Source organism: Streptomyces sp. NPDC006743, assembly GCF_040703815.1.
Lineage (GTDB): Bacteria > Actinomycetota > Actinomycetes > Streptomycetales > Streptomycetaceae > Streptomyces.
Window position 1 is genome coordinate 114,761 of the sequence record NZ_JBEYJA010000002.1, and the last position, 57,049, is coordinate 171,809.

Sequence of the window (57,049 nt, forward strand, 5' to 3'; positions counted from 1 at the left end):
CGTTCGGTGACGACGAGCTGGGCGGCGATCGCCGTGTTCGAACGTCCCTGCGCCATCAGCTCCAGCACTTCCAGCTCACGCGGCGTCAGCCGGGACAGCCGCCGGTCCGGGCCCGCGCGCCGGGCCAGCAACTGCTGGATGACCTGCGGGTCCATGGCCGTACCGCCCGTGGCGACCCGGTGCACCGCGTCCACGAACTGCGCCGCGTCGAACACCCGGTCCTTGAGCAGGTAACCCACCGCGCCGGCGCCGTCGGCCAGCAGCTCGCGCGCGTACAGCTGTTCCACGTGCTGGGAGAGGACCAGCACCGGCAGGCCGGGCCGCTCCCGCCGGGCCGCGAGCGCGCACTGCAGCCCCTCGTCGGTGTGCGTGGGCGGCAGGCGTACGTCGACCACCGCGACGTCCGGCTCCAGTTCGCTCAGCGCGCGGGCCAGCTCGGGGCCGGACCCGACGGCCGCCGCGATCTCGAAGTCATGGGCCTCGAGAAGCCTGACCAGCCCGTCACGCAGCAGGAACAGGTCTTCGGCTAGGACAACGCGCACGGGATCTCCATGGTGACCATGGTGGGGCCGCCCGCGGGACTGCTGACGGCCAGGACGCCGTCGAATGTACCCAGCCGCCGCTCGACGCCGGCCAGACCCGAACCGGCCCCGACGACCGCGCCCCCCTTGCCGTCGTCGGTGACCGTGAGGCGCAGCATGCCGTCGCCGTGGTGCAGGTCGATCCACACGCGCTGCGCGCCGGCGTGCTTGACGGCGTTGGTGAGCACCTCGCTGACGGCGAAGTACGCCGCCGACTCCACCGGGGCGTCGGCCCGGCCCGCCAGGTCGACCGTCACCTCCGTGCCGACGGGCATCCGCAGCGCCAGCGCACGGACCGCGTCGCCCAGACCGCGCTCGGCGAGCACCGGCGGGTGGATGCCGCGCACCAGGTCCCGCAGTTCGGCCAGGGCGTCGGCGGAGTTCTTGCGGGCCTGCGCCAGCAGTTCCTTGGCCCGGCGCGGATCGCGGTCGACGAGCGTCTCCACGGTGCCCAGGTCCATGCCCATCGCGATCAGCCGGGCCTGCGCGCCGTCGTGCAGGTCGCGTTCGATGCGCCGCAGTTCGGCGGCGGAGGTGTCGACGGCGTCGCGGCGGGTCTCGGTGAGCACCCGCACCCGCTCGGCCAGCTCACCGCCCCCGCCGAGCACGGCCCGGGTGAGCCGGAAGTGCCCCTGGAGCAGGAGCGGGGCGAGGTACCAGGCGGCCACCAGGAGGGCGAGTCCGAGGGCGGCCGCGCCGAGGGCGGTGGCCTGCCCCGAGACCGGCACGAACGCGTACCAGTACCCGACGTGGGTTCCGTCGGTGACCGCCCGCCACAGCCCCGCCGCCAGCACGAACCCCTCCAGCGGGTAGAGCACCAGGACGGCGGGCAGCAGCGCGGTCACGAACCCGGCCGTCATGTCGGCCGGCAGCCAGCGCAGGTCCCGCCAGGTCGCCGGGTCGCCGAGCATGGCGGTGGTGCGCCGCCACGGGCCGGCGCCCTCGGGCAGCGGGCGGTAGGCGCGCGGGATCCGTACGCCGGCCCACTCGGCGGCCCGCACCCGCCGCCGGTCGGCGAACCTCCGCACGGCGTCGAGCACCGGCGGTGTGGTGAGGATGCCTATGCCGAGCGGGACCAGGGCGATCGACAGGACCGCCGACACGAACAGCGTGAGCGATCCGGCGAGCGAGGCGACGGCGAGGACGAGTCCCCGCAGCCCCGCCATGACGACCGCCCGCGCCCGCCCGGCCGTGCCCCGGCCGCCCCCGCTGTTCCCGCTCTTCGTCTCCATGCCGTCAGTCTGGCCCGCTCGCCGGGTCCCCGTCACGGGGCCGGCCCCCCCGCACCGGGAGTGTCGCCGGCACCACCCCCCGGCACCCCGCGGACGGCAGAGGCCCGCTGCCCGGCGGGCGGTACCGGCGGCACCTGTCCCGCTGCCGGGGCGGGTGGTACCGGCGGAACCCGCCCCCGCTGCCGGGGCGGGCGCGGTACCGGCGCGGCCTGCCGCCGTGCTACGGCTGCTCCAGGCCCAGGACCTTCGCCTCCACCGCCGGGTCCAGGCCGACCGGGGGGAGGTCCGGGCGCCGCGGGGCGGTGCCGCCGAGGGAGCGCAGCCACTCCCAGGTGTCGGCGACCGTCTCGGCGACCGGACGGCAGCGCAGCCCCGTCGCGACGGCGCGGGAGACGTCGGCGGCGTGCAGGGCGTCGTGCATGTCGCTGCCCGGGGGCACCCACACCGGGAGCTGCGTCCACGGCTCGATGCCCGCGCTGAGGACGGTGCCGGGATCCGTCCAGCGCAGCTCCGCGCGGGCGCCCGTCACCTCCGCGCAGGCCTCCAGCAGCGAGCCCATGGTGGCGTGCCCCTGCGGGCTCATCAGGTTGTACGGCCCGCTCAGCTCCTGCTCCACCGCCCCCAGGATCCACCCGGCGAGGTCGCGCACATCGACGTACTGCAACGGCAGGTCGCGCGGGCCGGGCGCCAGGACGGGACCGCCCCGGGCGATCCGGCCGAGCCACCAGGGCAGCCGGCGCATGTTCTCGTACGGCCCGAGGATCAGTCCCGAGCGCACCAGCACCGCGCGGTCGTCCCCGAACGCGCCGGCCGCCGCCAGTTCGCCGCCCAGCTTGTCCCGGGCGTAGTCGGTCGCGTCCGCGTCCGCGGCGGCGCCCTCCACCAGGGGCGCGTCCTCGGTGTACCCGGCGGGCGGCGCCCAGGCGTACACCGAGCACGTCGACACGTACACGTACCGCCCGGCGCGCCCCCGCAGCAGCCGCGCCGCGTCCTGGACCGGGCGGGGCGCGGCCGACCAGGTGTCGACGACCGCGTCCCACTCGCCGTCGTCGGCGGCGAGGGCGGCCAGCCCGTCGGGCGCGGTGCGGTCGCCGCGCAGCGCCCGCACCCCGGGGACGGGGTCCGGCAGCCGTCCCCGGTTCAGGACCGTCACCTCCCAGCCGCGCCCGACCGCCGCCTCGACGACGGCGCGCCCCGCGAAATCCGAACCACCCAGTACCAGAAGTCTCATACCGGTGACTGTGCCCGGCCGGGCCCCGGGAGGGAACAGGCCTCTGCTGTCGGCAGAGCGGCGGCCCGGCACACCGGGCCGCAGGCCGGCCGGGTTCGACAACCGGTCGGTTCGAGAGCCCGGTCAGGTCAACGGCCGGTCGGCGGGACGTACTTGTAGCCGACCCGGCGCACCGTCCGGATGGCGCCCCGGTGTTCGGCGCCGAGCTTGCGGCGCAGCCGGGCCACGTGGACGTCCACGGTGCGGCCGTCGCCCACGTGGCCGTAGCCCCAGACCGTGGTGACGAGCTGGTCGCGGGTGTGCACGCGGTGCGGGTGCGCCACGAGGTGGGCCAGCAGCTCGAACTCCAGGTAGGTCAGGTCGAGTTCGCGTCCGTCGACGCGGGCGACGCGCCGTACCGGGTCGACCCGGACGAGGGGGGCGCCGGCGTCGGTGTCCGCCGCGTCCGGTACGGGGCCGGGGGCCGGCAGGGCCTGCGGCTGGTCCGGCACGGCCACCGGGGCGAACGGCGGCTGCTGGTCGGCCGGGACGAGCACCAGGTAGCCGACCATCGGCGGACGGCCGGGCAGGGCGGGCAGCGCGTGCGGCGGGGCCGGCAGCCAGGTGGTGCCCGGCGGCAGGAGGTCCGCCACCTCCACGACCTCGTCCCGGTCCACGGCGCGCAGCCGGTGCCGGGCTGCGGGGGGAGCGGGGGAGGGGGAGGCCGGGGCGGCGGGGAGGGCTGCGGTGGTCAGGGAACGAGAGGTCGCCATGAGAGGTCAGCTCTTTCGCGCGAGGAGTTCGTCGGACGAGGCGGCGGCCGCGAGTTCGTGGTCGGGCGCGCCGGGGGACGTACGTCGTTCCGCGCTGGCCGGAGGCCGGGGTGTACGGCTTCAGAGGGCCCGCGCGTTCGTCGCGCGGCAACACACCCGGTCGAAGTCGTGGTGCTGACGGGAAGGCCAGAAGGGCTCGAGGTCATGGCGACCCGTCGCGGTGTGCTTCTGGAAGCTGGCCATGGGTCCATTGAAGCAGACACCGCGCCCGGACAGGACCCTCCTCTCACAGCGTGGACGGTTCCCGGACGGCCGCGAGGGCGCCCACCCGGTGGTGGGCGCCCTCGCGGGAACGTGCGGGCCGGACGCGGCTCGGAGCCGCGGACGGAAGCGGGGCCCGTTTCCGTCCGCGGCTCTCAGACCTGGCCGGCCTTCTCGAGCGCCGTGCAGCAGGTGTCGACGAGCAGCCGCGTCACGACGTACGGGTCGACGTTGGCGTTGGGGCGGCGGTCCTCGATGTAGCCCTTGCCGTCCTTCTCGACCTGCCAGGGGATGCGGACCGAGGCGCCGCGGTCCGAGACGCCGTAGGAGTACTTGTCCCAAGGGGCGGTCTCGTGCAGGCCGGTGAGGCGGTCGTCGATGCCGGCGCCGTAGTTCTTGACGTGGTCCAGCGGCTTGGAACCCTCGCCGAGCGCCTCGCACGCGGTGATGATCGCGTCGTACCCTCCCGGGCCCTCGCGCATGGCCCTGGTGGAGAAGTTGGTGTGCGCGCCGGCGCCGTTCCAGTCGCCCTTGACCGGCTTGGGGTCGAGGGTGGCGGAGACACCGAAGTCCTCGGCCGTGCGGTAGAGCAGCCAGCGCGCCACCCACAGCTGGTCGGCGGCCTGGAGCGGGGCGAGCGGGCCGACCTGGAACTCCCACTGGCCCGGCATGACCTCGGCGTTGATGCCGGAGATGCCCAGGCCCGCCTTCAGGCAGTTGTCCAGGTGGGCCTCGACGATCTCGCGGCCGAAGATCTCGTCGGCGCCGACACCGCAGTAGTAGCCGCCCTGCGGGGCCGGGAAGCCGTTCTCCGGGAAGCCGAGCGGGCGGGCGCCGCTGAAGAAGGTGTACTCCTGCTCGATGCCGAAGACGGGCTCCTGCGCGGCGAACCGCTCGGCCGTTTCGGCGAGCGCGGCCCGGGTGTTGGACGCGTGCGGGGTGAGGTCGATGTCGAGGACCTCGCACAGGACGAGGACGTCGTCGCCGCCGCGGATCGGGTCCGGGCAGGAGAAGACCGGCTTGAGCACGCAGTCGGAGGAGTGCCCCTCGGCCTGGTTGGTGGAGGAACCGTCGAAGCCCCACAGGGGCAGCGCGGCGCCCTTGGCGTCGTCGCCGAGGATCTTCGTCTTGGAACGCAGCTTGGCCGTCGGCTCGGTGCCGTCGATCCAGATGTACTCGGCCTTGAAGCTCACGGGCCCTCATCCTTCGGGGTGTCACGGGCGCACTCGCGGGCGCGGTGGTACGGCCGGCGGCGCTGCGGCACTCGCGCGCCGCGGTGGATGACCGCAGCCTGGCAACGGCCGGTTTCCCGGCCGTTGCCCGAGTGTGAACCCCGCGTTACCGGTGTGACCGGCGGGCGCCCGGCCCCCGCCGCGCCCGGCCCCCGCTGCCCGCCGCACGCTCCCGTGCCCCGCTGCCCGCTGCCCGCTTCCCGTGGCGGGGAGGGGCGGCTCAGCCGCGACCGAGCGCGTCCCGGACGGCCTCCTCCGTCCGGGCCACCAGCGCCGTGCCGTCGTCGGCCGTGATGATCGGGCGCTGGATCAGCTTCGGATGCGCGGCCAGCGCGCCGATCCAGCGGTCGCGCGCCGCGGCGTCCCGCGGCCACTCCCGCAGGCCCAGCTCCTTCGCCTCGGCCTCCTGGGTGCGGGTGATGTCCCACGGTTCGAGACCGAGCCGGTCGAGCACCGCCCGGATCTCGTCCTCGGTCGGTACGTCCTCCAGGTAGCGGCGCACGGTGTACTCGGCGCCCTCGGCGTCGAGCAGGCCGATCGCGCTGCGGCACTTCGAGCAGGCCGGGTTGATCCAGATCTCCATACGGCCACGGTAGCCGTCGCACCCCGCCTGGCGGGACGCGCCCGCGCGCGCCCCTGCGGACGCGCACCGGTCACCGGCGCACCGGTCACCCGGGCCGGGATGCGCGCCGGTCACACCGGCCGGGACGGCACCGAACGCGCGTGCGACACGTCTTCAGGGGTGCCAGTACGGCACATCCTTACGCACTTCAGAGGGAGAACGGCGCGGTGAAGCGGCACACCAGGACGAGCAGGTTCTACGGAGCGCTGGCGGGCACGGCCGCCCTGGCGCTGGCGGCCGGCGGCTGCGGCACGGGCGGCGGCGGGGACACGGGCGCACGGCCCGGCGACGGCGCCGGGTCCACCACCTCGGCGCGGCGCCCCGCGCCCCCGACGGGCTCCGGCCGTGACGCGGCCGGCGTCTCCCCCGCCGCCTGGCACAAGTGGGGGCTCGAGCCCCTGCCCGCCGCCCCGCGGCCGCCGGCCGACAAGCCCGTCAAACTCTCCGCGCACGGAACCGTCCCGGTCCTCACCCACATACCGACCGAGCAGAAGATCGTCTTCGTCACCCTCGACGACGGGCAGGAGAAGGACCCCGCGTTCATCCGCATGATGCGGGACCTGAAGATACCGGTCACGATGTTCCTGATGAACGACGCGGTGAAGTCCGACTACGCGTACTTCAAGCCGCTGCAGGAGATGGGCAACCACATCCAGAACCACACCCTGCACCACCCCGTCATGAACACCCTCCCGCTCTCCCGCCAGAAGCAGGAGATCTGCGGCGACCAGGAGATCCTCACCCGGAAGTACGGCACCGCGCCGCTGCTGTTCCGGCCGCCCTACGGCGCGTACAACGCCGACACCAAGGCCGCGGTGAACGCCTGCGGGCCCCGGGCGATCGTGTGGTGGCGGGAGTCCATGCAGATCCGCAACATGCAGTACCAGACCGCGGACAAGAAACTGCGCCCCGGCGACATCATCCTGGCCCACTTCCGCGGGCCGAGCGAACTCAAGGGCACCAGCATGACGAAGATGTTCGCCAACCTGCTCAGGCGCATCCAGGAGCAGGGGTTCGCCGTGGCCCGGCTGGAGGATTACGTCCAGCCGCCCGCCCGGTGACATGCTGTTCGATTTTCTTCCGCCTCGACAGCCCCGTGCGAACCAGTGCTGACAGGCCACCAATTCCCTTGTTCACCTGGGGATTTGGACATTGCTGACGCCCTCCCGTTGTCAGTGCCCGGCAGTAGAATGGAGGCAGTGTTCGAGGGAGTCACCGGGGGTTCGGACCCCGGTCGGCGCCCGCTCGCGACAGGAGGATGCCTGTGCCCGCTGCCGCACTGAAGCCGAAGCCGAAGCCGTTGCCGACCCAGTCCACCGCGAAGCGTCCCGTCCTGCTCGACCAGCCCTACGCACCCGTGCACAAGCGCCCGTTGCCGCCCGGGCGGCCGCGCGAGTGGTACATCACGCACAACCGGCGCCTGAAGGCGATGCGGCTCGCCATCGCCCTGCTCGACTCCGGTGTCCACCAGCCGGGCCAGGCCCGCGACGAGACGATACGGAGCACCGCCGAACTCATCGGCGTGCATCCGCCGTCGGACACCACCTGCCACATGGTCCGCGCCCTGATGCGCTACGCCCGCTGACCCACCACCGGGTGCCCCGCGCGAACGGGGCGCCCGGCCGTGGCTCGGCGCCCCGCCGCGGCCGGCGCCCGCAGATGACCGGGTCGGGGCAGTGCTCCCGCCTGCGGTACGGGCGCGCCCGCACCGCAGGTGTCCGCACGTCCGCCCCGCCCGCCGGCGGCAGCGTGTCCGCGCGTCGGTGCCTGTGCGCCCCGACCCGCCGGCCGGCCCCAGTGAGCCGGGAGCCGAGTCCACGTGCCCCCGGTCCGCCCCCTCAGACCGCCCCCGCCAGCTCCTTCTCCAGGGGTGTGCGGAAGCGCGGTGTCACCCGCGTCGGGCCCAGCAGGGCGCTCAGGGCCGCCGCCCGCTCGGCGACGGCCGTCTCCGCCTCCCGGCCCACACCGTCCCGGTCCAGGATCCGCCAGACGATCTCCCCGTCCGGGCGCTGCGCCCAGGCGCCGATCACCCGGCCGTTCCACCACACCGTCGGGCCGATGTTGCCGCTCCTGTCGAACAGGGCGGGCCGCAGCTCGGGCGCGAGATACCAGTCGCGTCCCTGCCAGCCCATCGCCGTCGGATCCAGGGCGGGCAGCAGCGCCGCCCAGGGCTCCGGCGGTACGGCCACCGGGTCCGTGTCACCGTCGACCACGTACCCCGTGCCCTCGTCCAGGGAGACCTCCCCGGCGCCCATCGCGGTCAGCGCCCGGCGCACCTCGGTCACCCGCCACCCGGTCCACCACTTCAGGTCGGCCTCCGTCGCCGGGCCGCACGCGGCGAGCCAGCGGCGCAGCAGCTCCCGCTGGGCGTCCGCGACGTCCAGCTCGGGGTGCGGCGGCGCGACGGCCCACCGGAACTGCGAGGAGATCCAGGAACCGACCGGCCGGCCCCGTACCACCTTCCCCTCCACGCCCAGCACCCGCAGCAGCCGGGAGGAGACCGTGTGCACGCCCTCGTAGCTCTTCCCGGCGGAGTGGGCGAACTGTTCGCGCAGGCGCGGCTCGTCCCGGGTCAGTTCGGCGGCCGTGGCCTGGCCGCGCCGGGCCAGCGCCGCCAGCGTGGACTTCTCCACGTCCTGGAGCCAGGCCGCGTCCGGCGCCCCCGCCTTCGCCATGTCCTTGAGCAGCGCGGCCCGGGCCCGGGCGGCGATCGCGATGCCGGTGGAGGCGTGCACCACGGCGGTCAGCTCCGCGGGGAAGACGAACACCGTGTGCCGCATGCCGTGCATGCGCACCAGGGTGCGGTCCTCGTAGAGCGCGCGTTCGGTCACCGCGACCGCCTCCGCCGGGTCCGCCAGCCGCGCGGCCACCCCCAGGTGCACCGTCGCCGGGTCCGAGCCGTGCAGCGCCACCAGGGAGTCCGCCACCTCCTCGGCCCGCGTTGCCCGCGCCCCGCCGGCCAGCCGGTGCCGCAGCCCCAGCCGGGCCCGCCGCTCGGTCACATCGATGTGCCGGTTCCCCATCGCCCCTCCACCGCGCTCGTCCTCCACGGTCATCTTCGCCGACCCCACTGACAACCGGTCCCCCTGCAACCGGCCCCCCTGACAACCGGTCCCTCTGAACCGGCCCCGCTGACCGGCCCCGCGGTCACAGTCCCGGCGCCCCCCACACGGGGAACCAGCGGTTCAGGTCCTGCTCGACACGCAGGTCACCGGCGAGGGCCGCCTTGACCCGGAGCTCCAGGGCGTTGTCGCGGCGCCGGTCCTGGCCGGGCAGCGGGGCGAACGGATAGAAGGTGCCCCGCTTGTACAGGTACACCAGCGCCAGGCGGCGGCCGGCGCCGTCGTCGAAGCCCGCCAGGGAGCACAGGAGCTGGGGGCCGAAGCCGTCGGCCTCCATGGCGCTGTTCACCGCGTGCAGGTCGTTGACCAGGTCGGGCAACTGGTCCGGGGTGCGGCGGGAGACCAGCCAGGAGTAGCCGTAGGAGTCCCGGGTCAGCTCCACCGGCGGGCCGGAGCGGTCGGTGTCCGCGTCCAGCAGGGCCCGGACCTCGCGGTGCGTCTGTTCGAAGGCCGCGCCCTCCACGGTGGCGAAGCACACCGCGCCCCGCCCGGTCGGGGTGAACCCGGCCGCCGCCTGGAGCGTCACCGCCGCGGACGGCAGCGCGAAGAGCTGGTCGAGGTCGGGGAGGGCGGGCCTGGTGCGGCCGAGCAGGGTGTCCCAGAAGCCCATGCTCAGCCCGCCTTCCCCGGCGTCGCGGCCTCGCCCAGCTCGGCGGAGATCCGCCCCAGCTGTTCGAGGCGCTGCTCCAGGGTCGGGTGGGTGGAGAAGAGCCGGGCGAGGCCGGGGTCGGAGCCCAGCGCGGGCGTGAAGTAGAACGCGTTGAAGGCCTGGGCGGTGCGCAGGTCCTCCGAGGGGATCCGGGCGATGGTGCCCGTGACCTTGGTGAGCGCGGAGGCCAGCGCGGAGGGCCGTCCGGTCAGCAGCGCCGCGGCCCGGTCCGCGGCCAGCTCGCGGTAGCGCGACAGCGCCCGGATCAGCAGGAAACTGATCGCGTACACGGCCGCCGACACGCCCATCACCATGGCGAACAGGGCCAGGGTGTTCTGGTCCTTGCGGCCCCGCCCGCCGAAGATCTCCGAGTAGAAGGCGAACCGGACCACCAGCCCCGCGAGCACGCCGAGGAAGGACGCGACCGTGATCACGGCGACGTCCTTGTGGGCCACGTGCGACAGCTCGTGGGCGAGGACGCCCTCCAGTTCGGCGGGCTCCAGGCGCCGCAGCAGGCCCGTGGTCACGCACACCACCGCGTTGTCCGGGTTGCGGCCGGTCGCGAACGCGTTGGGCATGTCCATGTTGGACACGGCGACCACCGGCTTGGGCATGTCCGCGATGGCGCACAGCCGGTCGACCACGGCGTGCAGCTCGGGGAACTCCTCGCGCTCCACCACCCGGCCGTGCATCGCGAACAGCGCGATCCGGTCGGAGAACCAGTACTGGGCGATGAGCACACCGGCCGCGATCACCACGACCAGCACCCACGACTTCAGCAACACGATCAACGCGGCCACGAACGCCACGTACAGCAACCCGAGCAGGAACAGCGTGAGACCCATGCGCACGGTCAGCCGCCGGTCGCTCCCGAAGCGGCTCTGCATCTTGCATCACCCCGCAGTCAGGCACTCGTCCCGCCATCCAGTGTGCACCTGGGAGCGCGCGCGGGACCGGCTGCTCGGGGCTCAGTGCAGCGCGCGGGACCGGCTGCTCGCGGCTTCAGTGCAGCGCGCGGATCCGGGCGTAGCCGATGAGGAGGATCAGGGCGGCGACGCAGCCGAGGACCACGGCCGTGGACGTCCACGAGGAGCGGCGGGGGGTCGCGGGACCGGGGTCGCCGCGGAAGGGGACCGGCCCGGGCGGATTGTCCTTCCAGCGGGCGGCGAGCATCCGGGCCCGCGCGGAGGGCTCCTTGTGCTCGGCGGCGCTCGCCCACCGGTGATCGAACTCACGCTCGAATTCGTCGTGTCCGGACATCCCCGTCACTGCTCCTGCCTCTCGGTGCTCCCCGGCCGCCGTCCGGGCGACGGCTTCCGTCAGTAGGAGACACGGGGGGCGCCGGAAGGTTGCACGACGCCGGGAGAGGCCCGTGACGTGCCGCGACGCGGACCGGGGCGGGCCCGCGGTCCCTCGTTCGGCTCAAGATGCTGAGTCGTCCGGGGGAAGCTAGCCTCGTTGAGTGTGATCGCGCTGCGGCCGCGGCCTTCCGTCACGTTCCCCGAGAAGCTGCACCAGTGGGTGGAAGGAAGGTATTCCATGAAAGCACCACGCGCGAGGCGTCTGTTCGCACTCTCCGCCGCCGGCGTCCTGCTGGCGGGCGGCGCGGCGATCGGCGCGGCGGGCACCGCCTCGGCGGCCACGCCGCAGACCACCTCCGTCACGACCAACCACGGCTGCGGCTGGTGGAGCAGCAACTGCTACGGCCACCGCGGCGACCGCGGCGCCCTCTACGGCCCCGGGTACGGCTACGGCTACGGCTTCGGCTACAACCAGAGTTCCGTCGTCGTGATCGTGCTGTGACGCCGGCCGCCCCCGGCCGGCACCACCAGCGAGAACCGCCCCCCGTGCGTGAGACGCACGGGGGGCGGTTCCACGGCGGCACCGGCACCGGGGCGCCGGGCGGGGTCCGTCACACGTCGAAGTACAGCTCGAACTCGTGCGGGTGCGGACGCAGCTGGAGCGGGGCGATCTCGTTGGCGCGCTTGTAGTCGATCCACGTCTCGATCAGGTCGGGCGTGAACACGTCGCCCTGGAGGAGGAACTCGTGGTCGCGCTCCAGGCGGTCCAGGACGGCGCCGAGGGAGGTCGGGACCTGCGCGACGTTCGCGTGCTCCTCGGGAGCCAGCTCGTAGAGGTCCTTGTCGATCGGCTCGGCCGGCTCGATCTTGTTCTTGATGCCGTCCAGGCCCGCCATCAGCAGGGCCGAGAAGGCCAGGTACGGGTTGCCGGAGGCGTCCGGGGCGCGGAACTCCACGCGCTTGGCCTTCGGGTTCGAACCCGTGATCGGGATACGCATCGCGGCGGAGCGGTTGCGCTGCGAGTACACCAGGTTCACCGGGGCCTCGAAGCCCGGCACCAGACGGTGGTACGAGTTCACCGTCGGGTTGGTGAAGGCCAGCAGCGACGGGGCGTGCTTGAGGATGCCGCCGATGTAGTAGCGGGCGGTGTCCGACAGGCCCGCGTAGCCGGCCTCGTCGTAGAACAGCGGGTCGCCGTTGCTCCACAGCGACTGGTGCACGTGCATGCCCGAGCCGTTGTCACCGAAGATCGGCTTCGGCATGAAGGTCGCCGTCTTGCCGTTCTTCCAGGCCACGTTCTTCACGATGTACTTGAAGAGCTGGAGGTCGTCCGCGGCGGCCAGCAGCGTGTTGAACTTGTAGTTGATCTCGGCCTGGCCGGCGGTGCCCACCTCGTGGTGCTGGCGCTCGACCTTCAGGCCGGACCGCTCCAGCTCCAGGGAGATCTCGGCACGCAGGTCGGCGAAGTGGTCGACCGGCGGGACCGGGAAGTATCCGCCCTTGTAGCGGACCTTGTAGCCGCGGTTGTCCTCCAGCGCACCGGTGTTCCAGGCACCCGCCTCGGAGTCGATGTGGTAGAAGGACTCGTTCTCCGCGGTCCGGAAGCGGACGGAGTCGAAGACGTAGAACTCGGCCTCGGGGCCGAAGAACGCGGTGTCGGCGATCCCGGTGGAGGCCAGGTACGCCTCGGCCTTCTTCGCCACGTTGCGCGGGTCACGGGAGTACTGCTCGCCCGTGATCGGGTCGTGGATGAAGAAGTTGATGTTGAGCGTCTTGTCCCGGCGGAACGGGTCCACGCGCGCGGTGGACAGGTCGGGGCGCAGGGCCATGTCCGACTCGTGAATGGCCTGGAAACCACGGATCGAGGATCCGTCGAAGGCCTGCTCGTCGTCGGGGTCGAACGCCTCGGCGGGCAACGTGAAGTGCTGCATGACGCCCGGCAGGTCGCAGAAGCGGACGTCGACGAACTTGACGTCCTCGTCCGCGATGAACTTCTTGGCCTCGTCGGCGTTCTGGAACATCCAGCTCCTCCTACTCCCGACCGTCCCGCCGGGGTGGTAGATCGTTCGTGCGGCCAGTGCGGTGGCACACGGTGCCTCGACCCTAGGGACGGGTGATTTCCCGGGCGTGACCCATTTGTTTCGCAGAAGTTAACCGGCCCGGGCGGGGTCACGTCGCGGACACCCCGGCCGCCTTCCTCCTTCCAGCCTCGCAGTACCGTGGACGGGTGGACAACAGGCAAGCAGTGGGATCGTGGCTCTCGGGGCCGCGCGCCGCCATGGAAGACGCGGGTGCCGACCTCGGTTACCGGGGCGAGCGGCTGGGGCTGCCCGAGGAAGGACCCGGCTCGATCGCCCGCCCGGGCAGGCGGCTCGGCGCCATCGCCGTCGACTGGGCCCTGTGCATGCTGATCGCATACGGCCTGATCACCCACGGCTACCGGCAGGCCACCGGCAACTGGGCGCTGCTCATCTTCTTCGTGCTCGGCGTCCTCACCGTCGGCACCGTCGGCTGCACCCCCGGCAAACGCCTGCTCGGCCTGCGCGTGGTCGCCCTGCGCACCGGGGGCGTACAGCCGCTGCGCGCCCTGCTGCGCACCGTCCTGCTGTGCGTGGCGATCCCCGCCCTCATCTGGGACCGTGACGGCCGCGGCCTGCACGACCGGCTGGCGGGGACGGTCGAGGTGCGGATGTAGCGTCCACGCGAAGACGCCGTACGTACGACGAGGGGGCGCCCGGAGTGATCCGGGCGCCCCCTCGTCGTACGACGTCTCGGGCCGGCGGGCGGAAGGTCAGCGGGCCTTCGGGCCGCCCCGCGGCATCCGCATGCCCTTGGGCATCGGGCCCTTCGGCAGGGGCATGTTGCTCATCAGGTCGCCCAGGGCGCGCAGCCGGTCGTTGGTGGCGGTGACCTGCGGGCCGGACAGCACGCGGGGGAACTTCAGCATGGTCGTGCGCAGCTTCTTCAGCTCGACCTGGCCCTCGCCGGTACCGACGATCACGTCGTGGACGGGCACGTCCGCGACGATGCGGTTCATCTTCTTCTTCTCGGCGGCGAGCAGCGACTTCACCCGGTTGGGGTTGCCCTCGGCGACCAGGACGATGCCGGCCTTGCCGACCGCGCGGTGCACCACGTCCTGGCTGCGGTTCATGGCGACGGCCGGGGTGGTGGTCCAGCCGCGGCCGACGTTGTCCAGCACCGCGGCCGCGGCGCCGGGCTGGCCCTCCATCTGTCCGAAGGCGGCGCGCTCGGCCCGCCGTCCGAAGACGATCGCCATCGCGAGGAACGCGAGCAGGAAGCCCAGGATGCCCAGGTAGACGGGGTGGCCGATCAAGAAGCCGATCCCGAGAAGGACACCGAAGACGACGATGCCGACGGCCGCGAGTACAAGACCGATCTTCGGGTCGGCCTTGCGGGTCATCTTGTACGTCAGAGCGATCTGCTTCAGTCGCCCCGGGTTGGCAGCCTCGGCTGCGGTTTCCTTCCTCGCCATGCCACGAAGTCTACGTGGCCCCGGGAGTGACCGACGACGCAGTCTCGGCGGGGGAGCGAGCGGTCACAGCACTAGGGAGCCACGGCGGTGAACCGGTCGAGGGCGCGTTCGGCCTCGACGCGGTCCTTGGCGCGGCGGCGGTCCTCCAGGACGGAGGTCCAGGCGTTGCGCCGGGCGGTGCGCTGGCCGCCGCTCATGAGCAGCGACTCGACCGCACGAAGTGCGTCCGTGAAGGACGGGATGGCTGTGGCGCGAACGGGCGCGGCCTGCATGGTGGAGGTCCCCCCTCGTAACGGCTCCGGGTGCGCGTGGTGTGAGTCCAGGGTCACTGACTGGTGTTACCAGGGCGTGACCGACCGGTCAAACAGGGATGAAGGCCGGGCGCCGGGGCCGAACGGGCGACGCGGTCCCCGCCGGCGCCCTCATCTGCGGCGACGGCCGGAACCGCGTCGTACCGGCCACTACTCGGTAGTAGGTTCTTGTGCGGGAATTCACACAGTCCCGGCGGCCGGGCAGGGCACGGCCTGTGACGGGAGGTCAGGCGGTCAGACGGCCTGCGCGGCGACGGCGGCGTCAGCCGGCCGCGGAGCGGCGGCACGCTGTTCGATCGCCATCCCGTACAGCCGCCCGGCACGGTAGGAGGACCGTACCAGCGGTCCGGACATCACGCCCGAGAAACCGATCTGCTCGGCCTCCTCCTTCAGCTCGACGAACTCCTGCGGCTTGACCCAGCGCTCCACCGGGTGGTGGCGCACGCTCGGGCGCAGGTACTGCGTGATGGTGATCAGCTCGCAGCCCGCCTCGTGCAGCTGCTTCAGCGCCTCGCTGACCTCCTCGCGGGTCTCGCCCATGCCGAGGATGAGGTTCGACTTGGTGACCAGGCCGACGTCACGGGCCTCGGTGATCACCTTCAGGGAGCGCTCGTAGCGGAAGCCGGGGCGGATCCGCTTGAAGATCCGCGGGACCGTCTCGACGTTGTGCGCGAAGACCTCCGGGCGGGAGGAGAAGACCTCGGCCAGCTGCTCGGGGACCGCGTTGAAGTCGGGGGCCAGCAGTTCGACCTTCGTACGGCCGCCCTCGCGTCCCGCCGTCTGCGCGTGGATCTGGCGCACGGTCTCGGCGTACAGCCAGGCTCCGCCGTCCTCCAGGTCGTCGCGGGCGACGCCGGTGATGGTGGCGTAGTTCAGGTCCATGGTGACCACGGACTCGCCCACCCGGCGCGGCTCGTCGCGGTCGAGGGCCTCGGGCTTGCCGGTGTCGATCTGGCAGAAGTCGCAGCGCCGGGTGCACTGGTCGCCGCCGATGAGGAAGGTCGCCTCGCGGTCCTCCCAGCACTCGTAGATGTTCGGGCAGCCGGCTTCCTGGCAGACCGTGTGCAGGCCCTCGCTCTTCACGAGGTTCTGCATCTTCGTGTACTCGGGACCCATTTTCGCCCGGGTCTTGATCCACTCGGGCTTGCGCTCGATGGGGGTCTGGCTGTTGCGGACCTCCAGGCGCAGCATCTTGCGTCCGTCGGGTGCGACTGCGGACACGTCGGCTCCCTGTAGCTTCGATTCTTCGGCGTACACCAGGGTACGCCCGTGATTGTTGCGCCCAGTCGGTGAGGGCAACCCCGTACCCCGGGAGATCATTCCCGCCGCCGGCCCGTGCCGGCCCTGGCGGCCCACGCCGTCCGGCGGGCTCCCGTCAGGCGGTCGCCTTCTCGATCACGCGCGGCTTGAGGTCGGCGTTCTCCAGGACGTCCCGCAGGTGGCGCTCGACCACCGGCAGCACCTCCTCGAGGGTGACCTCACGGCCCAGCTCGCCCGCGAGCGAGGCGACGCCGGCGTCGCGGATCCCGCACGGGATGATGCGGTCGAACCACTTCATGTCGGGGTTCACGTTGAACGAGAAGCCGTGCATGGTGACGCCCTTGGCCACGCGGATGCCGATCTGGGCGATCTTGCGGTCCTCGCGGCGCTGACCCGCGTTGGAGGGGGCGTACTCCGGACCGTTCAGACGCGGGTCGAACTCGTCGTCGGTCAGGCGCGGGTCGAAGTCCAGGGACAGCCCGCCGAGCGCGGGCCGCTGCTCGACCGGGTCGCCGAGCACCCACACGCCGCTGCGGCCCTCGACCCGGGTGGTCTCCAGCCCGAAGTCGGCACAGGTGCGGATCAGCGCCTCCTCGAGACGGCGTACGTGCGCGACCACGTCCACCGGCCGGGGCAGCTTCTGGATCGGGTAGCCGACCAGCTGGCCGGGGCCGTGCCAGGTGATCTTGCCGCCGCGGTCCACGTCGATGACGGGCGTGCCGTCGAGCGGGCGCTCGCTGTCCTCCGTGCGCCGGCCGGCCGTGTAGACCGGAGGGTGTTCGAGCAGCAGCACGGTGTCGGGCACCTCGTCCGCGAACCGGGCGGCATGCACCCGGCGCTGCTCGTCCCAGGCCTCCTGGTAGTCCACGGCCTCGGCACCGAATCCCCTGCGGACGAACCGCAACTCACTCACGGCAAGCGCCTCCCTGGAAGGTCGTCAGGCACGTAACGTGCCCACGCCACTGTACGTCCGGCCGTCACGCGTCAGCCGCGCGGGCAATCCTCACACGATCGGATGAATGCGTGCCGAACTCTGCGGTCGGCCGCTCACTCTCCGCTACATTCACGCCGTTCATGAGGCCATAAGGGCTGCTCACAGGCAATCCGGGCACCACGCGGCCGCGTGCAGGCCCGAAAGGCAGGAGACCGCACCGCAGATGACGGAACGACCCGCGCAGCGCACTCCCAACCGCCAGCTCGCCGCGCTCATCGCAGAAGCGGGGTTCTCCAACGCAGGTCTGGCCCGTCGCGTGGACCAGCTCGGCCTCGAACACGGACTGGACCTGAGATACGACAAGACGTCGGTCACCCGCTGGCTGCGCGGCCAGCAGCCGAGGGGCACCACCCCCGCCCTCATCGCGGAGGTCTTCACCCGGCGCCTCGGCCGCCGCCTGACCGCGCAGGACCTCGGCCTCGACGCCTGTGCCCCGGTCTACGCCGGGCTGGAGTTCGCCGCCGCCCCGGAGGAGGCCGTCGACATCGTCAGCGGACTGTGGCGCAAGGACTCCGGGAGCCACGCCGAACTGCGCAAGATCGCCTTCACCCCGGCCGGTCTGGTGGTGCCCAGCCGTGACTGGCTGATCGGCCGGGCCGACGACCGGGTCGCCCGGGCCGCGCCGCCCGCCGCCGCCCGGGTCCCCGCCCAGGGCCGGACCGCCGCCGCACCCCCGCTCGCCGCGCCCGCGCCCGCGCTCGCCGCCGCCGGCCGGCCCGCCCCCGGTGAGCCCGCGTCCGGCCGGCCCGTGTCCGGCGTGCCCCGCCAGCGCGGCCGGGCCGAGCGCCCGCAGAGCGGGCGCGAGCCGGTGCAGCGGGTCACCGCGGGGGACATCGCCGCGCTGCGCTCGGTCGGCGAGCTGTTCCGCGGCATCGACGACATGTACGGCGGCGGACACGCCCGCCAGGCCCTCGTGCGCTATCTGGAACACGAGTGCGAGCCGATGCTGCGCGGCAGCTACGGCGAGCAGACGGGCCGCCGCCTGTTCGCGGCGGCGGCCGACCTCACCCGGCTCGTCGGCTGGACGTCGTACGACATCGCCGCGCACGGACTCGCCCAGCGGTACTTCGTCCAGGCCCTGCGGCTCGCCCAGGCCGCCGGGGACCGGGCCTACGGCGCCTACGTCCTGGTCACCATGAGCCGCCAGGCCGTCTACCTCGCGCACGGGCGGGAGGCCGTCCAGCTGGCGCGGGTGGCCCAGCAGGGGCTCGGCAGCTCGGCGCCGCCCGCCGTGCAGGCGCTGCTGCACACCGCGGAGGCGCGCGGGCACGGGGTGCTCGGCGAGGTGCGGGCCTGCACCGCCTCGCTCGCACGCGCCGAGCGCGCCCTGGAGACGGCCCGGCCCGGCGACGAGGTGCCCTCGTGGGCGCGCTCCTTCGACGAGGCCCAGCTCGCCGGCGAACTCGCCCACTGCCACCGGGACCTGCAGCAGCACCGCGCCGCCGCGCAGCACGCCGAGCGCGCGCTGCAACTGCGCCCGCCGGCCTACGCCCGCAGCCGCCTGTTCTGCCGGGTCGTCCTCGCCACGGCCCGCCTCGCCCTCGGCGACCTGGAACAGGCCTGCCGCCTGGGCGCGGAGGCGGCCGCCCAGGCTGCGGAGATGCGTTCGGTACGGGCCGACGAGTACGTCCGCGACTTCGAACGCCGTCTGGAGCCGTACAAGGACGCGCCGCCGGTCCGGGCCTACCGCGACAAGGTCACGGCCCTCGGCTGACGGGGAGGGGGGCGGGGCCGGGGCCCCGCCCCCGGTGTCAGGCCGCCGCCGCCCGCGGGGCCTGTGTCGCGCGGGGGTCCGCGCTGTGCATCGGGCGGCCGGCGCCCAGGTCGGCCAGGATCGCCGCCGCCGCGCGGTGGGCCGAGTGCAGGGCGCCCTGGAGCGTGCTGGTGTCACGGTGGTCGCCGCAGACGTACAGGCCCGCCAGCAGCCGCACCGGCCGCCGCGCGTCGTGCGGGGGCCGCATCGCCGGTACCGCCTCGGCGGTGTGGTGGACGGCCAGCGTCTCCCAGCGCCCGGTCGCGGTGCCGTACAGGCGGGCCAGATGGCGGCGTACGGCGGTGTCGACGTCGGCCGGCGGCTCGCCCAGGACCGTCGAGGAGACCAGGGCGCGGCCGGCCGGGGCCCGGGACGGGTCGACCCGGCTGATCACCGCCGTGTGCGCGACCGGGCCGCCCCGCTCCGCGTCGAGCAGCAGGTGGCCGCCCGTCAGGGGCGGCTCGTCCGTGGTGTGGTGGACGACCGTGACGGGGTGGAAGTCCGGCACGTGCAGTCCGGGCAGCAGCTCGGCGGCGGTCCGCGCGCCGGTCGCGACCAGCACCGCGTGGCAGCGGATCTCGCCGTGCTCCGCGGTGGTCACCGCGTTGGTGGACACGGAGGTGACGCGGACACCGGTGCGCACGGTGCCCGGCGGCAGCGTGCTCGCGAGCAGTTCCGGCAGCACCTCGGCCCCGCCCTCCGGCAGGCACAGCCGGCCCGTGGCGAAGGCGCGCAGCGCCAGGTCCGCGCACCGGCTGGAGGTGGTGAGGTCCGGGTCGCACAGCAGCGCGGACAGCAGCGGGCGCAGGAAACCGTCGACGGTGCGGGCGGGCAGCCCGCGGTCCGCGAGGGCCTGGCCGGCGGGCAGTTCGGGCCGGGCCATGAGGCGTTCGACCGGGGTGGCGGCGATACGGGCGAGCGCGGCGCGCAGCCGCAGGGGGGTGCCGATGCCGAAGGGCTGGGCGCGGTCGGCCGGTGCCGCGGAGCGGCCGGCGCTCCCCGGTACCGCGAAGCCGGGCCCCGCGGCCTCGTCGGGCAGGGCCGCCGCCGGTGCCGCGCCGGCCCGGGGCCGCAGCGGCGGGACGGCGCGCAGGGCGCGGCCGGCCCGTCCCCCCGGCGCGGCCGGAGAACGGGGGGCGCTCGCCAGGGCGCGCACGGCGTGGAGTGCGCTCCGCGCGCTTCCGCCACCCGCCGGGGCGCCCGCGCGGTGGTGGCGTCCGTCGCTGTGCAGCAGGACCCCCGGCGCGAAGGGCCGCAGCACGAGCGCGTCCAGCCTCGGGCTGCGGCCCAGTTGGGGATAGGACGTGAACAGCAGCTGCCCGATCCGGTCGAGCCGGAAGCCGTCGATCTTCTCCGTCGACATACGGCCGCCCACGCAAGGGGCGGCCTCCAGGACTGCGGTCGTTACTCCTGCGCTGGTGAGCCGGTGCGCGGCGGAGAGCCCGGCGACTCCGGCTCCCACCACCACGACATCCACCTGGTACGCGGGCTCAAGCACGTGCCCCTCCTCGAGGTTGCGCGGCCGGTGGAGCGGTGATGCCCGCGACCGGCTTGAGGAATACCCGAGTTCGGCACGAGGTTAGGGCCGCGTCCGGTCAGGAACAGTCGCGCATCGGCAGGGCACGGTCGCACAACGGTCGCATACGGGCGCGGACTTTCGGAATCCACCGGGATCCGCCGGGATCCACCGGGGTCCACCCGGGTCCATCGAGAAGCGTCACCGGCGGTTCGCCCCATCGGTCGCACACCGCTTGCGCCGGTGGTGGAGAACCGAGGGGTCGGGAACCGGTGGTCACGGCCGTCCCATGCTGCTCGTGCGGCCGTTCGTACGGCGGCTTCCGCCGCTCCTCACAGCGCCGCTCGTACGGCGTCCTCGATTCCCGGGAAGGCGAAGGAGAACCCCGACTCCAGCAGCCGCCGCGGCACCACCCGGGCACTGCCCAGCACGTCCCCGGCCATCTCCCCGAGCGCGGCCCGCAGCACCGGCGCCGGCACCGGGAACAGCGCCGGCCGGTGCAGCACCCGGCCCATCGCCGCGGTGATCTCACGGTTGGTCAGCGGATGCGGAGCGGTCAGGTTGACCGGTCCGGACAGGCTCTCGGTGTCGATGAGGTGGCGCAGCGCCGCCACCTCGTCGTGCAGCGCGATGAACGACCAGTACTGCCGCCCGTCCCCCATCCGGCCGCCCAGACCGGCCCGGAACAGCGGGAACAGCCGCCCCCACGCGCCGCCCTCGCGGGCCACCACCAGCCCCGTCCGCGCGAACACCGTCCGCACGCCCGCCTCCTGCGCGGGGGCCGCGGCCTCCTCCCACTCCACGCACAGCGAGGGCAGGAAGCCGTCCCCGGGCGGCGCGTCCTCGTCGACGGCCCGTTCGCCCGTGTCGCCGTAGAAGCCGATCGCGCTGCCGCCGACGAAGACCCGCGGCGGTGTGCCGAGGGCGGCGACGGCCTCGGCGAGCGCCGCCGTGCCGAGCACCCTGCTGTCCCGCAGCGTCCTCTTGTACGCGTCCGTCCAGCGGTGGTCGCCCACCCCCGCACCCGCCAGGTTGACCACCGCGTCGCACCCGATGAGCCCCGTCGTGTCGACGTACTGCCGCTCCGGGTCCCAGCGGACCTCGTCCGCACCGCGGGCCGGACGGCGCACCAGGCGCACCACCTCGTGCCCGTCCGCGGCCAGGGACCGCACCAGGGCGCTGCCGATCAGACCGGACGCGCCGGCCACCGCGATGCGTGAACGTTCCATGGACCCATCCTGCCCCGCCACGCCCCCTCCGCCCCGCCCGCCACGGAAATACCCCGCGGCAGTACCCCGGCCGCCCCTACAGTGCCCCCATGTCCGACAGTGCCGCCCCCGTGCCCGACAGCGCCCCCATACCCGACAGCGCCGCGCCCCTGCCCGGCAGCGCCGCCCCGCCCGGCGGCGGCCGCGTCCCGCGCATCCGCCGTGCCACGCCCGGCGACGAGGAGGTACTGGCGCGGCTCGACCGGGCGGTCTGGTCCCCGCTGCACTCCGTGCAGCCGCGCCCCGAGGAACCGTACGAGCCGTTCTTCACCGAGCGGTCGGGTCCCGGGCAGCACCTGGTCGCCGAACTCGACGGCCGGCTCGTCGGCTACGTCCGCCTCGGCCGCCCCACCGAACTGGCCGCCAACGCGCACGTCCGCCAGATCCGCGGCCTCGCCGTGGCCGACGGGGCCCGCGGCGCCGGCGTCGGCCGCGCCCTGCTGCGCGCCGCCGTCGAGGAGGCCCGCCGGCTGGGCGCCCGCCGCATCTCCCTGCGCGTCCTCGGCCCCAACACCCCGGCCCGCAGGCTGTACGAGTCGGAGGGCTTCGTCGTGGAGGGGATCCAGCCCGGGGAATTCCTCCTGGACGGTGTCTACGTCGACGACGTCCTCATGGGCCGCCCGCTGTGACCCGCTGAGGCGCGCCCGTCCGCACGCGACCGCGCGTCAGGGGCGGCCGGTGCCGGGTCAGGCTGCCGCCACGGGTCAGGAGGCGACCAGCCGGCCCGTGTCCACGGGCGCCGTGGCGCTCGCCGCCCGCTGCGCGTCCGGTGCCACCTCGGCCGCCGTCAGCGCGTAACCCGTCTCGGCGTCCGAGGTCGAGCGGGCGAACACCATGCCGTACACCCGGCCGCCCGTGGTCAGCAGCGGGCCGCCGGAGTTGCCCGGCCGGACCGTGGAGCGGATCGAGTAGATCTCGCGGGTGACGGTGGCGTCGTTGTAGATGTTCTGGCCGGTGGCCCGGATCCGGTTCGCCACCGTCGCCGCCTGCAGGTTCAGCCCGCCGTCCTGCGGATAGCCCGCGACCACGGCCGCGTCGCCGCGCCCGGCGGTGTCGTCGAAGCGCAGCACGGGAGCGCGCAGCCCGGGGACGTAGAGCACGGCCACGTCCCGGTCGGGGTCGAAGAGGACCACCCGCGCCGCGTACGAATGCCCGACGCCGCCGATCTGCACGTAGGGGCTGTCGATGCCCGCGACCACGTGCGCGTTGGTCATCACGTGCTGCCGCGCGTACACGAAGCCGCTGCCCTCGCGGCCCTGGTTGCCCGAGGAACCCTCGATCTTGACCGTGCTGAGCCGGGCGGCGCTCGTCGCGCTCGCCGTCACGCTGTCGCCGGAGGGGCGGGCGACGCCCGCCGCCGGCTCGTTCTCGAACGGGTTGAAGACCTGCGGGAATCCCGCCTCGGTCAGTGCGGAGGTGGCCCGCGAGAACCAGGCCGGGGTGGTGTCCGGCATCGCGTCCTGGACGGTGCCGAGCAGCGTGGAGTCCCGTATCGCCGAGGTCACCGCGGGGGAGGAGGAGGCGCCCAGGACGCTCGCCGCGACCCAGGCCACGATCAGCACCGCCACCGAGTTGGCGGCGGCACCGCCGATGCCGTCGGCCACGCGCAGCGGGCCGCGGCCGGCCCGGTCCAGCTCGCGCCGCAGCCGCAGCGCGAGGCGCCCGGCCAGTTCGTGCCCCACGACCGCGGGCACCAGGACGGTCAGCACGGCGGCGACGGTGGCCGCCGTCGTCCCGCGGGTGACCAGGTCCATCACCCACGGCAGCACCCACACGCCGACGACGGCGCCGCCCACGAAACCGGCCAGCGAGACACAGCCGGCCACCAGTCCGCGCCGGTAGCCGGACGCCGCGTACAGCACGATCACCAGCAACAGCACGAGGTCGAGCAGGTCCACGCATGCCGCCTTTCTCTCGGACCCGGATACGCGCGGGACGGGCCCGGTGATCAGCGTGATCGGACACGCACGTGGGTCCGGGAACCGGCCACGTGTACGTGTACCCACAGAAACGCCCCGGACCAGGACGATGGTTCCACCAGGTGGCACAGCACACATCGCGGACGGGGCGGATGGGGGTGAGGGTGAGGTCATGCGTGGAGTGGGGAAGGAAGGGCGCGCCGCCCTGCGCCCGTGGGGCCCGAAGCGGCGGCGCGCCCCGTGGCGGCGGACGCGGCGGCCCCGGTGGACGCCGTGCACCGGACGGTCGCCGTCGACACCGTCGACACCGTGGACGCGGTGGGCCCGGCCCGGCCGGCCGGCCTGGGCGGATCAGCCGGCCGGTCCGGATCAGCCGGCCCGGGCGGATCGGCCGACGGGTCCGGGGCGGCCCGTCAGTGCGGCCCGGCCGGAGCGGCGGCGACCGCGGGACCGTTGGGACGGGACCGCCCAGGAACCGCGGAGTGTCCTGGCGGTACGCCGCCGCACCCGGCTGCTGCGGCGCGCCCTCGTCGCGCTGCTGTGCCTCCTGCCGGTGGCCGGCGCCGTCGGCGCGCTGCTGCTGGGCGCACGGGACGCCGGGCGTACCGTCACCGAGCGGGCGCCGGCGGGAGCACACGCACAGGACGCGGGCCCGTGGGCCGGGCAGACGGTGACACCCGGCCCGGCCGCCCTCGCGCACCACGCGCCCCGGCCGCGCATCATGTCCCGGTCGGTCTGGCTGGACGCCACCGCGCGGCACGTGCAGCCGCCCCCGCGCTACGACGACAAGGTCGTCGCGGTGTTCGTCCACCACACCGACTCGCCCAACGGTTACTCCTGCGCCGACAGCCCGAGCATCATCCGCCACCTCTACGCGGGGCAGACCGGCGCCCGGAAGTGGGACGACATCGGCTACAACTTCCTCGTCGACCGCTGCGGCACGATCTACGAGGGCCGCGCCGGCGGCGTCGAACGAGCCGTCACCGGCGCCCACACCCAGGGCTTCAACCACCGCACGGCCGGTGTCGCGGCCATCGGCACCTTCACGGCGGGCACGCCCGTGCCCCGCGCCCTGACCGACGCGATCGCCGCGCTGGCCGCCTGGAAGCTCGGTCTGGCCGGAGTCGACCCGCGCGGCAGCGTCACCCTGGTCTCCAGCAACAAGCTCGCCCGCTACCCCGTGGGCACCGCCGCGCTGCTCCCGGCGCTCGCCGGCCACACCGACGGCTTCCGCACCAACTGCCCCGGCGCGGCGCTGACCGTCCGCCTCCCCGCGATCCGCGAGACGGCGGCCCGGTTGCAGGGCCGGCGCTGAGACCGGCGGGCTGCGGGCCCCGGCGCTGAGACCGGGTTGCACGCCCCGTCCGCGTCAGTCGTGGAACCGGCCCCACAGCCGCGGATAGCGCTCGGCCAGTGCGTCGTCGTCCTCGAACTCGACCGGGGTGCCCTCCGGTTCGGCCGGCGCGGGCGGGATGCCGAGGTCGGGGGCGACCGTTCCGGTGAGCTGCTCGTAGGCCTCGTCCGCCGCGTACCCCAGTTCCTCGCCGTCGCCGTCGATCTCCTCGTCGAAGTCGTCGAGCAGTTCGGCGAGCGAGTCCGGGTCGTGCAGGGCACCCTCGAACACCTCCCGGCCCTGGCCGATCAGCCAGCACCGGAAGTAGTCGAAGGCGTCGTCGCTCGCCCCGTCCAGCAGCACCCACGCGGCGCCCCACAGATCCCAGCGGTACGCGCGGTTGTAGCGGGACTCGAAGTGACGGGCGAAGTCGAGAACCTGCTCCGGATCGAACCCGAGCAGCCGCTCCACGAGCAGATCGGCCTGCTCCTCGGGATCCCCCTCGGCGGCCCCGCGCGTCGCGTCGATCAGCTCCCAGAACTCCGTCTCGTCCATCACGGGTTCAAGCATCGGTCCTCGCACCGCCCCCCGCACGCGGAGTGCGGCGGATCGTTGCACGTCCTACACCCTCCGCCCCGCGAGGGACCGCCGGGCGCCCTTCGCGGCGGCCCGCCGCCCCGCACCGCGCACCGGGGCCCGGCTTCCGCACCGCGCACCGGCGGCCCGCCGCCCCGCACCGCGCACCGGGGCCCGCCCCCTGCCGCGCGTCGGCGCCTTCACGCCACCCCGGCGCCCGCTCCGCCCGCCCCCGGTGCTTCCTCTCCGCCGGCCGCCGACGGGTTCCCGGTGCCGTACAGGGCGGCCAGGCGCAGGGCGTCCCGGGTGAAGCGCTCCCGCAGCGACGCGGGGGCCAGGATCTCCGCTTCCGGACCCAGGGCGCCGAGCTGGGCGTGCGCGACCTCCTCCGATTCCACCGGCAGGGTCACCGTCGTCCGGCCGTGTCCGTCCGGGGCACCGGCACTGGCCAGGGCCTCGCGGGCCGCCGCCGGGTCGACGGCGTGCGGCAGCCTGCGCAGCCCCTTCTCGGACAGCCGCACGACCACCTCGGCGCGCAGGATCGAGCGGGCGAACTGCTCGGCGCGCTCCGCCCAGAAGGCGGCCAGGTCGAAGCTCTCGTCCCGGGCGAACCGCTCCCCGCCCGGTTCGACCGCCGTGAACCGGTCGAGCCGGTAGACCCGGTGAGCGGCCGGTTCTGCTCGGTGAGCGGTTGGGTCCCGGTGCGTCGCCCGGGCTCGGTGAGCGGTTGCGTCCCGGTGAGCCGCTCCGGCTCGGGCAGCCGTTCCCGGCCGGTGCGCGCCCGGCCCGCCGTCCGGCGCGTGCTCCGCGACCCGCGCGCACAGGTACCACGCGCCGGCCTTCAGCACGAGCCCGTACGGCTCCAGCTCGCGTACGACCTCCGGGGCGCCCTCCGCGCGCCGGTAGCGCACGGTGAGGACGAGGTCGCTCCAGACCGCGTCCGCCACGGCGGGCAGCAGCGGGGGCACCGTGGGTTCACGGAACCAGGCCGGGGCGTCCAGGTGGAAGCGCTGCGCCGCCGTGCGGGGGGCGTCGCGCACGGCGGGCAGCAGTGCCGCGGACACCTTCAGCCGGGCCGCCGAGGCGGCGTCCTCCAGGCCCATGTCCCGCAGCGCGCCCGGCACACCGCTGAGGAACAGCGCCTCCGCCTCACCGCGCGCCAGGCCCGTCAGCCGCGTGCGGTAACCGCCCACCAGCCGGTAGCCGCCGGCCCGCCCCCGGTCGGCGTACACCGGCACGCCCGCCTCCGACAGGGCCTGCGCGTCCCGCGTGACGGTCCGCTCCGACACCTCCAGCTCACGCGCCAGCTCGGCGGCGGTCATCGGCTGCCGCGACTGGAGCAGCAGCACCATCTTGATCAGGCGGGCGGCACGCATACGGCCATCATGCCGGGGACCACTGACAGCGCTGACGGCGAAGGGGCACGGCGGACGCGCCGTGCCCCTTCGGACGGGACCCCGGCCCTCGCGGGCCGAGCTCCTCACAGGCCGTACTGGCTGTACAGACCGTACTCGTTACTGGCCGTACTGGCCGTACTTGTTACAGGCCGTACTTCTCCCGGGCCTCCTTGACCGCCGAGGCCTTGACCTCGCCGCGCCGGGCCAGCTGCGCCAGGGCCGCGACGACGATCGACTCGGCGTCCACCCCGAAGTGGCGGCGGGCGGCCTCACGGGTGTCCGACAGGCCGAAACCGTCGGCGCCCAGCGACGAGTAGTCCTGCTCGACCCACTGCGCGATCTGGTCCGGGACCTGGCGCATGTAGTCGGAGACCGCCAGCACCGGACCCTCGGCGCCCTGGAGCGCCTGGCGTACGAAGGGCACCCGCTCCTCGCCGCGCAGGAGGGCCGCGTCGGCCTCCAGCGCGTCGCGGCGCAGCTCGCCCCACGAGGTCGCCGACCACACGTCGGCGGCCACGCCCCACTCCTCGGCGAGCAGCCGCTGCGCCTTGAGCGCCCAGTGGATCGCCGTGCCCGAGCCGAGCAGCTGGATGCGCGGCGCGTTCGCCGGGGCGGTCAGACCGGCCGACTCCGCCGTGTTGAAGCGGTACAGGCCCTTGACGATGCCCTCGTCGATGCCGAGGCCGGACGGCTTGGCCGGCTGCGGCAGCGGCTCGTTGTAGACGGTGAGGTAGTAGAAGACGTTCTGGTCCTCGCCCTCGGCCGCCTCGCCGTACATGCGGCGCAGGCCCTCCTTGACGATGACCGCGATCTCGTACGCGAACGCCGGGTCGTAGGAGAGTGCCGCCGGGTTGGTGGCCGCGATGACCGGGGAGTGGCCGTCGGCGTGCTGCAGGCCCTCACCGGTGAGCGTGGTGCGGCCGGCCGTGGCGCCGACGAGGAAGCCGCGGCCGAGCTGGTCGCCGAGCTGCCACATCTGGTCGGCGGTGCGCTGCCAGCCGAACATCGAGTAGAAGATGTAGAACGGGATCATCGGCTCGCCGTGCGTCGCGTACGACGACGAGGCGGCGATGAAATCGGCCATGGAACCGGCCTCGGTGATCCCCTCGTTGAGGATCTGGCCGTTCTTGGCCTCCTTGTAGTACATCAGCTGGTCGCGGTCGACCGGCTCGTACGTCTGGCCCTTGGGGGAGTAGATCCCGAGCGAGGGGAACAGCGACTCCATGCCGAACGTGCGCGCCTCGTCGGGGACGATCGGCACCCAGCGCTTGCCGGTCTCCTTGTCGCGGACCAGGTCCTTGACCAGGCGGACGAAGGCCATGGTGGTGGCCACGCTCTGCGAGCCGGAGCCCTTGTCGAAGGCGCCGAACGCCTTGTCGGCCGGGGCCGGCAGGGCCGCGACGGGGTGCACCCGGCGGGCCGGGGCCGGGCCGCCGAGGGCCGCGCGGCGCTCCTGGAGGTAGCGCACCTCGGGGGAGTCGGCACCGGGGTGGCCGTAGGGGACCTGGCCGTCGACGAAGTCGCTGTCCTTGATCGGCAGCTCCAGCAGGTCACGCATCTGCTTGAACTCGTCCACCGACAGCTTCTTCATCTGGTGGTTGGCGTTCTTCGAGGCGAAGCCGCTGCCCAGGGTGTGGCCCTTGACCGTCTGCGCCAGGATCACCGTCGGGGCGCCCTTGTGCTCCAGGGCCGCCTTGTACGCGGCGTAGACCTTGCGGGCCTCGTGGCCGCCGCGCGAGTAGTGGAAGCACTCGATGATCTTGTCGTCGCTCAGCAGCTTCGCCATCTCGGCGAGCGCCGGGTCGGCGCCGAAGAAGTCCTGGCGGATGTAGGCCGCGTCGCGGGTCTGGTACGTCTGGATCTGCGCGTCCGGCACCTGGCGCAGACGGCGCAGCAGCGCGCCCGTGGTGTCGAGCTGGAACAGCTCGTCCCAGGCGGTGCCCCACAGCGACTTGACCACGTTCCAGCCGGCGCCGCGGAACTGGGCCTCCAGCTCCTGCACGATCTTGAAGTTGGCGCGGACCGGGCCGTCCAGGCGCTGCAGGTTGCAGTTGATGACGAACGTGAGGTTGTCGAGCTGCTCCCGGGCGGCCAGCGCGAGCGCGGCCGTCGACTCGGGCTCGTCCATCTCGCCGTCACCGAGGAACGCCCACACGTGCGAGGCGGAGACGTCCTTGATGCCGCGGTTGGTGAGGTAGCGGTTGAAGCGCGCCTGGTAGATCGCCGACAGCGGGCCGAGGCCCATGGAGACGGTCGGGAACTCCCACAGCCAGGGCAGGCGGCGCGGGTGCGGGTAGGACGGCAGGCCGTTGCCGCCGGCCTCCTGGCGGAACTTGTCCAGGTGGGCCTCGGTCAGGCGGCCGTCCAGGAAGGCACGGGCGTAGATGCCGGGGGAGGCGTGGCCCTGGATGTACAGCTGGTCGCCGGAGCCGTCGCCCTCCTTGCCGTGGAAGAAGTGGTTGAAGCCGGTCTCGTACAGCCATGCCGCCGAGGCGAAGGTGGCGATGTGGCCGCCGACGCCGTACTTGGAGCCGCGGGTGACCATCGCCGCCGCGTTCCACCGGTTCCACGCGGTGATGCGGGCCTCCATGGCCTCGTCACCGGGGACGGCCGGCTCGGCCGCGGTCGGGATGGAGTTGACGTAGTCGGTCTCCAGGAGCTTCGGCAGGGCGACACCAGTGCCCTCGGCACGCTCCAGCGTGCGGCGCATCAGATACGCGGCACGGTGCGGCCCGGCCGCCTTGGCAACGGCGTCCAGGGAGGCCTGCCATTCGGCGGTCTCCTCGGGGTCGCGGTCCGGGAGCTGGTCGAGCTCGCTCGGCTGGATGGCGTTGGGGTCGGTCATGTCGCCGCCTTCCTCAGTCGAAGGGGGTTCCCTCATCTGCAAGGGTTCGGGGGTGCCCTAGGTCTTTGGCAGGACAGGGCTTGAGGGGCTCTGGGTAGAAGCCCGTCGCCGACTGTAACTCCCTGATCGATGATCGATCAAAGGGTTGAGGGTCAAAACCTCTTGATTACGAGAAAGTCGGCACCCGGTGCCTTTCGAACAGGCACGCGGTGCCGTGTTTTCGAAGCGTTTTCGCAGGTGAGCGGCGAAGTGCTCGACTGGTCGGGCGGGGGACCGACGGCTCACGGACACGGTGGGGCAGCCCGGACGGGGGGTCACGGACGCGGTGCGCAGCCCGGACGCGGTGTCACGGACGTGTGGCCCGCAGCCCGAGGACGTGCGTCACGGGCGCGGCGCGCAGCCCAGGACGTGCGCCTTCACCAGTTCCGCGATCCGCGCGTCCCGCCTGCGGAACGCCTGCACCAGCTCCTCGTGCTCCTCCGCGTACGACTGCTGGACGGTGCCCAGCCAGCGGATCGACAGCGCCGTGAAGACCTCGATGCCCAGGCCCTCCCAGGTGTGCAGCAGCACCGAGTTGCCGGCCGCGCGCACCAGCTCCCGGTGGAAGCCCACCGTGTGCCGCACCTGCGCGGTGCCGTCGGCCCGCCGGTCGGCCTCGTACAGCGCGGACACGTGCGGCTCCAGGGCCGAGCAGTCCTCGGCCAGCCGCTCGGCCGCCAGCTCCGCCGCGATGGCCTCCAGACCGGCCCGGACGGGGTAGCTCTCCTCCAGGTCGGCGGCGCTCAGGTTGCGCACCCGCACGCCCTTGTTCGGGGCCGACTCGATCAGCCGCAGCGACTCCAGCTCGCGCAGCGCCTCCCGCACCGGGGTCTGGCTGACCTCCAGCTCGGTCGCGATCCGCCGCTCCACGATCCGCTCGCCCGGCTTCCAGCGCCCGCTGACGATCCCCTCCACGATGTGCTCGCGGATCTGCTCGCGCAGCGAGTGGACGACGGGCGCGGTCATGGAGGCTCCTTAAAGCGGGACCGGGCGGCGGCCCCCGGGGGCGTTGACGCTTAGACAATACGGCGGTCAGCGCGGGGCGGAAGGGCGCATACGGGCGCTTTCACGCAGGTGAGACGAGGCTTACACGCCGTGATGGCCAAGAAACGGCAAACGGCGGCGCCCCCGTCCGGAGTGCTCCGGACGGGGGCGCCGCACCCGCTCTTCCCGTGTGGGGACGAGGTCACAGGCCGGTCCCGACGCCGTCGGGACCCTCGGCCCGGGTCACAGACCCAGCTCGACCTCGAACTCGCCCGCCTCCAGGATCGCCTTGACCGCCGTCAGGTAACGGGCCGCGTCGGCGCCGTCCACCAGGCGGTGGTCGTAGGAGAGGGTCAGGTAGGTCATGTCGCGGACGCCGATGACCGTGCCCTCCTCGGTCTCGATGACGGCCGGACGCTTGACCGTGGCACCGATGCCGAGGATCGCCACCTGGCCCGGCGGCACGATGATCGTGTCGAACAGGGCGCCGCGCGAACCGGTGTTGGAGATGGTGAAGGTCGCACCGGACAGCTCGTCGGGCGTGATCTTGCTCGCCCGGACCTTGCCCGCCAGCTCGGCCGTGGCCTTGGCGATGCCGGCGATGTTCAGGTCACCGGCGTGCTTGATGACCGGGGTCATCAGGCCCTTCTCGGAGTCCACCGCGATACCGACGTTCTCGGTGTCGAAGTAGGTGATGGTCCCCTCGGCCTCGTTGATCTTGGCGTTGATGGCCGGGTGGGCCTTCAGCGCCTGCGCGGCGGCCTTGACGAAGAACGGCATCGGGGAGAGCTTGACGCCCTCACGCGCGGCGAAGGAGTCCTTCGCCTTGGCCCGCAGCTTCATCAGCCGGGTCACGTCGACCTCGACCACCGAGGACAGCTGCGCCTGCTCGTGCAGGGCCTTGACCATGTTGTCGCCGATGACCTTGCGGATCCGCGGCATCTTCACGGTCTGGCCGCGCAGCGGGGAGGCCTCCAGGGCGGGGGCCTTCTTCGCGGCGGGCGCGGCAGCGGCGGCGGGGGCCGGGGCGGCCGGGGCCTTCGCGGCCTCGGCGGCGGCGAGGACGTCCTGCTTGCGGATGCGTCCGCCGACGCCGGTGCCCTTGACGGAGCCCAGGTCGACGCCGTTCTCGGCGGCGAGCTTGCGCACCAGCGGGGTCACGTAGGCGCCCTCGTCGGTCGCCTGGGCGGCGGGAGCCGGAGCCGCGGGAGCGGCGGCCGGGGCCGGGGCGGCCGGAGCCTGCGGAGCCGGAGCGGCCGGAGCCTGCGGGGCGGGGGCCTGCGGGGCGGCCGCGGGGGCCTGCGGAGCCGGGGCCGCGGGGGCCTGCGGAGCCGGGGCCGGGGCCGGGGCGGCCGGGGCCTGCGGAGCCGCGGGGGCCGGGGCGGCGGCCGGGGCCGGGGTCTCGGCGGCGGGCGCCGGGGCCGGGGCGGCCGGGGCAGCGGCGGGAGCGGCACCCGGAGCGCCGATGACGGCGAGCTTGGCGCCGACCTCGGCGGTCTCGTCCTCGCCGACGACGATCTCCAGGAGCACACCGGAGGTGGGCGCCGGGATCTCGGTGTCGACCTTGTCCGTGGAGACCTCGAGCAGCGGCTCGTCGGCCTCGACGGAGTCGCCGACCGACTTCAGCCAGCGGGTCACGGTGCCCTCGGTGACCGACTCGCCCAGCGCGGGCAGGACCACGTCGGTGCCCTCGGCGGCACCGGCCGGCGCGGCCGGGGCCTCGGCGGCGGGAGCGGGCGCCTCGGCGGCGGGGGCCTCGGCGGCCGGAGCCGGCGCGGGCTCGGCGGCCTCGGCGGGGGCGGCCTCGGCGGCGGGCGCCGGAGCCGCGGCGGGGGCGCCGGAGCCGTCGTCGATGACGGCCAGCTCGGCGCCGACCTCCACCGTCTCGTCCTCGGCGACCTTGATGGAGGCCAGCACACCGGCGGCGGGCGAGGGGATCTCGGTGTCGACCTTGTCGGTCGAGACCTCGAGCAGCGGCTCGTCGGCCTCGACGCGCTCGCCCTCGGCCTTCAGCCAGCGGGTGACAGTGCCCTCGGTGACGCTCTCGCCGAGCGCCGGCAGGGTTACGGAAACCGACATGGTTTCGGTTGCTCCTTACGAAGTACGGAAGTCTGTGTCGTCGCGCCCGTTGACCGAAGGCTCAGTCGTGGGAGTGGAGGGGCTTGCCGGCCAGGGCCAGGTGGGCCTCGCCGAGCGCCTCGTTCTGCGTCGGGTGGGCGTGGATGAGCTGCGCGACCTCGGCCGGCAGCGCCTCCCAGTTGTAGATCAGCTGCGCTTCGCCGACCTGCTCGCCCATGCGGTCGCCGACCATGTGGACGCCGACCACGGCACCGTCCTTGACCTGGACGAGCTTGATCTCGCCCGCGGTCTTGAGGATCTTGCTCTTTCCGTTGCCCGCCAGGTTGTACTTCAGGGCGACGACCTTGTCCGCGCCGTAGATCTCCTTGGCCTTGGCCTCGGAGACACCGACGGAGGCGACCTCCGGGTGGCAGTACGTCACCCGGGGGACACCGTCGTAGTCGATCGGAACGGTCTTCAGACCGGCCAGGCGCTCCGCCACCAGGATGCCCTCCGCGAAGCCGACGTGCGCGAGCTGGAGGGTGGGGACCAGGTCGCCGACGGCCGAGACGGTCGGGACGTTGGTGCGCATGTACTCGTCGACGAGGACGTAACCGCGGTCCATCGCGATCCCGGCCTCCTCGTAGCCCAGGCCCTGGGAGACCGGGCCGCGGCCGATGGCGACGAGCAGGACCTCGGCCTCGAACTCCTTGCCGTCGGCGAGGGTGACCTTCACGCCGTCCTGGGTGTACTCGGCCTTCTCGAAGAACGTGCCGAGGTTGAACTTGATGCCCCGCTTGCGGAAGGCGCGCTCCAGCAGCTTGGAGCTGTTCTCGTCCTCGACCGGGACCAGGTGCTTGAGGCCCTCGACGATGGTGACGTCGGTGCCGAAGGACTTCCACGCGGAGGCGAACTCGACGCCGATCACGCCGCCGCCGAGGATGATCGCGGACTTCGGCACGCGGTCCAGGACGAGGGCGTGGTCGGAGGAGATGACGCGGTTGCCGTCGATGGTCAGGCCGGGCAGGGACTTCGGCACGGATCCGGTCGCCAGGAGGATGTGGCGGCCCTGGATCCGCTGACCGTTGACGTCGACGGAGGTCGGGGAGGACAGCCGGCCCTCGCCCTCGATGTAGGTCACCTTGCGGGAGGCGATGAGGCCCTGCAGACCCTTGTACAGGCCCGAGATGACCTCGTCCTTGTACTTGTGGACGGCGGGGACGTCGATGCCCTCGAAGGAGGCCTTGACACCGAACTGCTCGCTCTCGCGGGCCTGGTCGGCGATCTCGCCCGCGTGCAGCAGGGCCTTGGTGGGGATGCAACCCCGGTGCAGGCAGGTACCGCCGACCTTGTCCTTCTCGATCAGGGCGACGTCCAGGCCCAGCTGCGCCCCGCGCAGGGCCGCGGCGTAACCGCCGCTGCCACCGCCGAGGATCACTAGGTCGAAAACGGTGCTGGCGTCGTTCGCCACGTCACGTCCTCCATGCATGTGCGCCGTGCCGGTCGTCGCTGACCGGCGGGCGGCTTGTGTCCGGCCGCTCGTTCTTCGGCCCTTTGGGTGGGGGCCCTGTCCTGCCGTCGCCCATCTTCGCACTTGTCGGGGGTGAACGAGACGCGGGGCCGGGGTGTGAGACATCCCACCCGCCGCGGCCACCGCGACGGACCGCCGGGACCGCGACGACGGACCGCCGTGGCCACCGCGTCCGGCCGGCCGCGTGCCCGGGGCCGGCCGGCCGGACGCACGAGGTGCCCGCCGGGCACGGGGCGGCCCCGGGTGCGTCGCGCACCCGGGGCCGCCCCGGTGGGGAAGGGCCTCAGCCCAGGTCGCCCGCCGCCGTCAGCTCGGCGAGCCGGACGAGCGTGCGCACCGCGCTGCCCGTACCGCCCTTGGGCGTGTAACCGAAGGGGCCCTGCTCGTTGAAGGCCGGACCCGCGATGTCCAGGTGGGCCCAGGTGATGCCGTCACCGATGAACTCGCGCAGGAACAGACCGGCCACCAGGCCGCCGCCCATCCGCTCGCCCATGTTGGCGATGTCGGCGGTGGGGGAGTCCATGCCCTTGCGCAGGTGCTCGGGCAGCGGCATCGGCCACGCCGCCTCGCCGACCTCCTCCGCGGCCTCGTGGATCGCGGAGCGGAACGCGTCGTCGTTCGCCATGATCCCGAAGGTGCGGCTGCCGAGCGCCAGCACCATCGCGCCGGTCAGGGTCGCCACGTCCACGATCGCGTCCGGCTTCTCCTGCGAGGCCGCCCACAGCGCGTCCGCGAGCACCAGCCGGCCCTCGGCGTCCGTGTTGAGCACCTCCACCGTCTTGCCGCTGAACATGCGCAGCACGTCACCGGGGCGGGTGGCGGAACCGGAGGGCATGTTCTCGGCGAGCGCCAGCCAGCCGGTGACGTTGACCTCCAGGCCGAGGCGGGCGGCGGCGACGACGGCGGCGAACACGGCGGCCGCACCGCTCATGTCGCACTTCATCGTCTCGTTGTGACCGGCCGGCTTGAGCGAGATGCCGCCCGAGTCGTAGGTGATGCCCTTGCCGACCAGCGCCAGGTGCTTCGTCGCCTTCGGGCTGGTGTACGACAGCTTGACCAGACGCGGTGCCGCCGCCGAGCCGGCGCCGACGCCGAGGATGCCGCCGTAACCGCCCTTGGCGAGCGCCTTCTCGTCCAGCACCTGGATCTTCAGGCCGTGCGCCTTGGCCGCGTCCTGCGCCAGCGCCGCGAAGGCGGCCGGGGTGAGGTCGTTCGGCGGGGTGTTGATGAGGTCGCGGGCGCGGTTCAGCTCCTCGGCGACGGCGGTGGCACGCTCGATCGCCGCCTTGTACGCCTTGTCGCGGGGCTTGCCGCCGAGCAGCACGACGTCGGCCAGCGGCGCCTTGCCGCCCCGGCCCTTGGCGTCCTTGCCGTTCTCCTTGTACGCGTCGAAGGAGTACGCGCCGAGCAGCGCGCCCTCACCGACGGCACCGGCGTCCGCGGCATCCGCGAGCGGCAGCGCGAACGCGGCCTTCTTCGCGCCGTTGAGGGCGCGGGCGGCCACACCGGCCGCCCGGCGCAGCGCCTCGGCGTCGAACCCGGCGTCCTTCTCGGGCTCCGCGCCCAGGCCCACCGCCAGCACCAGCGAGGCCTTGAAACCGGACGGCGCGGGCAGCTTCGTCACCTCGCCCTCGGCCCCGGAGGCACCGAGGGTCTCCAGGACGTCGGCGAGCTTGCCGTCGTAGCCGGCGTCGACGGCTTCGGCACCCGGTGCGACGACCGGGCCCTTGGCGCCCTTGGCGACACCGACGACGATCGCGTCGGCGCGCAGGCCGGGCGCCGCGGCGGTGCTGAGAGTGAGAGCAGTCACGGTGGTGATTTCTCGCTTCCCTGTGAAAGGTGGTTGGCCGAATGCGGGTGGGTCGACCGGGCCCCGCGACCGACCTTAAGGCCCTGTCGGACCCGACTCCTCCTGCGGTGCGGTCTTCACCCGGGCAGGCAAACACCCGGCACGAGCCTACGCGCGTCGGGACGGGGATCCGTCGCGCGGGCGCCGTCCGGGGGTGGCGGGTCCTCGTCCGGCGCCCCGCGCCCCGGTGCACCGGGGCCGTACGGCACGGCAACTCCCCTGGCGGCGGGGCACTTAGAGCTGCGGACGGAAGGGGAGCCCGGGCTCGCGACGCCCGGCACGCACGCTCGCGGCGTTGCCGAAAGGCCCTGACAGCTCCGCCACAAGGACCTTCCGGCGCCTTGCGATCGCACGCACCGGACACCGCGCGCCGATCGGACTCCCCTTCTGTCCGCAGCTCTCCGGGGCATCGGAGATGATCGTCGGGTGCACACCCCCACAGATCACCCCACTCGCCCCGCGGACCACCGCCCGGCCCGTCCGGCAGGACGCCCGGTCCTCCTCGCCGCCCTGCTCCTGCTGCTGCTCACCGGATGCGCGGGGCGGGCGGACGGTGACGGCGGCCCGGCCGAGGACGGCTCCACGGGCCGCGCCACGCACTCTCCGGGCGCCGCCGCGAGTCCGGCGGACCGCTGGCGGCCCCGCCCGGGCACCACGTGGCAGTGGCAGCTCAGCGGCCGGCTCGACACCTCCGTCGACGTGGCCGTCTACGACATCGACGGGTTCGACCACTCGAAGGAGACCGTCGCCGGACTGCACCGCGCGGGCCGCAAGGTCATCTGCTACGTCTCCACCGGCGCCTGGGAGGACTTCCGGCCCGACGCGGACCGGTTCCCCGAGGCGGTGCTCGGCAAGGGCAACGGCTGGAAGGGCGAACGCTGGCTCGACATCCGCCGCACCGACGTACTGGAACCCCTCATGGCCGCCCGCCTCGACATGTGCCGGGACAAGGGCTTCGACGCGGTGGAGCCCGACAACATGGACGGCTACAAGAACCGGACCGGCTTCCCGCTGACCGCCGCCGACCAGTTGCGCTACAACCGCCTCGTCGCCTCCCTCGCCCACGAGCGCGGCATGTCCGTCGGCCTGAAGAACGACCTGGGCCAGATCCCGCAGCTGGTGGGGGACTTCGACTTCGCGGTCGACGAACAGTGCGCGCAGTACGGCGAGTGCGACGGCCTGAAGCCGTTCGTCGCGGCCGGCAAGGCGGTGTTCCACGTCGAGTACGAACTGCCCACCAGCCGCTTCTGCGCGCAGTCCCGCCGCCTGAAGCTGAGTTCGCTGCTCAAGAAGTACGAGTTGGGGGCGTGGCGCCAGGCGTGCTGAAGCCGTGACCGCCCGGCGGCGCGGGGAAACCCGGTCCGGCGGGCGGCGACGGGAAACCCGGTCCGGCGGGCGGCGACGGGAAACCCGGGCCGGGCGGCGGGGTGAAGTCCGGTCCGGTGGGCGGCGCGGGGAAGCCGGGGACCGCTGCGCCGGGGGCGCCCGCGCCGGCTGGTGCGCCGGGGGCGCGCAGCCACAGGCCGGTGACCGCCGTCCGCGCCACCCGGTCGGCCAGCGACCGCCGGGCGGGGAAGAGCACCGGCAGGGCGTTGACGAGGAAGAGCAGCACGGCCAGCGCCCACACCAGCACCGACAGCAGGAAGTGCCCCTCGATCAGCAGGACGCAGGCCACGGCGTAGACGGCGACGTCGGCCGCCGTGGTGACGGCGGCCCTGAGCGCGGCCGAACGGGCCCGCCGGGACAGCGGGGAGAGCGGCGCGACCTTCAGGCCGAGCAGCGCCTTGCCCACCGTCCGCCCGGTCAGGGCGAGGCAGGCCCACTGGTAGACGAAGGCGGCGAGCACCAGCAGCGCGAACGCCTGCTCCACGTACAGCACCGCCTTGTTCCACAGCGACAGCCCGAGGTGCTCGGAGCTGCCGATGACGTCACCGCGCGAACCGAGCAGGTCCAGGCCGCCGCGGGTGGCCAGTTCCGGTACGTCGGTGACGAGGAGGGAGATCCGGTGGAAGGTGAGTACGGCGAGCGCGGCGGCCGCGGCGACCACCAGCGCGAAGTCGATCGACCAGGCCATGGCACGGCGCAGCTTCGGCACAGACGTCCCCCGATCCCGCTCATGTCTGTTCGGCCGTTCAGCCTACCGAGGGCGGACGGAGGGTCGAAAGGGTCGGCGGGAATCGTTTCAGCCCAGTGACAGGACGACCAGCGCACAGGTCGCCGCCGTCTCGGCGAGGCCCCCGAAGACGTCACCGGTCACTCCGCCGAAGCGGCGCGTGCAGTGGCGCAGCAGGAGTTCGGCGGCGGCCAGGGAGGCGAGCACGGCGCCCGCCGAGAGGAGGGCGGTGCCCGTCCCGAGGGCCGCGCCGGCCGCGCCCGCCGCCAGGGTGACGGCGAGCGCCGCGGCGAGCGCGCCGGGCACCGGCACCACTCCGGCGACGGCCGCCCCCAGGCCCTCCGGTCGCGCGGCGGGCACCCCGGCACGCGCGGCCAGGGTCAGCGCCACCCGGGCGGCGGTCGCCGCGACGACGGCCGCCAGGGCGCCCCGGGCCCACGAGCCGGCGTAGGCCTGCGCCAGGGCGGCCACCTGGGCCAGCAGCACGAGCAGCAGGGTGATGACGCCGAAGGGGCCGATGTCCGACTGCTTCATGATGCGCAGCGCGTCCTCGGCGGGTTTGCCGCTGCCGAGCCCGTCGGCGGTGTCCGCGAGCCCGTCCAGGTGCAGACCGCGGGTCAGCGCGGCGGGCACGGCGGCGGTGGCGACGGCGGCGAGCAGCGGTGCGGCGCCGAGGAAGAGCAGCAGCAGACCCACGGCGGCCGCCACGAGGCCGGTCGCGAGTCCGGCGAGCGGGGCGCACAACATCCCGCCGCGGGCCGCCCGGCGGTCCCAGCGGATCACCCGCACCGGCAGCACGGTCAACGTGCCGAAGGCGAACCGGAGCCCGTGCGGCACCGCCCCCGACGAGGACGGCGGCGACCCGGGCGAGGAGGGCGGGGACACGGACACGCAGGCAGCCTACGGGACCCCGTGCGACCCCCGGCGGCGGGCGCCTCGCCTCGCCCTGTCGTCGGGCGCCGCGGCTCGCCTGTGGTCGGGCGCCGCGGCTCGCCTCGCGGTCGGGCGGTGCTTCGGCGGACGGCCGGTGGCCGCCGGTGGAGGAGCGGCGCCCCCGCGGGCGGGGCAGACTGCATACATGGGGCACTGGCTGTACCGCAACATCGTCGAACCCGGCAAACTGCCCCTGCTCCTCGCGCTGGGCGCGTTCGTGGCCACGTTCGTGGTCACCCGGGTCATCACCCGCCTGATCCGCGCCGGGAAGGGCCCCTTCGGGAACGTCAGAGCCGGTGGGCTGCACATCCACCACGTCGTCCCGGGCGTCGTCCTCACCGTCGCCGGCGGCTTCGGCGCGGTCGCCACCAGCAACCGGCACGGCGTGGGCACGTCGGTCTTCGCGGTGGTCTTCGGCGTGGGCGCGGGCCTGGTCCTGGACGAGTTCGCGCTCATCCTGCACCTGGACGACGTCTACTGGACGGAGGCGGGCCGCAAGAGCGTCGAGGTGGTGGTCCTCACGGCGGCCCTGGTCGGTCTGGTCCTCGCCGGCTTCTCCCCGTTCGGCGTCAACGACGTGACCCCCGGCGAACTCCAGGACCGCGGCTCGGTCATCGCCGGGGTGGCCGTCAACTTCCTCTTCTCGCTGGTGGCCCTCAGCAAGGGCAAGCTGCGGCTGGCCGTCTTCGGCGCGATCGTGCCCTTCCTCGCCCTGGTCGCCGCCGTCCGTCTCGCCCGGCCCGGCTCCTACTGGGCCAGGCGCTTCTACCGCCACCGCCCGCGCGCACGGGCCCGCGCCGACCTGCGCGCCTACCGCCACGACCGCCGCTGGGCCGCGCCCCGCCGCGCCCTGCAGGACTGGATCGGCGGCAAGCCGGACACCCGGCCGAGGGCCCTGGCACCGGCGGCCCCGGGGGCCGGCCCGGACGCGGGCCCGGATGCGGGCAGGGGCACGGATGCGGGCAGGGGTGCGGCGTCGAGCACGGACACGGCCTTGGGCAGGCGTACGGATCCGGGCAGGCGTACGGATCCGGGCAGTGGCACGGGTACGGATCCGGGTACCGCTTCAGGGAGGGGGACGGATCGGGGTACCGGTACGGCCTCCGGCCCCGCGTCCGGACCCGGCCCGGAGGCGGACCCCGACCGCCGCACGTCCGAGTGACCGGACTCGGCAGACCGTTTCCGCCGGACCGTGTCCGTCAGGCCGTACTCGTCAGGCCGTGTCCCGCGGGGACACGTCGGGTCTGCGTCAGGACTGCCTCGCCGCCGTCCGTGTGGCCGGCAGGCCCGGGGCGCTGGGCCCCGCCGTCAGGAAACCCTCCGCGCGCGCCGCCGCCAGGCCGATGCGCGGCAGGTCCGCGCTCTTCTCGAAGAGCAGGAACCGCGGCTCCCAGACGGGCCGGTACTTGGCGTTGGCGCGGTACAGCGACTCGATCTGCCACCACCGGGAGAAGAAGCCGAGCAGCGAGCGCCACACCCGCAGCACCGGCCCGGCGCCGAGGCGCGAGCCGCGCTCGAAGACCGACCGGAACATCGCGAAGTTGAGCGAGACCTGGGTGACCCCGACCTCCGGGGCGCGGCGGAGCAGTTCGATGACCATGAACTCCATGAGCCCGTTCTCGGCGTCCCGGTCGCGGCGCATGAGGTCGAGGGAGAGGCCGCGGGGTCCCCAGGGCACGAAGGAGAGCAGGGCCCGCGGCTCGCCGTGCGCGTCGTGGCACTCCAGCATCACGCACCGTCCGTCCTGCGGGTCGCCGAGCCGGCCCAGCGCCATGCTGAACCCGCGCTCGGTGGGCCCGTCCCGCCAGTCCTCCGCCCGGCGCACCAGGGACGCCATCTCGCCCGGGGGGATGTCCTCGTGCCGCCGGACGCGCACCGTGTACCCGGCCCGCCGAACCCGGTTGTGGGCCTGCCGCACGGTCCGCATGGCCCGGCCCTCCAGGGTGAACTCGGCGACCTCCACCACGGCCTCGTCACCCAGCTCCAGGGCGTCGAGCCCGTGGCGCGCGTACACCGTGCCGGCCTCCTCGCTCGCGCCCATCACGGCCGGGATCCAGCCGTGCGCCCGCGCCTCGGCCAGCCACGGTCCGATGGCGCCGGGCCACGCCTCCGGGTCGCCCAGCGGATCCCCGGAGGCCAGTGACACCCCGCCCACCACCCGGTAGGCGACGGCGGCCTTCCCGGTCGGCGACCAGACGACGCTCTTCTCGCGGCGCAGCGCGAAGTAGCCGAGCGAGTCCCGCTCGCCGTGCCGGTCCAGCAGCTCGCGCAGCCGCTTCTCGTCGTCCGCGCCGAGCGGGTCGACGGCGCGCCGCGACCGGAAGGCGGCGTACAGGACGGCGAGCACGAGCGCCGTGGACATGACGTTGATGGCGACGTTCGCCCAGTTGGGGGTGGCGATGCCCGGGAAACGGGCCTCCGGCGCGGCGACCGAGACCAGCCGCAGTGTGCCGTAGTGCCAGCGTTCGAGGTACGTCGAACGGGCCGCGTCCGGCGCCTGGTTGGTCGCCGTCACCAGCAGCGTGGCCAGCAGTGAGGCGGTCGGCAGGCCGGCCGCGGCGACGCCGGCGGCCAGCCGGGGGTTGGCGCGGTCGCCCTTGGCGTAGAACTCGCGCCGCCCCAGCAGCAGGGCGGCCACGAAGGCGGCGGTGAGGACCAGGGAGATCCAGTTCTGCGCGGAGCGGCGGATCTCGGGGAGCGACAGCGCCAGCCCGAACAGCACCAGGAACGGCCCGCTCAGTCCGAGGTTCAGGATCCAGGCGGCCCGCTTGCGCCGCCGCATGGTGACGGCCAGGAAGGAGGCGAACACGCCGGAGGCGAAGCCGGCGGTGAGCAGGTACGGGGTGAACAGGTTCTGCTGGTTGTGCCGGCGTACGTCCTGGCCCAGGGAGACCCACACCGCGCTGAGGAAGTTGACGAACGCGACGGCCCGCAGATACCAGACGGCCCACGCGGCGGCCCGCCGCGAGACCGCTGCACCGGGGCGAGGGCGAACAGGTGCGACTCGGGCATCTCCCATGAAAGCTGATCATATGGGCGCACACGTGACGGGGGGCGGCACGGACGCGCGTCGCGCCGCACCCCCCGAGCGGGCGCGGACTCCACGGAGGCTCCGGCCTCCGTGGCCTGCGACCCCGGCCTCGGGAACACTCCGTTCCGGCCCCAGCGGCCCTTGACCACAGACCCGGCAGGCTCCGTCCGAGCCTCGGGGACCCGTGACCCCGGCCTCGGCGTCACTCCGTCCCGGACCCCATGGCCCGTGACCACCCGCCCGGCGTCACTCCGTCCCGGACCCCGCTTTCTCGTCCGCCGGGCTCCCGGTCCGGTCCTCCGGGTCCTCGGCCCCGTCCGCTCGGTCCTCGGTCCCGTCCGCTCGGCTCTCCGGCTCGTCCGCCGGGTCCTCGGGCGGGCCCTCGGGCAGCTCGGCGGCCAGGGCCGCCGCGGCCTGCACCAGCGGAAGCGCCAGCAGTGCCCCCGCGCCCTCCCCGACGCGCACCCCGTGCTCCAGCAGCGGCTCCAGCGCCATCCGGTCCAGCGCCTTCGCCTGCCCCGGCTCCCCGCTGCTGTGCCCCGCCAGCCACCAGTCCGGCGCCCGGAACGCCACCCGCTGCGCCACCAGCGCGCACGCCGCCGAGACGACCCCGTCCAGGACCACCGGCAGCTTGCGCACCGCGCACTGGAGCAGGAAGCCCGTCATCGCGGCCAGGTCGGCCCCGCCGACCGTCGCCAGCAGCGCCAGCTGGTCCCCGAGCACCGGCCGTGCCCGGCGCAGCGCGTCCCGGATCGCGGCGCACTTGCGCATCCACGCCAGGTCGTCGATCGCCTCGCCGCCCCGGCCGGTCACCACCGACGCGTCCGTCCCGCACAGCGCCGCGATCAGCACGGCCGCCGGGGTCGTCCCGCCCACGCTGATGTCACCGAGCACCACGAGGTCCGTACCGGAGTCGGCCTCCTCGTCGGCCACCGCGACCCCGGCCCGGAACGCCGCCTCGGCCTCCTCGGTGGTCAGCGCGTCCTCGATGTCGATGCGTCCGCTGCCGCGCCGCACCCGGTGCCGTACGACGTCCTCGGGCAGCGTCTCGGGCGCACAGTCCAGGGCCATGTCCACCACCCGCACCGGCACACCGTGCCGCCGGGCCAGCACCGACACGGGCCGGGCGCCCTCCAGGACCGCCCGCACCAACTGCTCGGCACCGCCCGCCGGACGGGCCGACACACCGAGTCCGGCGACCCCGTGATCACCGGCGAAGAGGACGACCCGCGGCCGCTCGACCGGCCGCACCGGCACGGAGCCCTGCGCCGCGGCCAGCCACTCACCCAGGTCGTCGAGGCGGCCCAGCGCACCGGGCGGCACGATCTGACGCTCCCTGCGCGCCTCGGCGTCACGGCGCACTCCGCCGTCCGGGCGCTCGATCAGATCGGTGAAGTCGTCGAGATTCAGCGAGCTCATTCGCCGAACAGTACCGGCCCCGGTCGAACAGGACGGAGCCACGTCCTCATGTCGCCCCTCCGCCCCACCACCCGCACGCCACGCCGCGGCACCGCTGCCCCCGGCCGCCCGGCTGCCTCCCGGTTCCGCCTCCGCGGCGCACCCGTACGGCGTCTTCCCGCCCGGGACATGGATCCCATACGTTCCCTTTGCACCTTTACGGGGAATTGTCGGCAGCGGGCGGCCGGACCGGCCGACCGCCCGCCCGGCGGCTCCCCGCCGTACGCCCTCTCGCCCACCGGGAGCCGCCCATGCCGCCCCTGCCGTACGCCCCGCGCGTCTACGACCCGCGCCGCATCGGCTACGCCGCCGAACTGGCCCAGGGCACCGACCGGTTCCACGAACCGCGCCGCGAGGACTGCCCCTGGTGCGGGTCGGCCCGGCTGCGCACCCGGCTGCGCGCGCCCGACCTGCTCCAGCGCAAACCGGGCCGGTTCACGCTCGACCAGTGCCGGGACTGCGGACACGCCTTCCAGAACCCCCGGCTCACCCCGGCGGGACTGGCCTTCTACCACCGGGACTTCGACGAGAGCGACCCGGGCGGCCTGCCCGACCCGGTGCTCGCCACCCGCCGCAGCCACCGCAGGCACCGCTGGGACGCCCGCCTGATGCGCGAGGTGGGCGAGCCGGAGAGCTGGCTCGACGTCGGCACGGGCCACGCCCACTTCCCCGCCGCGGCCCAGGAGGTGTTCCCGTACACCTCCTTCGACGGACTCGACCCGACGCCCCGCGTCCAGGCCGCCCGCGCGGCCGGACGGATCGAGGAGGCCCACGTCGGGCACCTCTGCGACCCGCGGATCGCCGAACGCCTGCGCGGCCGCTACGACGTGGTCAGCATGTTCCACCACCTCGCCCACGCCCCCGACCCCCGCGCGGAACTGCGCGGCGCGCTCACCGCGCTGCGCCCCGGCGGCCACCTCCTGATCGAACTGCCCGACCCGCGCAGCGCGTTCGCCCTGCTCCTCGGCAAGTGGTGGCTGCCGCACGGCCAGCCACGCCACCTGCACCTGCCGCCCCTGCGCAACCTCCGCACCGAGCTGGAGTCCGCGGGCTGCACGGTCCTCGTCACCGACCGGCGCACCCCGCACACACCGAACGACCTCTCGGCGGCCCTCGCCCTGGTCCTCGCCCGCGCCCTGCCGGCCCCCGACGCGCCCTGGCGCCGGACCCCGCCGACCGCGCCCCGGCGGGCCCTGCGCGCGGTCCTCGCCGCCGCGACCGGCCCCCTCGTCGACGTGGCCGCGCTGGTCGACCTCGTCCTCGCCCCGCTGCTGCGCCGTACCCCGGGCCTGTCGAACACCTACCGGGTCGTCGCCCGCCGCGACACGGCCCGGCCGCTCTGACCCGCGGCCGGCGCCGGCGGCCTCACCCGCGCAGCCGCAGCGCCTGGCCCGCCACCACCAGCAGGACCTGTTCGCACTCGGCGGCGAAGGCCGCGTTCAGGCGGCCCAGTTCGTCGCGGTAGCGGCGGCCCGAGGCGGTGGCCGGGACGATGCCCGAGCCGACCTCGTTGGAGACGGCGACCACGGTCCGGCGGGCGGCGCGCACGGCCGACGTCAACGCGGCCGTACGCTCCCGCAGGGACCGTTCACCGCCGGCCGCCCACTCGTCGTCGTCCCAGGCACCGACCGCGTCCATCGCGTCCGTCAGCCACAGGGACAGGCAGTCGATCAGCAGGGGCGGCCCGTCCTGGGCGAGCAGCGGCACGAGGTCGCAGGTCTCGGCCGTGCGCCACGAGCCCGGCCGCCGCTCCCGGTGCGCGGCGACCCGCGCCGTCCACTCGCTGTCGCCGCCCCGGGTGCCGCCGGTGGCCACGTACAGCACCTCGGGGAAGGCCTCCAGCCGCCGCTCGGCCTCCACCGACTTGCCCGACCGCGCGCCGCCGAGCACCAGCGTGCGCCGGGGCACGTCGGGGACGGCCGCCATGTTCTCGTACGCCCCGATGGCCAGCGTGCTGCCGTCCGGCACGGCCCGTGCCCCGGCCGCCGCCAGCCGCCGGGACAGCTCCGCACCGGGCGGCACGTCGTGGTCGAGGTGGACGGCGACGACGTCCGTCGCCCGGCCCACCGCTCCCACCGCCCGCAGCTTCGCCAGCGCGTCCGGCCGCCCGACCACGTCCAGGAGGACCATGTCGTACGTCTGGACCGACCCCTCCTCCAGACCGGCCGGCGCGCCGCCCGGCGGCAGGTACAGCAGCCGCTTGCCGTCCGGCCCGGTCACCGCGTACCCCGTGCCCGGCGCGTCCAGCGCCACCGCCCGCACCCGGTGCCCGCTCAGCAGGGCCAGTTCACGCCCGTCGGGCACCCGGCCGGGCTGCGGCAGCCCGGCGGGCACCTCCACGGCGGGGCCGTCGTGCGGATGGGACATCAGCACCTGCGCCACCTGCCCCAGCGACTGCCCGGCCCGGGCGGCGGCGAACGCCACCCCGGGCGTCAGGTCCAGCAGCAGCGCCCCGTCCACGAGCAGCGCCGTCGCAGCGCGGGCCTGCGCGCCGAGGGCCGTCGCGCAGGCCGCGCAGGGGCAGTGGGGGCGGGGAAGCCCCTCGGGGGCACCGGTGCCGAGCAGAGTCACGTCCACGGACCCGATTTTCCAGTGTCGCCGCAGGTCTCGCGCATCCGGCTAGGCTGCGGGCAGGAGCCGGGCCATGATCCGCGTGGGGCGGCTCCGGCTGGGCAGTGTGTGCAGTAGATGCAATGTGTGCGGAGTGTGCTCACATCAGGGAGGCGTACATGGCGGCATGGACGTGGCGGTTCGAGACGGCCGACGGGGCGGAGGTCCAGCCCGCGGTGCAGCCGGAGGAGTTCACCACGCAGGGCGACGCCGAGTCCTGGATCGGTGAGAACTGGAAGGCCCTGGCCGACGGCGGCGCGGACCAGGTGCGGCTGTTCGAGGACGCCGCGGAGATCTACGGCCCGATGAGCCTGCACGCCGACCAGGCCCAGGCGTAGCACCGCCCGGCCCACGGCCCGGCCCCGCCGGACCTGGCACCGGACCACCGGCCCTGGTGCGGCCGGCGGGGCCGGGCTTTGTGGTTCCGGGGCGGGCGGCGGGGCCGGGCTTTCCGGTTTCGACGCGGTTCCGGCCCGTCGGCGGACGCCGGGCTCCGCCGTTGCGGCCTGGGCGGGCCGGCGGGGCCGAGGGGGCGGACGCTGCGGGCGGCCCGGTCCGGCGCGCCCCGCTCCTCTGGTTCCGGCGCTGCGGCGGGCCCGGTCCGGCGCCCCCGGCCCCCCCGTTCCGGCGCGGCGGGGGAGTGGTCACCGGCCGCCCTCGCCCCATCGCCGCGGCCGCGGTGCTCCCATCGCCGCGCCCACGGTGCTCACTGCTCGCCGAGCGTCACCTCCACCGTCTTCTCCGCACCGTCGCGCGAGTACGTCACCTTCGTCCGCTGCCCCGGTCTGTCCGCGGCCAGCGCCTCCGACAGCGAGGTGATGTCGGTGATGCCGGTGCCGCCCACCCGCAGGATGATGTCCCCGGGCCGGATGCCCGCCCGGTCCGCCGCGCCGCCCGCCTTCACGTCGACGACCGCCACCCCGGCGGGCTGGTAGGAGGCGTCGACGACGGTGCGCCCGGTGATGCCGAGCGCGGCCCGTCCGGAGTCGACGACCCTGCCGTACTTCACGATCTGACCGGCGATCGTCTTCACCAGGGACGCCGGGATCGCGAAACCGATGCCGGGCGCCGCGCTGCCCCCGAGCTGCGGGTCGGTGGCGGCCAGCGTCGGGATACCGATGACCCGCCCGTCGAGGTTCACCAGCGCGCCCCCGCTGTTGCCGGGGTTGATCGCCGCGGAGGTCTGCACCATGTCGGCGATGGTCGCCCCGGTGCCGCCGCCGCTCTGCCCCTCGCTGACGGTCCGCCCGGTGGCCGACACGATCCCCTGGGTGACGCTCGACGACAGCCCCAGCGGGGAGCCCATGGCGAGCACGATCTGCCCGACGGCGACCTTGTCCGAGTCGCCGAAGGCGGCCGCCTTCAGCCCGTGCGGCACCTTGTCCAGCTTGACGACGGCGAGGTCCTGCTCCGGGTAGGCGGAGACGAGCGTCGCCGTGAGCGTCTCCTCGCTGCCCGCCGTGGTGACGTGGAACCGCTTCTCGTTCCCCACGACGTGCGCGTTGGTGACGATGTGCCCCTTGTCGTCGTAGACGACCCCCGAGCCGAGGTCGCGGCTGGCCTGGATCTGGACGACCGACGGCAGGACTTCCCTGATCACCCGCTGGTAGTCGCTCTGCAGGTCGTCCGCGGTCGCCGGGGCGGCCACCTGCCGCCCGGCCGGCGGCGTCCGGGTGCCGGAGGCCGCCGCCTCCTCCTCGGGCGGCGCGGTGGACCCGCTGCACCCGGACAGCACGGCGGCACAGCACACCAGCGCGGCGAGCGGCCCGATCAGGCGACGGGACCGGACCCTCGCACGGACACCCACCGGGAGCCCCGGACGAGGCTGAGGACGAGGGTGAGGACGAGGGTGAGGGAGAGTACGAGAGCGAGAAAGGGAGCGGGAACGCGTACGGTCCCGGGCGCGGCCGAAGGCACGGACACGGGCACAGGCACGGGAAACGTCCATGAACCGAGTCTGTCGCCGCCCCGGGCGCCAGGCCCCCGGGACTCCGCCGTACGGGCGCCCCGTCCCCACCGGCGAGCGCACGCCCCGATCGCCCGCCCTCGGCCCACGCGGAGACGGCCCGCGGCCCCACGCGAGGCGGCCCGCAGCCGCCGTGGGACGGCAGCCGGCAGGGCGCTGAGAAGGCCGGCCGGCCGGACGACACGAAGGCGGCCGGCAGGGCGAGGCGATACGAACGCGGTCGGCAGGGCGCTGAGAAGGCCGGCCGGCCGGCACGGAGGCTGCCGACAGGGCGGTACGAAGGCCGGCCGGCAGGGCGACAGGAACGCGGCCGACAGGCCGAGGCGGCGGGAAGGCCGTCGGCAGGGCGACACGAAGGTCGCCCGCTGGGCGGAACGAAGACGCCCCGCTGGGCGACCGGGGGCCGGCCGTCCGCGGGCCGGGCCGGGCCGCGCGCCGGTCGGAAGGACGGCCGCGGGTCCTACCCGCGCACCCCGCACAGATGCAGCAGCGCCGCCACCCCGCGGTACGGGTCGGTCCGCCCGGCCCGCTCCTCGGTGTCCAGCAGCGCCGCCACGTCCGCCGGCGGTTCGGCGCCGTCCGCCGCCGTGTCCGTGAAGACCCGCACCCCGTACCAGGCGTGCAGCGGCGCCCCGATCCCGGCGAGGGTCGCGGTCAGGTCGGCGAGCCGGTCCGCCCGTACGTCCAGGCCCAGCCGGTTGCGGTACACCGTCGTGTCGAAGGCGGCCAGCGCCGCCGCCCAGTCGCCGGACAGCCCCGGCCGCATCGCCAGCGCGTCGGCGTTGCGCACCAGCAGCGACAGCAGACCGCCCGGTGCGAGCATCCGGGCCAGCCCGGCCAGCAGCGGGTCGGGTTCCTCGACGTACATCAGCACGCCGTGGCACAGCACGACGTCGAAGCTGCCCGGCAGGAAGTGCACGCCGGTGTCCTGCCCGTCGCCCTCGACGATCCGCATCCGCGCCCGGATGCCCTCGGGCTCGGCGGCCAGCGACCGGCGGGCCACGGAGATCATCTTCTGGTCGCGCTCCAGGCCGGTGACCTGGTGCCCGGCCCGGGCCAGCCGCAGTGCCTGCGTGCCCTGCCCCATCCCGACGTCGAGCACCCGCAGCCGCTGCCCGACGGGGAACCGCCCGGCTATCTGCTCGTCGAGCTGCCGGGCCACCAGTTCCTGCCGTACGACATCACGCAGTCCGCCCAGCTTCGCCAGCCAGGCGTCCGCCGCACCCCCGGAGAAAGCGGTCGTACTCAGGGCCGTTCCCCACGCTTGACCTGCGGCTTCGGCAGGCGCAGGCGGCGCATCTGGAGCGAGCGCATCAGCCCGTAGGCGACCGCGCCCTTGCGGCTCTGGTCCGGGAAGCGCTCCGCCAGCCGCTTCTTCAGCCGCAGGCCGCTCGCGATCGAGTCGAGCACGATCAGCACGATCACCACGAGCCACAGCAGCAGCGCGATGTTCTGGAGATAACCGACCCGCACCATGCTCAGCACCAGGATGACCACGGCCATCGGCAGGAACCACTCGGCGATGTTGAACCGCGAGTCGATGAAGTCACGCGCGAACTTGCGCACCGGGCCCTTGTCCCGGGCCGGGAGGTAGCGCTCGTCGCCGCTGGCCAGCGCCTGGCGCTGCCGCTCCATCTGGACGCGGCGCTCCTCCCGCTGCCGCTTGGCGGCCTCCTTGCGGTTGGTCGGCGTGGTGGCGACGCTGCGGCGCTGGCTCTGGGCCTCACTCCTCTTCGGCGTGGGGCGGCCCTTGGGCGCCTGCGGGTCACGGGGCTGCTTGGAGATGCTCACCGGCGTTTTTTCGGCCACCGGCGCCTTCTCTTCCTTGGCACGGCTACGGAACACAAATCCCAAGGGTACGGGCTCGACCCGCATGGACCCCAGCCCGGTGGGGAACGATCCGGCAACGCCGGTCGTCTCACAGGGACAGGGGGAGGGCGGTGCGCATGCCCGGCGGAAGGCGCCTCGGGGGTCACCTACTCCCTACGCCGGATCGGAAACGCGCGCAGTCGTCCTTGGGGATGACCGCATCCGTTCCCGAACAGTGCGGTAATGGATGCAGGGCCCGTACTGTGGGTTCTGTCGCAGAGCTGTGAGCTGGAGTCCGTCAGAAGGGGGCGCGCGAAGCCCATGAGCGGTGTCATGAAGCGTATGGGGATGATCTTCCGCGCGAAGGCGAACAAGGCCCTTGACCGGGCCGAGGACCCGCGCGAGACCCTCGATTACTCGTACCAGAAGCAGCTCGAGCTGCTGCAGAAGGTCCGCCGCGGCGTCGCCGACGTGGCGACCAGCCGCAAGCGGCTGGAACTCCAGCTCAACCAGTTGCAGCAGCAGTCCGGCAAGCTGGAGGACCAGGGCCGCAAGGCGCTCGCGCTGGGCCGCGAGGACCTGGCCCGCGAGGCCCTCTCCCGCCGCGCCGCGCTCCAGCAGCAGGTGACGGACCTGGAGACGCAGCACTCCACCCTGCAGGGCGAGGAGGAGAAGCTCACCCTCGCGGCCCAGCGGCTGCAGGCCAAGGTCGACGCCTTCCGCACCAAGAAGGAGACGATCAAGGCCACCTACACCGCCGCCCAGGCGCAGACCCGGATCGGCGAGGCGTTCTCCGGCATCTCCGAGGAGATGGGCGACGTCGGCCTGGCCATCCAGCGCGCCGAGGACAAGACGCAGCAGCTCCAGGCCCGCGCCGGCGCGATCGACGAACTGCTCGCCTCCGGGGCGCTGGACGACCCCACCGGCACGGCCAAGGACGACATCGCCGCCGAGCTGGACCGCATCTCCGGTGGTACGGATGTAGAGCTGGAGCTGCAGCGCATGAAGGCCGAACTGGCCGGAGGCTCGTCCGCGGACCGCCAGGCGATCGAGGGCGCCCAGGGCCAGGCGCAGTCCCAGCAGCAGTCGAAGGACACCCCCCGCTTCGACAAGCAGTGAGCACCGTGGCACCGGCCGCGGCCGCCTCACCGGGAACCGGGGCCCAGGCGCCGAGGAGGGCGACATGATCGTACGGATCATGGGGGAGGGACAGGTGAGGCTGGCCGACGGCCACTTCACCGAACTGAACAGGCTGGACGACGAACTCCTGGCGGAAGTGGAGAAGGGCGACGGGCCGGGCTTCCGCCGCACCCTGGCCGCGCTCCTCGCCAGGGTCCGGGAACTGGGCGACCCCCTCCCGGACGACTCACTGGAACCGTCCGAGCTGATCCTGCCCGCCGCGGAGGCCACCCTGGAGGAAGTGCGGGACATGCTCAGCGACGACGGCCTGATCCCCGGCTGAGCATCCCCGGCGCGCGATTGCCGGGCGGACAGCCCTCGGCAGGAAGCCCCTTCCGGCTGAGCGTCCCGGCAGGGGGTCCCTCACGGCTGAGCCTCCCCGGCGGGAAGTCCCTCCCGGCCGAGGAGCCTCGGCCTGAAGGCCCCCGGTGAGGGCGCGCGCGGCGATCCCGGCCCGGGTGAGCGCTCCGGGGGCCCGGGGCCGGACGACACCCAGGGCACCGCTCCCGCACGGCCCGAGCCCGTACCGTTGGCACACGTGACGACCCTCGACCGCATCCGCAGCCGGCTCACGGCGCACCCCCTCGCACTGGACGCGGGCATCGCGGCGGGGGTGCTGGTCTGCATGGTGGCCGGCTCCTTCGTGGGTCCGCGCGGGGAACACGGCGTCAGCTGGGCGGTGCGCACGCCGGAGCCGCTCAGCCTGGTCCTGATGGCCCTCGGTGCCGCCGCCCTCGTGCTGCGCCGCCGCGCCCCGCGCGCCGTCCTCGCCGTCACCGGCACCGTCTCGCTTCTCGAGTGCGTCACCGGCGACCCGCGCGCCCCGGTCGCCATGTCCGCCGTCGTCGCCCTGTTCACCGTCGCCGCCGCCACCGACCGCCCCACCACCTGGCGCCTGGGCCTGTCCACCATGACCGTGCTGACCGGCGCGGCCATGCTCGGCGGACCCCAACCCTGGTACGCGCAGGAGAATCTCGCCATCTTCGCCTGGACCGGCATGGCCGCCGCGGGCGGTGACGCCGTCCGCAGCCGCCGCGCCTTCGTCCGCGCCATCCGCGAGCGCGCCGAACGCGCCGAACGCACCCGCGAGGAGGAGGCCCGCCGCCGGGTCGTCGAGGAGCGCCTGCGCATCGCCCGTGACCTGCACGACGTCGTCGCCCACCACATCGCCCTGGTCAACGTGCAGGCCGGCGTCGCCGCCCACGTCATGGACAAGCGCCCCGACCAGGCCAAGGAGGCCCTCGCGCACGTCCGGGAGGCGGGCCGCTCCGCGCTGGACGAACTGCGCGCCACCGTCGGCCTGCTGCGCCAGTCCGACGACCCCGAGGCCCCCACCGAACCCGCCCCCGGCCTGGACCGGCTGGACGACCTCGTCGGCACCTTCCGCAGCGCGGGCCTGCACGTCGAGGTCGCCCGCGCCGACAACGGCACCGCCCTGCCCGCCGCCGTGGACCTCGCCGCGTTCCGGATCGTCCAGGAGGCCCTCACCAACGTGCAGAAACACGCGGGCGGGCGGGCCAGGGCCGAGGTCAGCGTCGTACGGGTCGGACCGAACCTGGAGGTCACCGTCCTGGACGACGGCGCGGGCGCGGACGACGTCCCTCCCGTCGGCGGAGGCGGCCACGGGCTGCTCGGCATGCGCGAGCGGGTCACCGCCGTGCGCGGCACCCTCACCACCGGCCCCCGCTACGGCGGTGGTTTCCGCGTCCATGCGATCCTTCCCGTCAGGACCGACACCGGCACCCGCACCGGCACGAGGCCCGGCACCGGTGCCGACGGCCGCGCCGGTACGTGCGCCCGCACCCGCACCCGCCCCCAGGGGGACACCGCATGACGATCCGTGTCCTGCTCGCCGACGACCAGGCACTCCTGCGCAGCGCCTTCCGCGTGCTCGTCGACTCCGAGCCCGACATGGAGGTGGTCGGCGAGGCCTGCGAGGGCGCCGAGGCGGTCCGCCTGGCCAAGGAGCAGCGCGCCGACGTCGTCCTGATGGACATCCGCATGCCCGGCACCGACGGCCTCGCCGCCACCCGCCTGATCAGCGCCGACCCCGCCCTCGACCAGGTCCGCGTGGTCATCCTGACCACCTTCGAGGTCGACGACTACGTCGTGCAGTCACTGCGCGCGGGCGCCTCCGGCTTCCTCGGCAAGGGCAGCGAACCCGAGGAACTGCTGAACGCCATCCGGATCGCGGCCGGCGGGGAGGCGTTGCTGTCCCCGGCGGCCACCAAGGGCCTCATCGCCCGCTTCCTCGCGCAGGGCGCCGACGACGGCCGCGACCCGGTCCGCTCGGCCCGGCTGGACGCGCTGACCGGGCGCGAGCGCGAAGTGCTCGTCCAGGTCGCCGGCGGCCACTCCAACGACGAGATCGCCGAACGCCTCCAGGTCAGCCCGCTGACCGTGAAGACCCACGTCAACCGGGCCATGTCCAAGCTGGGAGCGCGCGACCGCGCCCAGCTCGTCGTCATCGCCTACGAGTCCGGTCTGGTCCGCCCCCGGGTGGACTGAGCCCGCCGCGCCCCGGTACATCCACGGGTGGAGCGCCCTCCGCCCGGGCGTACTGCGGCCGGAGTAGGCGCCCCCGCGGAAATGGACCAGGGGTCTACGGAACACCCGGTGCCCGTGCCCCAAGGTGTAGGGGTGGGCGCCGCTGCGCGCCCGTGCCGCTCCTCCTGCCGCTCCGCCTGCCACTGTGGCGCTCACAGAAGAGAGACCCTGACCCATGTCCTGGCTGTCCAGATTCAGCCTCGCGCAACGGGCCCTGATCGGACTGATCTCGATCGTCGCCCTCGTCTTCGGGGCCATCGCGATCCCCCAGCTCAAACAGCAGCTGCTGCCCAGCATCGAGCTTCCCGTGGTGTCCGTCCTCGCGCCCTACCAGGGCGCCTCCCCGGACGTGGTGGAGAAGCAGGTCGTCGAACCGCTGGAGAACAACCTCAAGGCCGTCGACGGCATCACCGGCGTCACCGCCACCGCAGGCGAGGGCAGCGCCGTGATCACGGCGTCCTTCGAGTACGGCAACGACACGCAGCAGCTGGTCGCCAACGTCCAGCAGGCCGTCAACCGCTCGCGCGCCCTGCTCCCGGACGACGTCGACCCGCAGGTCGTCGCCGGGTCCACCGACGACATACCCACCGTGGTCCTCGCCGTGACCTCCGGCAAGGACCAGCAGGCGCTCGCCGACCAGCTCGACAAGACGGTCGTACCGGCCCTGAAGAACATCGACGGCGTCAGCCAGGTCACCGTGGACGGCGTACGGGACCTCCAGGTCACCGTCACCCCCGACGACGCGAAGCTCGCCAAGGCCGGTCTCACCACCGCCGACCTGGCCCAGGCCCTCCAGGCGGGTGGCGCCACCGTCCCGGCCGGTTCCTTCGACGAGGGCGGCGCCAACCGGACCGTGCAGGTCGGCGGCGGCTACACCTCGCTGCGGCAGATCGAGGATCTGAGGGTCGCCGGACAGGCCGGCAAGGGCCAGGGCGACGCGCCGGTCCGCCTCGGCGACGTCGCCACCGTCCGCCAGCAGCCCGCCAAGGCCGACTCCATCACCCGCACCGACGGCCGGCCGAGCCTCGCCGTCGCCGTCACCCTCGACCACGACGGCAGCGCGGTCGCCGTGTCGGACGCCGTCAAGGACAAGCTGCCCGAGCTGCGCAAGAACCTCGGCTCCGACGCGAAGATCACCACGGTCAGCGACCAGGGCCCGGCCGTCTCCAAGTCCATCGAGGGCCTGACCACCGAAGGCGCCCTCGGTCTGCTCTTCGCCGTCCTCGTCATCCTGCTCTTCCTGGCGTCGCTGCGCTCCACCCTGGTGACGGCGGTCTCCATCCCGCTCTCCGTGGTCGTCACCCTGATCGTCCTGTGGACCCGCGACCTGTCGCTGAACGTCCTGACGCTGGGCGCGCTGACCATCGCCATCGGCCGCGTCGTCGACGACTCGATCGTGGTCCTGGAGAACATCCGGCGTCACCTCGGCTACGGCGAGGAGCGCCGCGAGGCCATCCTGGGCGCCGTGCGCGAGGTGGCCGGCGCGGTGACGTCCTCGACGCTCACCACGGTCGCCGTGTTCCTGCCGATCGGCCTGGTCGGCGGGCTGGTGGGCGAGCTGTTCGGCCCGTTCAGCATCACCGTCACGGTGGCCCTGCTGGCCTCGCTGCTGGTGTCGCTGACCGTCGTACCCGTGCTGTCGTACTGGTTCCTGCGGGCCCCGAAGAACATGCCGGCCGACCCGGAGGAGGCCCGCCGCGCGGCGGAGGAGAAGGAGACCAACAGCCGTCTGCAGCGCTTCTACGTGCCCATCCTGCGCTTCGCCACCCGCCGCCGCCTCACCAGCGTGCTGATCGCCGTGGTCGTGCTGGTCGGCACCTTCGGCCTGGCCCCGCTGCTGAAGACCAACTTCTTCGACCCCGGCGACCAGAAGGTGCTCAGTGTCAAGCAGGAACTGAAGCCCGGCACCAGCCTGGCGGCCACCGACGCGCAGGCGCAGAAGGTCGAGAAACTGCTCGCCGGCACCAAGGGCGTCAAGGACTACCAGGTGACGGTCGGCTCCTCCGGCTTCCTGGCGGCCTTCGGCGGCTCCACGGACGCCAACCACGCCTCCTACCAGGTGATGCTGGAGGACTCCGCGTCCGCCGAGGACGTCCGCAAGGACATCGAGGCCGGGCTGCACAAGCTGTCCGGCATCGGCACCACCACCGTCAACGCCGGTGACGGCTTCGGTGACCAGGACCTCAAGGTCGTCGTGAAGGCGCCCGACGCGCGGTCCCTGCGCACCGCGGCCGAGCAGGTCCGCAAGGCGGTCGCCGGGCTCGGCGACGTCAGCGACGTCACCAGCGACCTCTCGCAGAGCGTGCCGCGCGTCTCCGTGCGGGCCAACAGCAAGGCGGCGGCGGCCGGCTTCACCGAGCAGTCCCTCGGCGCGGCCGTCGCCCAGTCGGTGCGGGGCACCACGGCCGGCAAGGCCGTCCTGGAGGACACCGAGCGGGACGTCGTGATCAAGTCGGCGAAGCCCGCGGAGACGCTGGCCCAGCTGCGCGAGCTGCGCCTCGGCCCGGTCAGGCTCGGCGACATCGCCACCGTCGAGCTGGTCGACGGCCCGGTCTCCCTGACCCGCATCGACGGGCAGCGCGCGGCGACCGTCACCGCCAAGCCGACCGGCGACAACACCGGCGCGGTCAGCACCGAGCTCCAGTCGAAGATCAAGGCGCTGGACCTCCCGGCGGGCGCGACGGCCGAGATCGGCGGTGTCACCTCCGACCAGAACGACGCGTTCAAGAACCTCGGCCTGGCCCTGCTGGCGGCCATCGCCATCGTGTTCATGCTGCTGGTGGCGACGTTCCGTTCGCTGGCCCAGCCGCTGATCCTGCTGGTCTCCATCCCGTTCGCCGCCACCGGCGCGCTCGGCCTGCTGATCGCCACGGGCACGCCGCTGGGCGTCCCCGCGATGATCGGCATGCTGATGCTGGTCGGCATCGTGGTCACCAACGCGATCGTCCTGATCGACCTCATCAACCAGTACCGCAGGCAGGGCTACGGGGTCGTGGAGGCCGTGGTGGAAGGCGGCCGCCACCGTCTGCGCCCCATCCTCATGACGGCCCTGGCGACCATCTTCGCCCTGCTCCCGATGGCCCTCGGCGTCACCGGCCAGGGCGGCTTCATCGCCCAGCCGCTCGCTGTGGTCGTGATCGGCGGCCTGATCACCTCCACCCTGCTCACGCTGCTCCTGGTCCCGACGCTCTACGCCATGCTGGAACTGCGCAAGGAGCGCCGCGCGAAGAAGCGCGCGGCGAAGCGCGGACAGCAGCAGGAGACGGAGCGGGAGGAGCTGGAGCCCGCGGGCGT

49 protein-coding genes and 1 pseudogene (2 of these 50 cut by a window edge) are annotated in these 57,049 nt (G+C 73.9%); 16 read left to right on the forward strand and 34 right to left on the reverse strand.

From position 1 onward, the window contains the following. From ABZ719_RS02005 to ABZ719_RS02035, 7 genes are all read right to left on the reverse strand, one after another. On the reverse strand, positions 1–542 hold the 5' portion of the coding sequence (locus ABZ719_RS02005) for a response regulator transcription factor (RefSeq protein WP_366723317.1). Its footprint begins 112 nt before the window's first position; 542 of the gene's 654 nt are visible here — the first part of the coding sequence; it begins with the start codon at positions 540–542; its stop codon lies off the left edge, out of view. Then, positions 527–1,813 carry a sensor domain-containing protein gene (locus ABZ719_RS02010; RefSeq protein ID WP_366723318.1) on the reverse strand — a complete coding sequence of 429 codons (1,287 nt, stop codon included), beginning with the start codon at positions 1,811–1,813 and terminating at the stop codon, positions 527–529. The genes ABZ719_RS02005 and ABZ719_RS02010 overlap by 16 nt, the downstream gene beginning before the upstream one ends. 220 nt (positions 1,814–2,033) lie before the next feature. Beyond that, entirely contained in the window at positions 2,034–3,044 is a 1,011-nt protein-coding gene (locus ABZ719_RS02015; protein WP_366723319.1) for an NAD-dependent epimerase/dehydratase family protein, read from the reverse strand. Positions 3,045–3,172: 128 nt separating this feature from the next. Continuing rightward, the gene (locus tag ABZ719_RS02020; RefSeq protein WP_366723320.1) at positions 3,173–3,796 is read right to left on the reverse strand and encodes a winged helix-turn-helix domain-containing protein; all 624 of its coding nucleotides are present in this window, start codon (positions 3,794–3,796) and stop codon (positions 3,173–3,175) included. 120 nt (positions 3,797–3,916) lie between these two features. Then, on the reverse strand, positions 3,917–4,039 hold the full coding sequence (locus ABZ719_RS02025) for a hypothetical protein (RefSeq protein WP_267883406.1): 123 nt from the start codon (positions 4,037–4,039) through the stop codon (positions 3,917–3,919). Positions 4,040–4,212: 173 nt separating this feature from the next. Beyond that, positions 4,213–5,250, reverse strand: coding sequence for a glutamine synthetase (gene glnII / locus ABZ719_RS02030; RefSeq protein WP_366723321.1), 1,038 nt, complete (start codon positions 5,248–5,250; stop codon positions 4,213–4,215). A gap of 259 nt (positions 5,251–5,509) precedes the next feature. Next, positions 5,510–5,872, reverse strand: coding sequence for an arsenate reductase family protein (locus ABZ719_RS02035; RefSeq protein WP_366723322.1), 363 nt, complete (start codon positions 5,870–5,872; stop codon positions 5,510–5,512). Positions 5,873–6,078: 206 nt separating this feature from the next. Here ABZ719_RS02035 and ABZ719_RS02040 point away from each other — a divergent pair, with 206 nt between their 5' ends. After that, on the forward strand, positions 6,079–6,972 hold the full coding sequence (locus ABZ719_RS02040) for a polysaccharide deacetylase family protein (RefSeq protein WP_366723323.1): 894 nt from the start codon (positions 6,079–6,081) through the stop codon (positions 6,970–6,972). Positions 6,973–7,175: 203 nt separating this feature from the next. Continuing rightward, entirely contained in the window at positions 7,176–7,496 is a 321-nt protein-coding gene (locus ABZ719_RS02045) for a hypothetical protein (protein ID WP_366723324.1), read from the forward strand. 253 nt (positions 7,497–7,749) lie between these two features. Here ABZ719_RS02045 and ABZ719_RS02050 read toward each other — a convergent pair whose 3' ends face one another. From ABZ719_RS02050 to ABZ719_RS02065, 4 genes are all read right to left on the reverse strand, one after another. Next, a complete protein-coding gene (locus tag ABZ719_RS02050; RefSeq protein ID WP_366723325.1) occupies positions 7,750–8,934 on the reverse strand; it encodes a winged helix DNA-binding domain-containing protein in 1,185 nt (394 codons plus the stop codon). A 124-nt stretch (positions 8,935–9,058) separates the two neighbouring features. After that, positions 9,059–9,643 (reverse strand): hypothetical protein, encoded by a 585-nt coding sequence (locus tag ABZ719_RS02055; RefSeq protein ID WP_366723326.1) that lies wholly within the window; start codon positions 9,641–9,643, stop codon positions 9,059–9,061. A 2-nt stretch (positions 9,644–9,645) separates the two neighbouring features. After that, on the reverse strand, positions 9,646–10,569 hold the full coding sequence (gene htpX / locus ABZ719_RS02060; protein WP_366723327.1) for a zinc metalloprotease HtpX: 924 nt from the start codon (positions 10,567–10,569) through the stop codon (positions 9,646–9,648). A gap of 115 nt (positions 10,570–10,684) precedes the next feature. Continuing rightward, positions 10,685–10,942, reverse strand: coding sequence for a hypothetical protein (locus ABZ719_RS02065; protein ID WP_366723328.1), 258 nt, complete (start codon positions 10,940–10,942; stop codon positions 10,685–10,687). 279 nt (positions 10,943–11,221) lie between these two features. Between ABZ719_RS02065 and ABZ719_RS02070 the strand changes: the two genes are divergently transcribed. Continuing rightward, positions 11,222–11,485: a hypothetical protein gene (locus ABZ719_RS02070; RefSeq protein ID WP_366723329.1), complete on the forward strand. Its 264-nt coding sequence runs from the start codon at positions 11,222–11,224 to the stop codon at positions 11,483–11,485. A gap of 109 nt (positions 11,486–11,594) precedes the next feature. Here the strand turns inward: ABZ719_RS02070 and glnA are convergent, their stop codons facing one another. Then, the gene (glnA, locus tag ABZ719_RS02075) at positions 11,595–13,004 is read right to left on the reverse strand and encodes a type I glutamate--ammonia ligase (RefSeq protein ID WP_037855814.1); all 1,410 of its coding nucleotides are present in this window, start codon (positions 13,002–13,004) and stop codon (positions 11,595–11,597) included. A gap of 206 nt (positions 13,005–13,210) precedes the next feature. On the opposite strand from glnA, the gene ABZ719_RS02080 reads away from it, so the two are divergent. Further along, a complete protein-coding gene (locus ABZ719_RS02080) occupies positions 13,211–13,678 on the forward strand; it encodes an RDD family protein (RefSeq protein WP_037855815.1) in 468 nt (155 codons plus the stop codon). A gap of 96 nt (positions 13,679–13,774) precedes the next feature. Here ABZ719_RS02080 and ABZ719_RS02085 read toward each other — a convergent pair whose 3' ends face one another. The 4 genes from ABZ719_RS02085 to lipB form a co-directional block, all read right to left on the reverse strand. Continuing rightward, on the reverse strand, positions 13,775–14,476 hold the full coding sequence (locus ABZ719_RS02085; RefSeq protein WP_366723330.1) for a DUF4191 domain-containing protein: 702 nt from the start codon (positions 14,474–14,476) through the stop codon (positions 13,775–13,777). A gap of 71 nt (positions 14,477–14,547) precedes the next feature. Continuing rightward, on the reverse strand, positions 14,548–14,748 hold the full coding sequence (locus ABZ719_RS02090; protein ID WP_366723331.1) for a hypothetical protein: 201 nt from the start codon (positions 14,746–14,748) through the stop codon (positions 14,548–14,550). A 273-nt stretch (positions 14,749–15,021) separates the two neighbouring features. Then, positions 15,022–16,008 (reverse strand): lipoyl synthase, encoded by a 987-nt coding sequence (lipA, locus tag ABZ719_RS02095; RefSeq protein ID WP_366723332.1) that lies wholly within the window; start codon positions 16,006–16,008, stop codon positions 15,022–15,024. Positions 16,009–16,162: 154 nt separating this feature from the next. Then, on the reverse strand, positions 16,163–16,960 hold the full coding sequence (lipB, locus tag ABZ719_RS02100) for a lipoyl(octanoyl) transferase LipB (protein WP_366723333.1): 798 nt from the start codon (positions 16,958–16,960) through the stop codon (positions 16,163–16,165). Positions 16,961–17,204: 244 nt separating this feature from the next. On the opposite strand from lipB, the gene ABZ719_RS02105 reads away from it, so the two are divergent. Beyond that, on the forward strand, positions 17,205–18,755 hold the full coding sequence (locus ABZ719_RS02105) for a regulator (RefSeq protein ID WP_366723334.1): 1,551 nt from the start codon (positions 17,205–17,207) through the stop codon (positions 18,753–18,755). Between the two features lie 37 nt (positions 18,756–18,792). Here the strand turns inward: ABZ719_RS02105 and ABZ719_RS02110 are convergent, their stop codons facing one another. Both ABZ719_RS02110 and ABZ719_RS02115 read right to left on the reverse strand, forming a co-directional pair. After that, positions 18,793–20,292, reverse strand: a complete 1,500-nt coding sequence (locus ABZ719_RS02110; protein ID WP_366723335.1) for an NAD(P)/FAD-dependent oxidoreductase — start codon at positions 20,290–20,292, stop codon at positions 18,793–18,795. Positions 20,293–20,642: 350 nt separating this feature from the next. Next, positions 20,643–21,539, reverse strand: a complete 897-nt coding sequence (locus ABZ719_RS02115; protein ID WP_366723336.1) for a TIGR01777 family oxidoreductase — start codon at positions 21,537–21,539, stop codon at positions 20,643–20,645. 89 nt (positions 21,540–21,628) lie between these two features. On the opposite strand from ABZ719_RS02115, the gene ABZ719_RS02120 reads away from it, so the two are divergent. Further along, entirely contained in the window at positions 21,629–22,207 is a 579-nt protein-coding gene (locus ABZ719_RS02120; protein WP_366723337.1) for a GNAT family N-acetyltransferase, read from the forward strand. 75 nt (positions 22,208–22,282) lie between these two features. Here the strand turns inward: ABZ719_RS02120 and ABZ719_RS02125 are convergent, their stop codons facing one another. Further along, complete coding sequence (locus tag ABZ719_RS02125; RefSeq protein WP_366723338.1) at positions 22,283–23,476, reverse strand: MarP family serine protease; 1,194 nt, start codon at positions 23,474–23,476, stop codon at positions 22,283–22,285. 574 nt (positions 23,477–24,050) lie between these two features. On the opposite strand from ABZ719_RS02125, the gene ABZ719_RS02130 reads away from it, so the two are divergent. After that, positions 24,051–24,812 (forward strand): peptidoglycan recognition protein, encoded by a 762-nt coding sequence (locus ABZ719_RS02130; protein ID WP_366723339.1) that lies wholly within the window; start codon positions 24,051–24,053, stop codon positions 24,810–24,812. Positions 24,813–24,866: 54 nt separating this feature from the next. On the opposite strand, the gene ABZ719_RS02135 is transcribed toward ABZ719_RS02130, so the two are convergent. The 7 genes from ABZ719_RS02135 to ABZ719_RS02165 all read right to left on the reverse strand — a co-directional run bounded on the left by ABZ719_RS02135 (position 24,867) and on the right by ABZ719_RS02165 (position 36,070). Continuing rightward, on the reverse strand, positions 24,867–25,385 hold the full coding sequence (locus ABZ719_RS02135) for a DUF4240 domain-containing protein (RefSeq protein WP_366723498.1): 519 nt from the start codon (positions 25,383–25,385) through the stop codon (positions 24,867–24,869). A gap of 221 nt (positions 25,386–25,606) precedes the next feature. Then, entirely contained in the window at positions 25,607–26,782 is a 1,176-nt protein-coding gene (locus ABZ719_RS02140; RefSeq protein ID WP_366723340.1) for a WYL domain-containing protein, read from the reverse strand. A 163-nt stretch (positions 26,783–26,945) separates the two neighbouring features. Then, positions 26,946–29,648, reverse strand: a complete 2,703-nt coding sequence (gene aceE, locus ABZ719_RS02145; RefSeq protein WP_366723341.1) for a pyruvate dehydrogenase (acetyl-transferring), homodimeric type — start codon at positions 29,646–29,648, stop codon at positions 26,946–26,948. Between the two features lie 381 nt (positions 29,649–30,029). Continuing rightward, on the reverse strand, positions 30,030–30,653 hold the full coding sequence (locus ABZ719_RS02150; RefSeq protein WP_037855842.1) for a GntR family transcriptional regulator: 624 nt from the start codon (positions 30,651–30,653) through the stop codon (positions 30,030–30,032). A gap of 261 nt (positions 30,654–30,914) precedes the next feature. Beyond that, on the reverse strand, positions 30,915–32,750 hold the full coding sequence (gene sucB, locus ABZ719_RS02155; RefSeq protein ID WP_366723342.1) for a 2-oxoglutarate dehydrogenase, E2 component, dihydrolipoamide succinyltransferase: 1,836 nt from the start codon (positions 32,748–32,750) through the stop codon (positions 30,915–30,917). A 61-nt stretch (positions 32,751–32,811) separates the two neighbouring features. After that, a complete protein-coding gene (gene lpdA, locus ABZ719_RS02160; protein WP_037855847.1) occupies positions 32,812–34,200 on the reverse strand; it encodes a dihydrolipoyl dehydrogenase in 1,389 nt (462 codons plus the stop codon). Between the two features lie 343 nt (positions 34,201–34,543). Beyond that, positions 34,544–36,070 (reverse strand): leucyl aminopeptidase, encoded by a 1,527-nt coding sequence (locus ABZ719_RS02165; protein WP_366723343.1) that lies wholly within the window; start codon positions 36,068–36,070, stop codon positions 34,544–34,546. A gap of 549 nt (positions 36,071–36,619) precedes the next feature. On the opposite strand from ABZ719_RS02165, the gene ABZ719_RS02170 reads away from it, so the two are divergent. After that, positions 36,620–37,435 (forward strand): endo alpha-1,4 polygalactosaminidase, encoded by an 816-nt coding sequence (locus ABZ719_RS02170; protein ID WP_366723499.1) that lies wholly within the window; start codon positions 36,620–36,622, stop codon positions 37,433–37,435. On the opposite strand, the gene ABZ719_RS02175 is transcribed toward ABZ719_RS02170, so the two are convergent. Both ABZ719_RS02175 and ABZ719_RS02180 read right to left on the reverse strand, forming a co-directional pair. Then, on the reverse strand, positions 37,395–38,204 hold the full coding sequence (locus tag ABZ719_RS02175; RefSeq protein ID WP_366723344.1) for an RDD family protein: 810 nt from the start codon (positions 38,202–38,204) through the stop codon (positions 37,395–37,397). The two genes, ABZ719_RS02170 and ABZ719_RS02175, sit on opposite strands and share 41 nt — an antisense overlap. A gap of 87 nt (positions 38,205–38,291) precedes the next feature. After that, complete coding sequence (locus ABZ719_RS02180; protein ID WP_366723500.1) at positions 38,292–39,107, reverse strand: adenosylcobinamide-GDP ribazoletransferase; 816 nt, start codon at positions 39,105–39,107, stop codon at positions 38,292–38,294. A 193-nt stretch (positions 39,108–39,300) separates the two neighbouring features. On the opposite strand from ABZ719_RS02180, the pseudogene ABZ719_RS02185 reads away from it, so the two are divergent. After that, positions 39,301–40,041 (forward strand): annotated as a pseudogene (locus ABZ719_RS02185) (hypothetical protein); the annotation flags it as partial. A gap of 363 nt (positions 40,042–40,404) precedes the next feature. Here the strand turns inward: ABZ719_RS02185 and ABZ719_RS02190 are convergent. Together ABZ719_RS02190 and cobT are read right to left on the reverse strand one after the other, a co-directional pair. Continuing rightward, positions 40,405–42,174 (reverse strand): phosphatidylglycerol lysyltransferase domain-containing protein, encoded by a 1,770-nt coding sequence (locus ABZ719_RS02190; RefSeq protein ID WP_366723345.1) that lies wholly within the window; start codon positions 42,172–42,174, stop codon positions 40,405–40,407. A gap of 258 nt (positions 42,175–42,432) precedes the next feature. Beyond that, positions 42,433–43,605 carry a nicotinate-nucleotide--dimethylbenzimidazole phosphoribosyltransferase gene (gene cobT, locus ABZ719_RS02195; protein WP_366723346.1) on the reverse strand — a complete coding sequence of 391 codons (1,173 nt, stop codon included), beginning with the start codon at positions 43,603–43,605 and terminating at the stop codon, positions 42,433–42,435. A gap of 290 nt (positions 43,606–43,895) precedes the next feature. Between cobT and ABZ719_RS02200 the strand changes: the two genes are divergently transcribed. After that, positions 43,896–44,987 (forward strand): class I SAM-dependent methyltransferase, encoded by a 1,092-nt coding sequence (locus ABZ719_RS02200; RefSeq protein ID WP_366723347.1) that lies wholly within the window; start codon positions 43,896–43,898, stop codon positions 44,985–44,987. A 22-nt stretch (positions 44,988–45,009) separates the two neighbouring features. Here the strand turns inward: ABZ719_RS02200 and ABZ719_RS02205 are convergent, their stop codons facing one another. Next, positions 45,010–46,221, reverse strand: a complete 1,212-nt coding sequence (locus tag ABZ719_RS02205) for a bifunctional adenosylcobinamide kinase/adenosylcobinamide-phosphate guanylyltransferase (RefSeq protein ID WP_366723348.1) — start codon at positions 46,219–46,221, stop codon at positions 45,010–45,012. Between the two features lie 152 nt (positions 46,222–46,373). Here ABZ719_RS02205 and ABZ719_RS02210 point away from each other — a divergent pair, with 152 nt between their 5' ends. Next, the gene (locus ABZ719_RS02210; protein WP_360963209.1) at positions 46,374–46,592 is read left to right on the forward strand and encodes a hypothetical protein; all 219 of its coding nucleotides are present in this window, start codon (positions 46,374–46,376) and stop codon (positions 46,590–46,592) included. Between the two features lie 368 nt (positions 46,593–46,960). Here ABZ719_RS02210 and ABZ719_RS02215 read toward each other — a convergent pair whose 3' ends face one another. The 3 genes from ABZ719_RS02215 to ABZ719_RS02225 all read right to left on the reverse strand — a co-directional run bounded on the left by ABZ719_RS02215 (position 46,961) and on the right by ABZ719_RS02225 (position 50,095). After that, positions 46,961–48,061, reverse strand: coding sequence for a trypsin-like peptidase domain-containing protein (locus ABZ719_RS02215; RefSeq protein ID WP_366723349.1), 1,101 nt, complete (start codon positions 48,059–48,061; stop codon positions 46,961–46,963). Positions 48,062–48,680: 619 nt separating this feature from the next. Beyond that, on the reverse strand, positions 48,681–49,382 hold the full coding sequence (locus tag ABZ719_RS02220; RefSeq protein ID WP_366723350.1) for a methyltransferase domain-containing protein: 702 nt from the start codon (positions 49,380–49,382) through the stop codon (positions 48,681–48,683). 83 nt (positions 49,383–49,465) lie between these two features. After that, positions 49,466–50,095 carry a DUF3043 domain-containing protein gene (locus ABZ719_RS02225; protein ID WP_366723351.1) on the reverse strand — a complete coding sequence of 210 codons (630 nt, stop codon included), beginning with the start codon at positions 50,093–50,095 and terminating at the stop codon, positions 49,466–49,468. Positions 50,096–50,350: 255 nt separating this feature from the next. On the opposite strand from ABZ719_RS02225, the gene ABZ719_RS02230 reads away from it, so the two are divergent. The 5 genes from ABZ719_RS02230 to ABZ719_RS02250 all read left to right on the forward strand — a co-directional run. Beyond that, positions 50,351–51,148: a PspA/IM30 family protein gene (locus tag ABZ719_RS02230; RefSeq protein ID WP_366723352.1), complete on the forward strand. Its 798-nt coding sequence runs from the start codon at positions 50,351–50,353 to the stop codon at positions 51,146–51,148. A 64-nt stretch (positions 51,149–51,212) separates the two neighbouring features. Further along, positions 51,213–51,491, forward strand: a complete 279-nt coding sequence (locus tag ABZ719_RS02235; protein ID WP_366723353.1) for a hypothetical protein — start codon at positions 51,213–51,215, stop codon at positions 51,489–51,491. 255 nt (positions 51,492–51,746) lie between these two features. Further along, positions 51,747–53,042, forward strand: coding sequence for a histidine kinase (locus ABZ719_RS02240; RefSeq protein WP_366723354.1), 1,296 nt, complete (start codon positions 51,747–51,749; stop codon positions 53,040–53,042). Further along, positions 53,039–53,716: a response regulator transcription factor gene (locus ABZ719_RS02245; RefSeq protein ID WP_037855872.1), complete on the forward strand. Its 678-nt coding sequence runs from the start codon at positions 53,039–53,041 to the stop codon at positions 53,714–53,716. The genes ABZ719_RS02240 and ABZ719_RS02245 overlap by 4 nt, the downstream gene beginning before the upstream one ends. Before the next feature lie 214 nt (positions 53,717–53,930). Next, on the forward strand, positions 53,931–57,049 hold the 5' portion of the coding sequence (locus ABZ719_RS02250; RefSeq protein WP_366723355.1) for an efflux RND transporter permease subunit. Its footprint extends 4 nt past the window's final position; 3,119 of the gene's 3,123 nt are visible here — the first part of the coding sequence; its start codon is at positions 53,931–53,933; its stop codon lies off the right edge, out of view.

Coding starts and splice junctions, on each gene's coding strand:
- ABZ719_RS02010 (WP_366723318.1), bottom strand. CDS start 1,813: ATGGAGACGAAGAGCGGGAACAGCGGGGGCGGCCGGGGCACGGCCGGG.
- ABZ719_RS02015 (WP_366723319.1), bottom strand. CDS start 3,044: ATGAGACTTCTGGTACTGGGTGGTTCGGATTTCGCGGGGCGCGCCGTC.
- ABZ719_RS02020 (WP_366723320.1), bottom strand. CDS start 3,796: ATGGCGACCTCTCGTTCCCTGACCACCGCAGCCCTCCCCGCCGCCCCG.
- ABZ719_RS02025 (WP_267883406.1), bottom strand. CDS start 4,039: ATGGCCAGCTTCCAGAAGCACACCGCGACGGGTCGCCATGACCTCGAG.
- ABZ719_RS02035 (WP_366723322.1), bottom strand. CDS start 5,872: ATGGAGATCTGGATCAACCCGGCCTGCTCGAAGTGCCGCAGCGCGATC.
- ABZ719_RS02050 (WP_366723325.1), bottom strand. CDS start 8,934: ATGGGGAACCGGCACATCGATGTGACCGAGCGGCGGGCCCGGCTGGGG.
- ABZ719_RS02055 (WP_366723326.1), bottom strand. CDS start 9,643: ATGGGCTTCTGGGACACCCTGCTCGGCCGCACCAGGCCCGCCCTCCCC.
- htpX (WP_366723327.1), bottom strand. CDS start 10,569: ATGCAGAGCCGCTTCGGGAGCGACCGGCGGCTGACCGTGCGCATGGGT.
- ABZ719_RS02065 (WP_366723328.1), bottom strand. CDS start 10,942: ATGTCCGGACACGACGAATTCGAGCGTGAGTTCGATCACCGGTGGGCG.
- ABZ719_RS02070 (WP_366723329.1), top strand. CDS start 11,222: ATGAAAGCACCACGCGCGAGGCGTCTGTTCGCACTCTCCGCCGCCGGC.
- glnA (WP_037855814.1), bottom strand. CDS start 13,004: ATGTTCCAGAACGCCGACGAGGCCAAGAAGTTCATCGCGGACGAGGAC.
- ABZ719_RS02085 (WP_366723330.1), bottom strand. CDS start 14,476: ATGGCGAGGAAGGAAACCGCAGCCGAGGCTGCCAACCCGGGGCGACTG.
- ABZ719_RS02090 (WP_366723331.1), bottom strand. CDS start 14,748: ATGCAGGCCGCGCCCGTTCGCGCCACAGCCATCCCGTCCTTCACGGAC.
- ABZ719_RS02105 (WP_366723334.1), top strand. CDS start 17,205: ATGACGGAACGACCCGCGCAGCGCACTCCCAACCGCCAGCTCGCCGCG.
- ABZ719_RS02115 (WP_366723336.1), bottom strand. CDS start 21,539: ATGGAACGTTCACGCATCGCGGTGGCCGGCGCGTCCGGTCTGATCGGC.
- ABZ719_RS02120 (WP_366723337.1), top strand. CDS start 21,629: ATGTCCGACAGTGCCGCCCCCGTGCCCGACAGCGCCCCCATACCCGAC.
- ABZ719_RS02135 (WP_366723498.1), bottom strand. CDS start 25,385: ATGGACGAGACGGAGTTCTGGGAGCTGATCGACGCGACGCGCGGGGCC.
- ABZ719_RS02140 (WP_366723340.1), bottom strand. CDS start 26,782: ATGCGTGCCGCCCGCCTGATCAAGATGGTGCTGCTGCTCCAGTCGCGG.
- aceE (WP_366723341.1), bottom strand. CDS start 29,648: ATGACCGACCCCAACGCCATCCAGCCGAGCGAGCTCGACCAGCTCCCG.
- ABZ719_RS02150 (WP_037855842.1), bottom strand. CDS start 30,653: ATGACCGCGCCCGTCGTCCACTCGCTGCGCGAGCAGATCCGCGAGCAC.
- sucB (WP_366723342.1), bottom strand. CDS start 32,750: ATGTCGGTTTCCGTAACCCTGCCGGCGCTCGGCGAGAGCGTCACCGAG.
- ABZ719_RS02190 (WP_366723345.1), bottom strand. CDS start 42,174: ATGGGAGATGCCCGAGTCGCACCTGTTCGCCCTCGCCCCGGTGCAGCG.
- cobT (WP_366723346.1), bottom strand. CDS start 43,605: ATGAGCTCGCTGAATCTCGACGACTTCACCGATCTGATCGAGCGCCCG.
- ABZ719_RS02200 (WP_366723347.1), top strand. CDS start 43,896: ATGCCGCCCCTGCCGTACGCCCCGCGCGTCTACGACCCGCGCCGCATC.
- ABZ719_RS02210 (WP_360963209.1), top strand. CDS start 46,374: ATGGCGGCATGGACGTGGCGGTTCGAGACGGCCGACGGGGCGGAGGTC.
- ABZ719_RS02225 (WP_366723351.1), bottom strand. CDS start 50,095: ATGCGGGTCGAGCCCGTACCCTTGGGATTTGTGTTCCGTAGCCGTGCC.
- ABZ719_RS02230 (WP_366723352.1), top strand. CDS start 50,351: ATGAGCGGTGTCATGAAGCGTATGGGGATGATCTTCCGCGCGAAGGCG.
- ABZ719_RS02235 (WP_366723353.1), top strand. CDS start 51,213: ATGATCGTACGGATCATGGGGGAGGGACAGGTGAGGCTGGCCGACGGC.
- ABZ719_RS02245 (WP_037855872.1), top strand. CDS start 53,039: ATGACGATCCGTGTCCTGCTCGCCGACGACCAGGCACTCCTGCGCAGC.